We start from the raw sequence: 44,081 nt of genomic DNA, 5'->3' as shown, positions 1-44,081 counted from the left end.
CGCCCGGCTCGCCGCCGCGACCCCGGACCCGCCGGTCCCGGCGGGCGGCGCGCTCACGGCCCGGGAGGTGGAGATCCTGCGCCTGGTCGCGACGGGCGCGACGAACCGCGAGATCGCCCGGGCCCTGTTCGTCAGCGAGGGCACGGTGAAGAACCACGTGTCGCGGGTGCTGACCCGGCTCGGCCTGCGCGACCGTACCCAGGCCGCCCTCTACGCCCGCGAGCACGGCCTCCTCGCTGAATGAGCACACCGCCGCGGTCCCGCCTTCAGTGGCTGACGGGCACGCCGCGGACGTAGACGGCGCGGATGTCGTGCAGGGCGGCGGGGTCGCGCAGCGGGTCGCCGGCGACGGCCAGGAGGTCCGCGTCGAAGCCGGGCGCGACGCGGCCCTTCCGGTCGCCGAGCCCGCACACCGCCGCGGCGACCGACGTGACCGCGCGGAGCGCGTCGACCGGCGTCATGCCGATCCCGGCGAGCTGCGCGACCGCCCACCGCACGACGTCCGGCGGTTTGATCGGTGCGATGCCCGCGTCGGTGCCGGCGGTGATGACGGCGCCCGCCTCGTACATGCGGCGACTCCCGGCATGCAGCAGCGGCAGGCGGGACAGGACCGCCGGCGGCGGGGTGAAGCCCGGGACCGGCCTGACGCCGATCGTGATGCCGAGCGCCACCCGCCGCGCCACGATGGCGGCGAGCACCGCGTCGGGGACCGGTTCGACGCTGTCCGCGGTCATGAACGACACGTGCTCCAGCCCGTCGACCCCGGCCGCGAGGGCGTCGGTGATCGCCTGGGTGCCGTGCGCGTGCGCGGTGACGGGCAGCCCGAGCCGGTGCGCCTCGTCGACCGCGGCCCGCAGCTCGGCGACGCCGAACTGGGACCGCTCCGGCAGGGTGCCCGGCGTGAGGTTGCCGCCGCTCGCCATGATCTTGACGATGTCGGCGCCGCGTTCGGCGCGCTCGCGGACCGCGGCCCGGACCCCGGCGGCACCGCCGCCAGAGTTGCCGCCGATGGCACCGCCGAGGAAGTGGCAGTGCCCGCCGGGTGTGGTGATCGGCGGCCCGGCGGCGACGATCGTCGGCAGCGTCGGGTCGCCCGCCACCGCGTCGCGCAGCGCGAGGGCGAGGTAGCCGCGGTCGCCGAGGTCGCGGACCGTGGTCACGCCGCCGCGGGTGGCGTGCCGGGCGGCGGCGGTCATCGCGGCGAGCGCCGCCGCCTCGTCGCGGTCCGCGAGGGCGCCGACCGGGTCGGTGGACGCGTCGAACGCCAGGTGCACGTGGGTGTCGACGAGCCCGGGCAGGATCGTCGCGTCGCCGAGGTCGACGACGGCCGCCCCGGCGGGCACGGGCACGCCGGTGCCGGCGGCGGTGATCCGGCCGCCGTCGACGATCACGACCGGGTCGGGGGTCAGGGAGCCGGCGGCGCCGTCGAACAGCCGCGCCGCGCGCAGGACGATGGTCACGGCGCTCAGGATGCGCCCGCACCGCAGTCCGGCGCATCAGTGCTACCACGGAGGTGCCACTCAGCCGCGCGGGCCGAGAGGGCGCGGCGCTCCTCGTCGCTGTGCGCCGCCGCGGCGGCCCGCCGGAACAGCTCCGCGGCGCGCGCGTGCTCGCCGAGCCGCCCGGTGAGGTCGGCCTCTACCGCCAGGGCGTGCGGGTGCCCGTCGAGCGCGCGGACCGCGGCGAGCAGCGCCAGGCCTTCCCGCGGCCCGTACGCGTAGCCGTGCGCGACGGCCCGGTTGAGCTCGATCACCGGTGACGGCTGCGCGGCGGCGAGCCGGTCGTAGCACGCGGCGATCCGCGCCCAGTCGGTCAGGTCCGGCGACGGGGCGGTGGCGTGGCAGGCGGCGATGCGGGCCTGCAGCGCGTACGGTCCGTCGGCCGTCACCCGCCGCAGGACCTCGACCGCCTCGGCGATCGCGGCGTGGTCCCAGCGGCCGCGGTCCTGCCGGTCGAGGGTGAGCAGCTCGCCGTCCGCGCCACGGCGGGCGGCGCGCCGCGAGTGCTGGAACAGGAACAGTGCCAGCAGCGCCGGCACCTCCGGCTGGTCCGGCATGAGTCGCTCGACGAGCCGCGCCAGGCGGATCGCCTCGTCCGCGAACGCGGGCTCGCCGTCGGCGTTGTAGCCCTGCGTGAACAGCAGGTACAGCACGGCGAGGACGCCGGGGAGGCGTTCGGTGAGCGCCCGGCCGGCCGGCACCCGGAACGGGATGCCGGCCGCCGCGATCTTCGACTTGGCCCTGGTGAGCCGCCGGGTCATCGCGGACTCGGTGACGAGGAACGCCCGGGCGATGTCGGCGGTCGGCACCGCGCAGATGGTGCGCAGCGTCAGCGCCACCCGCGCCTCGAGCGGCAACGCCGGATGGCAGCAGGTGAAGATGAGCCGCAGCCGGTCGTCGAGCTCGCCCGGGACCGCTTCCTCGGCAGGGGTCAGCACGGCGATCTCCTGCAGCTTCCGGCGCTCCACGGCGGCGCGGCGCAGCACGTCGACGGCCCGGTTGCGGGCGGCCGTCATCAGCCACCCGCCCGGGTTGTCCGGCACGCCGTCGCGCGGCCACCGCTCCAGGGCCGCGGCGAGGGCGTCCTGCGCGCAGTCCTCGGCCAGGGCCCAGTCGCCGGTGACCCGGATCAGCGTGGCGACGATCCTCGGATAGGCGTCGACGGCCGCCGCCGCGACCGGATCGCCGTCAGCCGGCGGGTTATGCAAAGGTCGCGAACGGCCGCAGCTCCAGCCGCCCGGCCCGCGCCATCGGGTGGGCCCGGGCGACCTCGATCGCCTCGTCCAGGTCGGCGCACTCCAGGATGTCGAACCCGACGATGACCTCCTTGGTCTCGGTGAACGGGCCGTCGGAGACGAGCAGCTCACCGTTGCGGACCCGGACGGTCGTCGCGGCGGACGTCGCGGCCAGCTGGTGGCCCGTCACCCGCCGCCCGGCGCCGTCGTGCCCGGCGACCCAGGCGACGATGTCCGGCTCGGGCGCCGGGTCGGTGTCGGGCTCGGTGTCGGTGCAGACGAACATCATGTACTTCATGGTGACGGGCCCTTCGTTCGACGGGATCTCACCATGGTGACGAGCGGGACCCCGCCGACCGGACAGCATGCGCGGAAAAAAATTATGCGAGTTGAAAGCGGGACACGACCTGCTGCAGCTCCGCCGACATGCGGGCGAGGTCGTCGGCCGACGTGCGGGTCTGCGTGACGCCGTCGTTGGTGACCTGGCTCGCCTGCGCGACGCCGCTGATGTTGCTGGCGATCTCGTTGGCGCCGGACGCGGCCTCGGCGACGTTGCGGGTCATCTCGTTCGTGGTGGCGCTCTGCTGCTCGACGGCGGCGGCGATCGTCGTGGCGTACTGGTTGGTCTCGTCGATGACGGCCGCGATCTGGGTGACGGCGGCGACGGCGGCGGCCGCGTCCTGCTGGATCGCGTCGATGCGGGCGGAGATGTCGCTGGTCGCCTTGGCGGTCTCCTGCGCCAGGTCCTTCACCTCACCGGCGACGACGGCGAAGCCCTTGCCGGCGTCGCCGGCCCGCGCCGCCTCGATCGTCGCGTTCAGCGCCAGCAGGTTCGTCTGCTCGGCGATCGCGGTGATCGCCTTCAGGACGGTGGTGATCTCGCCGCTGGAGTGGCCGAGCTTGCGGATCGTCGCCGACGCCTGCTGCGCGGTCACCACGCCGCCGCCGGCGACCCGGGCGGCGTCGGCGGCGCTGCGGGCGATCTCGGCGATGGCGGCACCCATCTCCTCGGTGCCGGCGGCCACCGTCTGGACGTTGCTGGACACCTCCCCGGCCGACCGTGACACGACGGCGGCCTGGGTGCTGCCGTCCGCCGCGCTGACGGCGATCTGGTTGCTCACCGCCGACAGCTCCTGCGCCGCCCCGGCGAGCGACGCGCTGCTCGCGCCGACGGCGAGCACCGACTCGCGCAGCTGTCCGGTGGCGGTGTTCAGGGCGCCCGCCATCGCGCCGAGCTCGTCGGCGCCGGCGACGTCCGCGGTCCGGGTGAGGTCCCCGACGGCGATCCCGGCGACGACGTGCCCGACCTGCGACACGGCCCGGACCAGCTGACCGGCGACCATCAGCGCGAACAGGACCGCCAGGGCGAGCCCCGCGACGAGCAGCGCCCACGTCCAGCGCTGCGCGTTGTCGTACGCGTCGCGGACCCGGTCCCGGCGGTGCTCCGCGGCGACGCGCTCCGCCTCCCCCGTCCGCTGCACCAGGTCGAACACCTTCGAGGCGAGCGGGGCGGTGACGTCGTCGCGGATCCGTTCGATCTCGGCGAGGTTCCCCGCCCTGCTGGCGGCGAACAGCTGCGTCGTGACCGCGTCGTGGTAGCCGGCGAACGCCGCCGCGATCTCGTCGGCGCGGGCCGGCGTGCCGGTCGTCCCGCGGTAGGTGGCCAGGTCCGCGGCGAAGCCCGTGGCGGCCGCGGCGACCTCCTGCTCGTACGTCGCCTTCTTCGCGGGGTCGGTGCTGAGCGCGTGGTTGAGCGCGGCGACGCGCACGGTCGAGATGTCGTTGCGGGCCTCGCTGAGCCCGGCGACCGGCAGCAGCCCGCGGACGTACAGCGCCTCCGCCTCCGTCTTGAGCTCGTGCAGCCGCACCGACGCGAGGGCCGCGCCGGCGACCGCGACGACGCCCAGGATCGCCACCACGAGCAGCACCTTGGTGCGGACCGCCCGGTTCGCGAGCCAGCGCGTCATCGCCATCACCTCGAGGTTCAGATCGGTTGCGGTCAGGTGCGCCTGAGGTGACTCGCCGCACCGTTTCGCCCGCTGCACCAGGGGCACCACTACTGGTGGGTGCCGGCAGCGGCACCGACCTTCTGCGATTGGGGTTCGCCATGGGACTGAGCGACAAGATCGACAACCAGGCGGAAGAGACCGCCGGCAAGGTCAAGGAAGGCGCGGGCAAGGCCACCGGCAACGAGCGGCTCGAGGCCGAGGGCAAGGTCGACAAGGCCTCGGGCAGCCTCAAGCAGGCCGGTGAGAAGGTCAAGGACGCGTTCAAGGACTGAGCGCGGTGAAAATAGGCCTGCGTCCCGCCGGGACGCAGGCCTTTCACATGTCCGGCTACAGGTCCAGGACCAGGATCGTCTCGGTCAGCAGCCGGCGGGCGAGGACGACGCCGTCGTCCGTCGACAGGCCGGGCAGGTCCGCGATCGCGTGCGCCCGGCCGTCGAGCAGTGCCCGGACCGCCGCCACGCAGACCGCCGGCATCGTGACCGTCCGGTCCGGTGCCGCGATCGCGACGTGCCCCGGGTCCGGCTCCGTGACCTGGATCCGCAGGCCGGGCCGCAGCCGGACCCGGTCGCCCGCGGCCAGCCGCGCGAGCGCCGCCGCCTGCGCGACCGGCCGCAGCGGCGCCGGCCGGGCCCCCGCTCCGCGGCCGCGGCGCCACCGGTCGGCGACCTCGTCGGGGCGCAGCGTGTCGAGCCACTCGTGCAGCGCCTTCACAGTGTCGGCGAGCAACGGGGCGATCGCCGACCCGTCGCCCGGGTCGGCGCCCATCGGCAGCCCCGCCCGCAGCGCCGGCGCGTCCGCGGCGAGGTCCAGCAGCGCCTCCACGACGCTGAGCCGGGTCGGCGCGCGCAGGCCGATCGTCAGGTGCAGCGACCAGTCGTCGAGCGCACCGGCGGCGTGCAGCCAGCCTCGCGGCAGGTACAGCGAGTCGCCCGGCTCCAGGACCGCGTCCAGGTGCGGCTCGCCCGCGGCGACGGCGGCGACCTCCTCGGCACGGCCGCCCCACGGCTGCCGCTCGACGGGGTCGGGGACCACCGGCGGGTGCACCCGCCACCGTTTGGTGCCCGCGACCTGCAGCACGAAGACCGCGTGCGTGTCGTAGTGCGTGGCGAAGCCCTGGTTGCCAGGCGGCGTCAGGTACGCGTTCACCTGCACCGGCACGCCCAGCTCCCGGCCCAGGTCACCGGCCAGGTCGACCAGCGGCGGCCACAGCCGGTGCAGGCCCTGCAGCACCAGCGTCGCACCGCCGGCGAGCTGCTCGAAGACCCGCTCGTCCAGGACCTGGTCGCCGACCTCGGCTCCTGGTCCGCCGCCGCCGGTGTACCGCGCGGCGGGGATCACCTTGCCCTGCCGGGCCATCCGCACGAACGGTGTGCGCAACGCCCGGCGGCTCAGCAGCTCGTCGACGTCGTCGAGGTCGAGCAGGTCGGTGTAGTCATCGGCCCGGCGCGACAGCAGCGGCGTGCGGTCCCAGTGCCGCTCGGCGAAGTCGTCGGCGGGGATCGGGACGCATCGGCGCAGCGCTGACCTCACCTTCTGACCGGCGCCGCCGCTGTCTGCGGTCATTCGCTCGCGCCGCCGTCCGCGCCGCCGTCCGTGGCGCGCGCGTCAGCGCCGCCGTCGTTGGGGCCCTCATCGGCACCGCCGTCGGCGCCGCCGTCCTCGGCCTCGATGTTCGCGCCGCCGTCGGCGGTGCCCTCGTCCATGGTCGCGCCACCGTCCGCGCCGCCGTCGTGCGCGGCCGGCACGGCACCGCCGTCGGCGGGTCCCTCGGGGCCCGGGCCGGGCGGGGTGGTGGTGATGTCGTCGTCGTTGAGCGCCATCGCTGAACTCCATCCTGATCGGGTCGGAGCTTCCCGTTACCCCGCCCACCACGAAGGCAATCGAATCGACGCAAAGCGGCTCACGCCCCGCTCAGCCCGGCGTTCCCGGCCGGCGGCGCAGGTCGGCCTCGGTGGCGTGCCGGTGCGCCACGGCGATCAGGTCGTCGAGGTCGGCGGCGGTACGGGCGCCGGGGTTGAGCACGCAGACCCAGCCCTGCCGCCCGTATGCGGGGTGCGGCAGGATCTCGTCGAGCCCGGCGAAGTCGATGCCCGCCTGCCGCTCGGGCAGCTCCGCGGGCGGGTAGCCGAGGTGCGCCTCGAACGCCTCGCGCCCGGCGTGCACGTTGACCCGGAACACGCCCGGCCGGTCCAGCCGCGACGCCTCGTCCCAGCCGGGGGTGTCCCGCCCGACGATCGTCGCGAACGGCATCCTGCGGTCCGGGCCGACGTAGAAGAACCGGTCGCCCCAGCTCGTCTCCGGCGCCCCCGACTCCTGCGTCGCGAGCAGCAGCTCGACGCCGGGCAGGGCGAGGATCCGGCCGGCGATCGCCTCCGGGGTGGCAGCGTCAGTCATGACTTCAACCGTATCGTTGAACCACCCGGTGAAGGTTTGGCGCGCTCCGTCAGTACAGTGGCGGCGAAAGCCTCAAGCGGTGCGCCCTGCACGGGGCATGAACAGCCGGACCGTGACCCCGCGGGCGGTGCTGGTGATGTGCAGGTCCCGGCACAGGTTCCGGACCATCCACAGGCCGCGGCCGTTGATCTCCTCGGGCGCCGGCAGCTCCCGCGACACGAACTCCGGCAGGCCCGGCCCGTGGTCGCTGACCTCGACCCGCACGCCCTCGTCCGTCTGCTCGATGACGATCCGCCCGCTGCCGCCGCCGTGGCGGATCGCGTTGGCGGCGAGCTCACTGACCGCGATCACCAGATCGCGCACGTTGGACGCGGAGACGCCGGCGAGGCGGGCGGTCTGCTCGACGAGCTCCCGGACGCGGCGTAGGCCATCGCCGGTGAACTCCCGAGTCACAGAGCGTATCCGGTCGCGTGTCATCGGTTACCGCGTCCTTACGCCCGTCTCGTGGCCTGCCAACTCGTGGCCTGCCAATTCGTCCCCCGAGCAGGACAGTACCCATCAGGCGCGCTCCCGAACCGTGCCGGACCCGTGCTGGCCGGCGGTCACACGGGTAGCTGCTGGGCGGTGGGTCGCAGGACGTCGCGGACGAGGTCGGAGGCCTGCGGCATGCCCGGGCGCGCGGTCGCGCCGGCACAGGCCTGGGACTCGGCGGCCCAGGCGGCGGTGGCCAGGTCGGCGAGCTCTGCGGCGGGGATGCCGGCGCGCAGCAGCGGGAACTCCTCGGTCGACTCGCGCCGGGTGTGGGCCAGCAGCATGGCGTGGACGGCGGCCAGGCCGTCGACGTCGCCGAGGCTGATGGAGACGTCGGCGAGGGCCTCGCTGATCCGGCGCTCCTCGTCGAGCAGGTGGTCGGCGAGGTGGTCCGGGGGGTCGAGGTGTCGGGTGAGCGGGTGGACGATCTCCTCCTCGATCGTCTCGTGGACGGCGATCATCCAGGCGAGCTCGCCGAACGCGGTGTAGCGGTCCTCCCCCGCGGCGGCCGCGGTCCTGTCGAACTGCTCGTCGATCCGGGACTGGTGCTCGGTGAGCATCGCCGGCAGGTCGGCCACGCCGGCGGCCGGCATCGCGGCCATCAGCTCCTGCGGGTCACGGTCCTCGTGCAGGCGGAGCAGGTCGCCGGCGGTGTGGAGGGCGGCGAGCTCCATCTGCAGGTGCAGCTCCCACAGCTGGCGCAGCCGGCGGTCGGTCTCCTGCTCCAGGAACGTGTGGTACATGGCGCAGGCGGCGCACTCCTGGACGACCAGCTGGGCCCAGAGGCTCTGGTCGCCACCCGGGGACAGGGCGGCCCCGGCGAACGGGTGCAGCGCGGCGAGCGTGTCGTGGCGGGCCGTGGCGGCCAGGCCGAGGCGCTGCACGGCACGCTGGGACTCCAGGTCGGGGCAGCGCAGGGCGGCACGGCGGTTGAACAGGGCGGCGGCCGCCTGGAGGGCTTCCATCTCGTCGACCCGGCCGCTCGCGCCGGGCTCGGCGGAGCGCAGTTGGGTCGCCTCGACGTCGAGCTCGTGCCAGTGCCGGCCCTGGCGGCCTACCGGCAGTCCCGGGTGCTCCAGCGGGTTGAACATGGGCCCTCCCTCGGCAAACCGAACCAGGCGTGACGAATCCGAACAAAGCGTGACAAACCAGCAAGTTCGCGCGGCGAATCCGAACCAGGCGTGACGCGGGACGCGTGACAAGGAAGCGCTACCCAGCTTCGGCGGCGCGACACCCATCCTCCTCCGATCCGGGGGCTCGCGAAGCAAAGATCGAGCGCCGGGAACGACCCATTGACTTTTAGTTAACTTTCTTTATCGTTGGGCATCAATCAGACCAACGCTGGAGGCATAGATGGCGCTACGACACCGGCTGGTGCTGGTCGCCGCCGCGACGATCCTGGCGGCGGGCGGCACGGCCGTCCTCGCCGGGACCGCGGAAGCGGCCGGCTCGCTGACCGCCACCCTCACGTACGACTCCGACTGGGGCTCCGGCTACCAGGCGAAGTACACGATCGCGAACGGCTCCGCGGCGACCGTCACGTCGTGGAAGGTCGAGTTCGACCTGCCGGCCGGGACCACGCTCGGCAGCTACTGGGACACCCTGGCCGGCCAGGCCGGCACCCACGTCACCGCGACGAACCGGACCTACAACGGCACGCTCGCGCCGGGCGCGTCGACCAGCTTCGGGTTCCTCGTCTCCGGCGGCGGCAAGCCCGCCAACTGCAAGCTCAACGGCGCCAGCTGCGCCGGCGTGGCCGACACGCAGGCGCCGACCGCCCCGGCGAGCCTGCGCGGCACCGGCGCCACCTCGTCCAGCGTCAGCCTGGCCTGGAACGCCTCGACCGACAACGTCGGCGTCACCGCGTACGACATCTACCGCGGCGGCACCCTGGCCACCACCGTCACCGGCACCAGCGGCACGGTCGGCGGGCTGTCGGCGTCGACGGCCTACACGTTCACGGTCAAGGCGCGCGACGCCGCGGGCAACACCTCCGCCGCGAGCAACCAGGTCAGCGTCAGCACCACCGCGGGTGGTGGTGGCGGCGGCACCGCGGTGCCCGTCGCACCGTACGTCGACATGGGCGCGTGGCCGACCCCGTCACTCCCCGACATGGCGACCGCCGGCAACCTGAAGAGCTTCACCCTCGCGTTCGTCAACAGCGCCGGCTGCAAGGCGTCGTGGTTCAACGCATACGACCCGAGGGCCGCGTGGGCGAAGGACCAGATCGACGCGATCCGCGCCCGCGGCGGCGACGTCAAGATCTCCTTCGGCGGTGCGAGCGGCATCGAGCTCGCCCAGGCCTGCGGCACCCCCGCGGCCGTCGCGGCGGAGTACCAGGCCGTCGTCGACGCGTACCAGCTCAACTACATCGACCTGGACATCGAGGGCGCGGCGGTGGCCGACCCGACCACGGTCGCGCGCCGGTCGCAGGCCCTCGCGCTGCTGCAGGCCGCCCGGCCCAACCTGAAGATCTCCCTGACCCTGCCGGTCCTGCCGGAGGGCCTCACCGCCGACGGCGTGGCCGTGGTCCGCTCCGCCCGCGACGCCGGGGTGAACCTCGACCTGGTCAACGTCATGGCGATGGACTACCAGCGCAGCAGCGGCGACTACGGCAACTTCGCCGTGCAGGCGGCGCAGTCGACGTTCGCGCAGCTCAAGACCCTGTACCCGGCGAAGACCGACGCGCAGCTGTGGCGGATGGTCGGCGTGACGCCGATGCTGGGCAAGAACGACGACGGCGGCACCTACGACCAGGCCGACGCTCGGCAGCTGGTGGCGTTCGCGCAGGCCAACCACCTGGGCATGCTGTCGTTCTGGGAGACCACCCGCGACCGCAACGCGTGCACCGGCGCGCTCTACATGTGCACCAACATCCCGCAGCAGCCCTACGAGTTCAGCCGCATCTTCGCCGCGTACACCGGCTGAGACCCGCGCTGAGCCGGCTCACGCACCGCGCTGAGACGGCTCACGCACTGAACGGCGTCGCCGGTGGAGCGGACCGGCGGCGCTGTTCGGCCGTGTCGTGCACCGTCTCCGTCGCGGGGTGGGAGAACACCGCCGGAGCGATCTTCGCCCGCGCCGGCGCCTCGACGCCGACGGGGGCAGGGGCGGCGCTGGGAGCGGGGGCGGGCGCGGGCGCACCGCCGGCGGGTCGCAGTGCGGCGGCGGCGTCGGCGGCGGACACCGCGCCGGAGCAGACCGCCCGCCACAGGGTCATGGCGGCGCCGGACACGGTGACGACCTGCCGGTCGAGGGCCTCCGGCGTCGCACCGGCCTTGGCCAGCACGGCGGCCGCGGCCGGCTGCAGGTCCACCCACGGGCGCACGGTCGCGGCGGTGAACCCGGCCGACGCCCACTGCGCCGCGAGCCGGCTGATCCGCTCCGCGACCGCCAGGGGCACGACGTCGCGGCCGCTCGGCCGCTCACCCAGCAGCGCCCGCGCCAGCTCGGTCAGCTCCGCGATCGGCACCCACCCAGCCTCGCCCTCGCTCACTGCGGTCTTCTGGGTCGGGCGGCGGCCAGTGGTCGGTTCCATGCCTCCATGATCCCTCATCGCGTAACCGGCCGGCTACGCGCACCCCTCCATGACAGCGCGTGACGCAGCAGCGGGCGGTAGACGCGGGCCGAGTCGGACAGCGAACCGAAGTGCGAGGTGCCGTTGTCGCCGATGTACGTGGTGGCGATGACCGTCTCGTTGATCTGCCGGCCGGCGCGCGCGGCGTGCAGCAGGACGTTCATCTCGTACTCGAACCGTTCGCCCGGGATCCCGCACAGCCAGTGCAGCAGGTCCGCCGGGTAGCCGCGCAGCCCGGTCTGCGTGTCCCGGACGCCGCGGCCGGTCGCGGCGCGGAACAACACGCGGGTGACGGCGTTGCCGAAGCGGCTGCGCAGCGGCACCCGGCCCTCGAAGCGGCGAACGCCGAGCACCATCTGGCCGCCGACCTCCACGTGCTCGGCGACCCGGAGGATGTCCTCCAGGAGGTGCTGACCGTCGGGGTCGGCGCAGACGACCGCCTGGCCGGGGTGCGCCGCGGCGATGTGCCGGAAGCCGGTCTTCAGCGCCGCGCCCTTGCCGCGGTTCGTCCCGTGTCGCAGCACCGTGCAGCCCAGCTCCCGGGCGCGGTGCAGGAGGCCCGCGGCGGCCGGTCCGCTGCCGTCGTCGACCACGACGACGTGCGCCCCCGGCCGCGCCCCGGACAGCGCGATGACGGTGCTGACGAGGCCGTGGCCCGGCTCGTACACCGGCAGCAGAAACATCACGGATGCCTGTTACCCAGCCGGGCGGCGGCGCAATGCCGCCACCGCCGCCCGCTCGCGGCGCAGCAGCCCGGCGGGGTCGGCGACGCCCAGGAACCAGAGCCGCGACGCGACGTGCAGCGCCCGCTCCCGCCGCGACGCCGGCTCGCCGCCGGTCGCGGGCACGTCGAGCAGCGCCGCACCACGCAGCCGCAGCACCTTGCGGGCGAGGAACCGGATCCGCGGCAGGTGCCACGCGTGCGAGACCAGCCCGAGCGGGTGCCCGGGGCCGAACTCGTGCCCGGCGAGCAGGCCGTCCTCGGCCGTGTGCAGCAGGTTCTCCAGGGTGCTCCGCGACCGGCACTCGGTCCGCAGCGCCGCGTGGCGGTCGAGCCCGGCGGTCCGCGCCCGGGCCACCATCAGGTCACCCTCCCGGCAGCCCTCCGGCGGTCGCGGCGCGCCCTCGGCCGCCTCCGCCCACCCGCCGCTGAACACGACCAGCGGCGCCGCCGCGGCGTCGAACGCGTCCCGGTGCGCCGAGACGTAGCCGATCGCGGCGTCGACCCTGGCGGCACCCGCCGGGGTGAGCACCCATTCCCCGCCGGCGGTCGCGACCCCTCGCCCGAACACCAGCAGCACGGTCGTCACCGGCGCCGTCACGATCCCACCGTACTCACCGCGCCGTGCTTGACTGCGCGGGTGACGGACGACGATCTCGCCTCGCTGCTGGCGCGGCTGCCGCGGCTCACCGGGCTCGAGCACGACCGGCTCGTCGTGACCGTCGAGCAACGCGGCGACCCCGCGGCGATCGGGCCGCTGCGGGAACGGGTGGGTGAGGCGCCGGGGGAGGCGCTGTTCGGACTGCACCACGCGCTGGTCCGGCTGACCGGCCACGACCCGGTGCTCCCCCTCGACCGCGACGCCTGGCCACACGCGGTGCGCCTGGCGTGGGCCGCCTGGACGCCGGCGACGGAGGCCCGGCCGCGGGTGGAGGACGTCGAGCCGCTCGGCGACGACCGGGCGAGGCTCGTGGTCGCCGACGGGCGCGGCGTCGTCGGCATCGACTACGACCCGACGCCACCCGGCTCGACCTGGCCGCGCTGGTTCAAGTCGCTCCTCGTCGGCGGGTCGCCACTGTACGGGGTGGGCTCCGACTGCGGCACGTGCGAGACCACGCTGCACCTCATCGGGTGGCCGGAGCGGCCCGCGGCGGCGCTGTCGCAGCTGGTGCGGGAGCGGCTCGGCGACGTGACCGCGCTGGACCGGGACGTGCTGGACGCGGTGGCGCCGCTGCTGACGGGGCTGCGCTCCGGGCACTACCTGGCCGCGCTCGCCGACCTGGACCTGGAGGTGGTCAGCGACCCGGCCGCGTCCTGGTGCGTGCGGCGCCACGAGCTGCGCGTCGACGAGGAGCCCTTCGACGTGCCGGAGGTCGACTGGCCCGGCACCGGCCATCTCCAGCTGCGCACGACGGTGCCCGGGGTGCGGCCGACGTTCGCCGTGGTGCTGCCGTCCCAGGACCTCGCGGCCGTCGATCCGCGTACCGTGGCGGCACACACGGCAAGGATCGCCGCGGGTGAACGGCCCACCGCCGTGGTCACCGCGTGGGTGGAGGACCGCGACGTGCGGATGGACCACCCCGAGCGGTTCTTCGTCGGGGTGGTCCTCGACGGACACCACAAGCTCGTCGCGTACGCGCGGCACGGCGTCCCGGCGCGGGTGCTGCTGCTGTGCCGGGTCGAGGACTCGTGGGGCCCTCCCGCCGACCGCACCGCGTTCCTGCGTGCGGTGCTCGACAGCATGGTCGGCTGAGCTACAGACCCGGCAGGATGCTCCGCGTGAAGGCGTCCAGGACGACCTTCGGGCCGGTGACGACGCCGTCCACGCGGACGACCGATCCGGTCACGGTGACGGTGGCGTTCGCGAGCGGGGCGGTGCCGCTGCCGTACGCGGTGCGCTGCGCGGCGGCCGACTGCTCAGCGGCGGCCGGGGACGCCGCGACGGAGCACACCACGGCGTGGATCTTCGCGTCCGACGACGGGCGGAGCGTGCCGACGGCGACGGCACCGGTCGCGGTGCTGGCGTAATGGGCGACCACGACGCCGCCGAGGCAGTCGGCGAGGGAGCGCGGCACCGGATCGCCGGCGAGGGACCTCGCCACGCTGACGACGTCCAGCGTCGCGCCCGCGCTGCCGATGAGGACGTCGGAGCCGATGGCGCGGACCACCGGGTAGACGCCGGCGGCCCGGTCGGCGGACTGCTTCGGCGCGATCAGGCGGTCGCCGTCGGCGGTCCAGCCCTTCGCCGTCAGCGCCGCCTGCACCGTGGCCGGGTCCTGGCCGCCGGCGAGCACGGTGACGATCGGGCCGGTGCCGGCGGTGACGGCGTAGGTGGCCGTGGTGTGGTTGATGCCGTAGCCCTCGCCGGGGCTCGCGCTGTGGGTGCCGTAGCCGGCGAGGGCCTTCCACTCCGCGCCGAGACCGTTGAGCGCGGTGGTGTCGGAGAACCGCACCACCTTGCGGGTGGCGTCGCCCGCCTCGATCCGGCCGAGCGCGGTCAGGAACGCCGTGCCGCCGGGCGTGCTGCTGGCGCGGCGCGTCGGGCTGGTGCCGGTGACGCCGGCGTTCGAGTGGTCCGACGACCTGTTCTTCGTGCGCTTCGGCTTGGACGAGCAGGCGGCCATGGAGAACGCCAAGGAGAAGGCGAGGATCACTCGCAACGCATGCATGGGCGCGATCCTAGGAACGGCCGTCAAGCATCGGCATTGACCGCGGTACATGAGCGAGTTACTTTGAGGATTCTTTACAGAAAGGTGGAGGACGTGCTGCCGAGGCACGAGCTGGACGTGCCGGACCCGGCGCCGCTGCCGTTCGCGATCGGCTCGTTCGACTGGTTCGGGCCGATGGCGCGGGCCGGCTTCCCGCACCGGCACAGCTTCCACGAGATCGTCTACGTCACCCGCGGCACCGGCGCGCACGTCGTGGACCTCGCCGCGCACCGCCTGCGGCCGCCGCAGCTCTTCGCGGTCGCACCCGGGCAGGTGCACCACTGGCGGGACGTCTGCGGGCTCGACGGCTGGGTGATCGTCTTCGCCGACGACGCGCTGCACCAGCACCCGGAGGACCGCCGCGCCCTGACGGCCCTGTCGGCCGCGCCCGGGCTGCGACCCGCCCCCGGCGACGCGGCCGGCCTCGAGTCGCTGCTGGCCGCGATGGCGCTCGAGTACACCGAACGCCGGCCGGGCTTCACCACCGTCCTGGCCGCGCTGCTGCACGTGCTCGTCGTCCGCGCGCTGCGCCTCGGCGCGCCGAGGCCCGCGGATCCGGCGCCGGGCGTGGCGGAGCGGTTCGGCCGGCTGCTCACCCACGACACGGGGATCGCGCCGACCGTGCGGGCCTACGCGGCGCGGCTCGGCGTCTCCACCAGCCACCTGACGGAGGCGGTGAAGGCGTCAACCGGCGAGCCGCCCGGCCGGCTGATCCGCCGCGCCCAGGCCCTGGAGGCGCGGCGGCTGCTGGCCCGGACCGGGCTGAGCGTCGCGCAGGTCGCGCACGCCGTCGGGTTCGCCGACCCCGCGTACTTCTGCCGCTTCTTCCGCCGCGAGGTCGGCGTCACCCCCGGCCGGTTCCGGGAGCTCAACCGGGAGTGACCCCGAACTTGCAGTACACGTGCCCCCTGGGGAGGAGACGGCCCGCCCGGTGCGGCGCCCGGGCGGGCCGGGGTCTCAGGTGCGGTACCAGCGCTGGTTGGCGCCGCCGTTGCAGGTCCAGATGGCCAGCGGGGTGCCGTTGGCCGTGCCGTGCGCGGTCGCGTCGAGGCACTTGCCGGACGCGACACTGACGACGGTGCCGTCGGCGTTGACGCTCCACTGCTGGTTGGCGCCCGTGTGGCAGTCGTAGATGATGACCGGCGGGCCGTCCGCGGTGGCGGCACCATTCACGTCCAGGCACTTGCTCCGCGGTGAAAGGCTGAACCAGCACATGCGCATCGTCGGCGTCACCGGCACCGAACTGTTTCTCACCGGCCCGCTGCAGGTCGTCCGCGTCGAGGTCGAGGACTGGCCGGGACGGCTGGACATCACCGGCGACGGCGTCGCGGGCCACGCCGACGTCCACAGTGGACCTCTGGTTGAGGTCGGCGTCTCGTGTACCGCGCCGCCCGGCGCGACGGTGCCGATCCGGGTGACCGCCACCGGTGGGCACACGGTCGAGGCCTCCCTCGTCGTCGCCGAACCGGGCTGGACGGTGTGGATGGTGCCGCATTTCCACTACGACCCGGTCTGGTGGAACACCCAGGCGGCCTACACGGCGACGTGGGACCGCGAGGGCCGCCTCGGCACCGAGTTCCGGGCCGCGTTCCAGCACACCGGCTTCGACCTGGTCCGGCTGCACCTGGAGACCGCCCGCCGCGACCCGGACTACAAGTTCGTCCTCGCCGAGCTCGACTACCTGAAACCCTACTGGGACAGTCACCCCGAGGACCGCCGGTACCTGCGGACCCTGCTCGCCGAGGGCCGCCTCGAGCTCATGGGCGGCACCTACAACGAGCCCAACACCAACCTCACCTCCGCCGAGTCGACGATCCGCAACCTGGTGCACGGCATCGGCTTCCAGCGCGACGTCATCGGCGGCGACCCCCGCACCGCCTGGCAGCTCGACGTCTTCGGGCACGACCCGCAGTTCCCCGGGCTCGTCGCCGACGCCGGCCTCGACTCGTCGTCGTGGGCGCGCGGCCCGTTCCACCAGTGGGGGCCGATGCTGTGGACGTACGAGCCGCGCGACGGCTGGGGCGACCCGTCGGCGATGCAGTTCAGCTCCGAGTTCGAGTGGATCTCCCCCTCGGGCCGCGGCGTGCTGACCCACTACATGCCCGCGCACTACTCGGCCGGCTGGCACATCGACGCCCAGCCGACCCTCGCCGGCGCGCAGCAGAGCGTCTACGAGCTGTTCCTGCTGCTGAAGAAGGTCGCCGCGACCCGCAACGTGCTGCTGCCCGTCGGCACCGACTACACGCCGCCGGCGAAGTGGGTGACGGAAATCCATCGCGAGTGGAATTCCCGCTACGCCTGGCCCCGCTTCGTGTGCGGGCTGCCCCGCGAGTTCTTCGCCGCGGTCCGCGCGCAGCTGGCCGCCGACGGTGTCCCGGCCGCGCCGCAGACCCGCGACATGAACCCGGTCTACACCGGCAAGGACGTGTCGTTCATCGACACCAAGCAGGCGCAGCGGCACGTGGAGGCGCTGCTGGTCGACGCGGAGCTCTTCGCGACCGTCGCCGCCGCGCTGCACGGCGCGCAGTTCCCGCACGCCGAGGTCGACAAGGCGTGGCGGCAGCTCGTGTACGGCGCCCACCACGACGCCATCACCGGCAGCGAGTCCGACCAGGTGTACCTGGACCTGCTGACCGGCTGGCGGGAGGCGCACGACCTGGCGGGGTCCGTGCTGGACGGGGCGCTGGACCGGCTCGGCCCGCGACCCGGCGGGGGGCCGGACCGGTCCGTGGTCGTCTTCAACCCGTCGGCCTGGCCCCGCACCGACCTGGTCCGGGTCCGCGTCGACCTGCCCCGCCCCGGCACGACCGGCCTCACGGTCGGCGACGTGCCCGTCCAGCTGGAGCACCCGCGCCACCACGAGGACGGCACCCTCGCCTCGGTCGACGTGGTCTTCCGCGCCACCGACGTGCCGTCGCTCGGCTACCGCGCCTTCCCCCTGACGCTCTCCTCCGCCCTTGCCTCCGCCCCGGCCTCCGCCCCGGCCTCCGCCCTTGCCTCCGCCCCGGCCTCCGCCCCGGCCTCCGCCCCGGCCTCCGCCCTTGCCTCCGCCCCGGCCTTCGGCTGGACTGCGACCGGGGGCGAGCCGGTCATCGCCAACGACGTCTACCGCCTCACGGTCGACCCGGCCCGCGGCGGCTGCGTGTCGAGCCTCGTCGACCTGCGCACCGGCCGCGAGCTGCTGCGGCCCGGCCGGGTCGGCAACGAGCTGCTCGTCTACGACGAGTACTCCGCCCACCCCCGCTTCCACGAAGGGCCCTGGCACCTGCTGCCGAAGGGCCCCGCCACCCACGGCTCCGCCCGGGAGCCCGCCGCGGGCGTCCTGGTCGAGCACGGCCCGCTCGGCGAGCGGATCACCGTCACCGGCGCGGCCGGCCCGCTGCGGTTCACGCAGACCCTGACCCTCTGGCACGGCGACGAGCGCCTCGGCCTCGCCACCCGGGTCGACGACTTCACCGGCGAGGACCATCTCGTCCGGCTGTGCTGGCCGGTGGACGTCCCCGGCGGGCTGCCCGTCAGCGAGGTCGGCAACGCCGTCGTCGGCCGCGGCTTCGGGCTCGTCGAGGTCGACAGCGGGCAGGCGCCGTGGACCCTCGACAACCCGGCGCAGCACTGGTTCGCGGTCTCCAGCACCGCCCGCGTCGACGTGCACGACCTGTCCGGCGTACGCCGGCACACCAGAGCGATCGGGATCGCCGAGATCGTTGCCGCGCAGGACGTGCGGGACCTCGCCGTCGCGCTGGTGCGGCGCGGGGTCACCGCCACGACGTCCCGGCCCGGCGGCCCGCGCTACGGGCGACTCGCCGTCGACTCCAACCTGCCGGACGTGCGGATCAGCGTCGGCCGGACCGCGTTCACGGAGGCCGTCCTCGCCGCCGCGGACCCCTCGTACGCCGGCGAGGTCGACCGGCAGCTCGCCGCCGCGGGCCGCGCCCGGGTGCTGGTGCCCGCGGCTCGGCCGCTGACGGACGTGTGGGTGCCCAACGCGGACCTCACCGGCGTCCTGGACCTGCCGGTGCTCATCGTCATCGGCGCCGGCGCGGTCGAGGCGCTGTGCGACGACCTCGCCGCCACCGGGACCGTGCCGGTGACGCAGCCGTTGACCGTCATGCCCGACCCCGATCTCGACGACCGGACCGTCGCCATCGTCAACCGCGGCATCCCCGGCTTCGCCGTCGACACCACCGGCGCGCTGCACCTGTCGCTGCTGCGCTCCTGCACCGGCTGGCCGTCCGGGGTGTGGATCGACCCGCCGCGCCGCACCGCACCCGACGGCTCGACCTTTCAGCAGCAGCACTGGACCCACACCTTCGACGCCGCCCTCGTCGCCGGCCCCGGCGACTGGCGGGCCACCGCCCTGGTGCGGCACGGCCACGAGGTGAACCACCCACTGCACGCCCGCGTGGTCCCCGGCTCCTCCGCTGAGTCCGCAAGCTACCTGACCGTCTCATCCACCGGCGACATCGTCGTCACCGCGCTCAAGCCTTCAGGAAATCCACTCGCCATTGGAATCCCCCCAGCCACGGTCAACAACGTCACGGTGCGCCTCTACGAGGCGTCCGGCTCCCCCACCGACGTCCGGCTCGCCCTGTGGACCCCGGTGACGGCCGCCCACTCGACCAACCTCCTGGAATCACCCGCCCCCGTGCTGCCCGTGCGCGACGGCGCGGTGCTGCTGTCGCTGGACGGTGCAAGCATCGCGCAGCTCACGGCCGACACAGACCCCATCGCCCCGGCCCCGGCGCCGGCCGCCCCCGCCTACGCGAAGTACTGGCTGCACAACACCGGCCCAGCCCCGACCGGCAACCTCCCGGTGACAGTCCACCTCGACCCACCCGTCGCCACCATCACCCCCACGCCGACCGCCCCGCCCACCACAACCGCCCCGCCGCACGTGCCTGAGGCGGCCGCCGCACCCGACGCGCCCACCACAACCGCCCCGCCCCACGTACCTGAGGCGGCCGCCGCACCCGACGCGCCCACCACAACCGCCCCGCCCCACGTACCTGACGCGGCCGCCGCACCCGACGCGCCCACCACAACCGCCCCGCCCCACGTGCCTGACGCGGCCGCCGCACCCGACGCGCCTGACACAGCCGCAACTCCCGCGACTCCGACATCTCCCGCCATGCGCGCCGTGCCCGCGGCTTTCGACGCGACCGCAATTCCCACAACGCCCGAAGCGCCGGCACCTCCGGCAACCCTCGCCGTGCCCGCCATGTCCGCAGCTCCTGTCACGTCGGCGGCTTCCGATGCGCTGGCTGCTGCCGTCACACCCGCCACTGATGTCGTGAGCGGCGGCGGGGCGGTGGCCGTGACGGTGACCGTGGCGTCGGATCTGGCCCGCGACCGCGCTGCCGGCACCGTCTCGCTCGAGGTGCCGCCGGGGTTCGGGGCGGAGCCGGGCGGGTTCGCGTTCGACCTTCCGCCGGGCGAATTCGTCCGGCACCAGGTCGTAATCCATCCTCCGTTGGATATTCGGCAGGGGGTGTACTGGCTGCGCGCCAGCACCTCGCACGGTGTTGAGGACTTCGTGCGGCTGCTCGTCGGCGTCGACGGACCCGAAACCGTGACGGCCGCCTGGAGCGACCCCGGCCCGTTGCGACTGCGCCCCGGGCAGTCCAGCCAGCTGGAGCTCTCGCTCGAAACCGACGCCGCCGGGCCGATCGTCGTCGACGTGCAGCTCATCAGCCCGTGGCACACCTGGGACGTGTTCCCGGCACCCTCGCGCCGGGTGGACCTGAGTGGGCGGACGACGCTGCGGATCCCGGTCACGGTCCCGGACGGGCATGACCCGGGCACCTGGTGGGCGCTGTGCAAGGTCGCCCACGCCGGCGAGCTGCACTACACGGCGCCGGTCACCGTCACGGTGCTGCCATGACCGCCGTCGCCTGGGTGGCCGGCAGGCCGCTCGACGTCGCCGCGGTCGACGCGCGGCTCGCGGCGATGCGCCAGGGGCCTTACGCGGCGCGGCTCCCCGACCCGGCCACCGCGGAGGGCCGCAACCTCCGCCGCTGGCTGGTGCAGGTGCTGACCGTGGAGGCGGTCGTCGCCCACGAGGCACACGCGCTCGGGGTGACAGCGGCCTCCGGCGACGCGCCCCGGCAGGTGACGCTCGCGGAGGCCTTGCGGTCCGGCGGCGTGACCGCGGCGGTCGTCGCGGCCCATCCCCTCGCACGGTCGCTCCGCGCGGTCGTGGCGCCGCCGGTGCCCGCCACCGAGGCGGACACGGCGGCGTACTACGACCGCAACCGGGACCTCTTCCCGTTGGATTTCGCGCAGGTGCGTGACGCGCTCGCCGCCCGGCTCGGCGCGGAGGACGCCGAGCGGCGGTTCGCGCGGTGGCTCGAGGAGCGTTGCGCCGCGCTGGTGCGGTTGGCGCCCGGTTACGAGCACCCCGGCGACCCGAGGCACCCGGACGCCGTGCACCGGCACTGACCGCTCAGCCGGTCAGGTCCAGCGCGGCCCGGACGACGGAGTCCGTGTCGATGCCGTGGTAGCGGTAGACGTCCTCCAGGCCGCCGGCCTGGCCGAACCGTGACACGCCCAGCGACAGCGTCCGCACCCGGTTGACCGTGGCCAGGAACGCGAGTGTGTGCGGGTGCCCGTCGAGGACCGTCACCATCGGCGCGGCCCGGTGCTCGGGAAACACCTGGTCGAGGATCCACGACGGCCCGTCGCCCTGCCCGCGGCGCGCCTGGACCGCCTCGAACAGGCGGCCGGGGCTGGTCACGCAGATGACCTCGGCGTCGACGCCGAGGCCAGCGAGCCGGTCCGCGGCCGCCAGGGTCTCGGTGACCATCGCGCCCATCCCGACGAGCGTGACCGCCGGGGTCGCTCCCGTCGCGGCGCGCAGCGTGTACGCCCCGGCCAGGACCTGGCGGCGGCGCCGCTCGCGGGCGGCCGGGTCGGTGGGGACCGCGGCCAGGGCCTGGTTGACCGGGCGGGTCGACAGCCGCAGGTAGGAGGAGCTGCCGTCGGGCCGGCCGAGGCGGGAGATCGCGTCGAACAGCGTCCACTCGACCTCGATCGCGAACGCCGGCTCGAAGCTGACGCAGCCGGGCTGCTCCAGGCCGATCGACGGCGTCTTGATCGACTGGTGCGCGCCGCCCTCGGCCGCGAGGCTCACCCCGGACGGGGTGCCGACGAGGATCGACTGGCCGCCGGCGTAGATGCCGTAGGACCAGGGTTCGAGGGCCCGCTCGACGAACGGGTCGTACAGCACCCCGATCGGGAACAGGGGCTGGCCCCAGCGGCTCCAGGTGGCGCCGAGCTCGCCGATGAGACCCACCAGGTTGACCTCGGCGATGCCCAGCTCCATGTGCTGGCCGGTGGGGCGCTCCCGCCAGTGCATGGTGGTCTCGCTGTCGTCGGCGAACCAGTTGTGCCGCTCCGTCGGCGACCACACGCCGACCTTGTTGAGCCAGCCGGCGAGGTTGGTGCTGGAGCTGACGTCGGGGCTGACGGTGACCACCCGGCGGGCCGCCTCGGGCGCCTCGCGGGTCAGGTCGAGCAGCGCCCGGCCGAGCGCGGCCTGCGTGGTGGACGTGCCGGACGGCGTCCGGCCGATATCGGTGGGGATGGCGGGCGGCGCCACGGCCGCCGGGGTCTCGCGCCGCAGCCGGTCCGCCGTGTCGCGGCACAGCCTGCCCGCGGCGGAGTCGGCGGCGAACCGCACCCACGGCCGACCGGCGTCCATGCCCAGGCCGGCGGCGAGCTGCTCGTACTGCTCGACGGTCAGCAGCGAGGAGTGGTTCTGCGGGTGGCCCTGGGTGGGCAGGCCGTAGCCCTTGATGGTGTACGCGATGACGACCGTCGGGCGGGTGTCGTCGATCTGCGCGAAGGCGGCTCGCAGCGCGTCGAGGTCGTGGCCGCCGAGGTTGCGGATCGCCTTCGTCAGGGTGTCGTCGTCGAGGTCCGCGACCAGCGCGGCGACCTTCGGGTCGGTCCCGGGCAACCGGGCCCGCAGCTCGTCGGCGCCGCAGCGCAGCAGCCGCTGGTACTCCGGGTTGGGCATGTCGATGATCCGGCGCTTGAGCTCGGCGCCGCCCGGCCGGGTGAACAGCTCTTCCAGGAGCCGGCCGAACTTCACCGTGATCACCTGCCAGCCGGCGGCGGCGAACATCTGCTCCAGCCGGCCGGCGGCGATGTGCGGCACGACCCGGTCCAGGGACTGCCGGTTGAGGTCGACGATCCAGACGACCTCGCCGAGCTCCGCGACGGACGCGTCGAGCATCGCCTCCCACACGGCGCCCTCGTCGAGCTCGGCGTCGCCGACGAGTGAGTACTGCCGGCCGCCGCCGGTCCTCGCGTCGGTCTGCGCGTCGACGAACCGCCTGGCGATCGCGCCCCAGATCGGTGCGGTCGCGCCGATGCCGACCGAGCCGGTCGAGTAGTCGACGGGGTCGGGGTCCTTCGCGCGGCTCGGGTAGGACTGCAGCCCGCCGAACTCCCGCAGCCGTGGCAGGTAGGACTCGTCCAGCTCGCCGAGCAGGTAGTTGACGGCGTGCAGGACCGGCGACGCGTGCGGCTTGACCGACACCCGGTCTCCCGGCCGCAGCTGCTCGAACCACAGCGACGTCATGATCGACACCATCGACGCGCACGACGCCTGGTGCCCGCCGACCTTGAGCCCGCTCGGGTTGGGCCGGACCCGGTTGGCATGGTGGACCATGGCCGTGGACAGCCACAGCACCCGGTCCTGGACCTGCTGCAGGGCGTCGGGCTCGGCCTGATCCGTCACGGGCACCACCGGTGTGTGGAGGATGCTGGTCATGATGCCACAGTAGGGTGGAATATATGATAGACGCAAGAGTCTCCTGTGGCAGCCGTTGCAGGTGTACGACTCCCCTGCGTGGCAAGGCGATCCAGGCAACACACCGAAACGCACGCGGATGCGCTACCGTATATTCGTGGTGTCTGAGGCGTCGCTCGAGAAGTCAGCCGGCCGGGTCGGACTGCGGTCCGTCGCAGGGCCGAACTCCGCCGTGGACCGGGTGACCGCCGAGATCAGGCGCGGCGTCCTCAACGGCACACTGAAGGCCGGCTCGAGCTTCTCGATCGCCGACCTGAGCGTGCAGCTCGGGGTGAGCCACATCCCCGTCCGCGAGGCCCTCCGGCGCCTGGAGACCCAGGGGCTCATCACCCTGCGCCCCGGCCGCAGCGCGATCGTCAACCCGCTAGACCGCGACGAGCTCCGCTCGATCTACCGGCTGCGCAAGCTCATCGAGTGCGACCTGGCCGCCCGCGCCTGCATCGGCCTGACCCCCGCCGACCTGGACGAGGCCGAGCGCCTGCTCAAGGCGTTCACCCACTACGAGCTCGACGCCGACGAGTCCTGGGAGATCCACAAGCAGTTCCACCTCGCGCTGCTCCGCCCCGCCCTCACCGAGTGGGACCTGCGCCTGCTGGAGCAGCTGTGGCACGCCTGCGACCGCTACACCCGCGTCGTCTACGAGACCTACCAGATCGACCGCGAGGAGCGCCGCCGCCGGGAGATCGCCCACCGCCTCCTGATCGACGCCGCCCGCACCGGCTCCCCGGCCGAGCTCAAGCTGGCCGTCAACGAGCACCTCGCCGAGCACGAGCTCGCCTGCCTCGAGTGGATGGCCGCTCTTCCCCCAACCTCCTGACACCGCAGGGACGGCAAAGGACCCGACCCCGGACGGGACACGTCCGTGCATCGGGTCCGAGGGCCGGCCAGGGCGTCGCTGCGGCGCGCGGGGCGCCCCGGCCGGCGGTCTTCGTGGTGTTTAGCGGGCCGCGTGCCGGGCGTACGCCTCAGCCATCGCCGGGACGAGGGCCAGCGCGGCGGGTCGGTCCAGCCGGTCGGTGCGCTGCTGCATGATGCCCCCCAGCCGGCGCTCCGGCGGGACCTCGTCGCCGCGGGCGGCGACCAGGGTGTGGAAGTGCGGGTTCGCCTCGCCGAAGGTGAGCATGTAGGTGGCCGGGGCGCCGGTCACCTCGCTGACGGCGGCGGAGAGGTCGCGGGCGCGGCGGCCGTACGTGGCCAGCTCCGCGTCGCTCAGGCCGCTGATCCGCAGGGCGTGGCGGCGGACCCGCAGCACGAACCAGCCGGGGACGTCGAAGCCGTCGAGCACCTCGCACGCCCAGAGGTCGTCGCGGAAGACCACCGCGGCGTCCTCGAGGGCCTCCATCTCGCAGGGTGTGCAGCCGGCGGTCACGAGGCGCTCCCGGTGACGCGGGTGACGAGCGAGCCGAGGCCCTCGATGGTGCTGACGAGCTCGTCGCCGGGGCGCAGGTAGACGGCCGGGTCGCGGCCGAAGCCGACGCCGGCCGGGGTCCCGGTGAAGATGAGGTCGCCGGGGCGCAGCGGCAGGTGCGACGACAGGAACGCCACCAGCGCGGGCACGGTGAAGATGAGGTGCCTGGTGCGTGAGTGCTGGACCTCGTCGCCGTTGCGGCGGCAGCCGATCTCCAGGTCGTCGGGGTCGCCGAGCTCGCCGGGGGTCACCAGCCACGGGCCGATGGGCCCGAAGCCGGGCAGCGACTTGCCCAGGCCGAACTGCGGCGGCGTGCCGCCGGCGAACTGCAGCGTCCGGTCGCTGAGGTCCTGCCCGATCGTCAGTCCGGCGATGTACGACCATGCGTCCGCCTCGGCGACGTGCCGGGCGGGGCGGCCGATCACCACGACCAGCTCCACCTCCCAGTCCACCGTCGAAGACGGCAGGTCGACGGCGCCGGGGCCGGTGATGCAGGAGCTGAACTTGGGGAAGACCATCGGCTGCGATGGCAGCACCATGCCGGACTCGCCGGCGTGGTCGGCGTAGTTGAGCCCGACGCCGAACACCTGCGACGGCCGCGGCACCGGCGGGCCCGCGTCCGGCGGTGGAGGCAGCGGCGGACCGGCCGGCGGGCGGGTGTCGGCCCAGGCCAGGAACTCGTCCCAGTGGTCGAGGACGTCGTGCGGGTCGGGGCCGAACCGGCCGCCGCTGGCGGACGCGACGTCGACCAGGTCGGCGCCCTCCTGGCTGACGAGGCGGCCGGCGACGTTGGCGAGCCGCATCAGTCGAACACCGTGACGACGGCGTCGGCGTGGATGTCGTCGTTGACGCGGTCGGTGTCGTCGGCGCGGCGCCAGATCTCGTAGCCGTTCTCCCGGCAGATCTTGCCGTCGCGCATCTGGAACGCGTGGATCAGCCTCATGCTGCACCGGGTCCCGGGCGGGAACGGGCAGTTGCGGAAGCCCTCCTGCGTGATCGTCAGCTCGAAGATGCTGTCGTCGAAGACCCACTCCTCGGTCGCGAACCGGTGCAGGTTGGTGATCTTGTGGACGTGCATCGCCGCGAAGATCTGCAGGTACTCGGCCTTGACCGTCTCCTTGTCCCGATGGACGAGGCCGCGGGCGGGGACCTCCCAGACGATGTCGTCGGTGTAGACCGCGATCGCCTGGTCGATGCTCTCCGGGTTCTCGTTGTGGAAGTGCTCGTCCACGGTCGCGTTGTTCAACGCGATGATCGCTTCCCGCTTCTCGGCCTCGGTCTGGGCAGACATGGGTGGCTCCGTTTCTTGCAAAGGAGTGCACGCGCCCGGCAGGGGACGGACGCTAGAATATATTTTCTAGCCTGACATGCTGCCCGGGCGAGCACAAGACCTTCCGGATCTCGCCCGAACGGCGGAAGCTGCAGCACTGGCCACGCGATGCGAGGAACTCCGCCTACGCTGGTTGTGCGAGAACGGATCGTGTGCGAACGTCTGGAGTCAAACGTATATCCTAGCGCCGCCACAGGATGGAGTTGCCCCATGTCTGTAGAGATGGACGCCGGGTCCCCGGAGCTGGTCCGCGAGGCGATCATCGCCCGGAACAACGCGACCGTGGACCAGCACTTCCACAACGAGAACCCCGAGGGCATCGACCTCGCCATCGCGGTCTACACCGACGACATCATCTGGGAGGTCCCCGCCCGCGGCCTCCTGCTCAAGGACAAGGCCGAGGTCAAGGCCGAATACCTGAAGATCTTCGACGCCATGCACGTCCACAGGATCACCAACCTCTACCGGTTCGCGACCGAGGAGTGGGTGTTCGACGACAGCATCTTCGAGATCACGGTGAAGACCGACGGGTTCCGCAACTGCCCGTTCCCGCCCGGGACCCGGTGCAGCATGAGGCTGATCCACGCGTTCCAGATGCGCGACGGGAAGATCTGCCGGGAGAACGGCTACGAGCTGTGGCGCCGCGCGGACGACACCGACCGGGTCAACGACGACATCCCGGCCGACGCGAAGGTAACGGTGTTCGACTGATGGCCGTCCTGCTCATCGGCGCGACCGGCAACGTCGGCCCGCACGTCGCCCGAGCGCTGCTGCGCCGCGGCGACGACGTCGTGCGCGTCCTCACCCGCGACGCCGCCCGCGCCGCCACGGTCCTGCCGCCCGGCTGCCAGGTCGTCGAGGGCGACCCCGGCGACGACGACACGGTCGTGACCGCCGCGGCCGGTGTCGACGCGGTCTTCCTGCTCAGCGGCCACGACCACGACATGGCCGACCTGCAGCTGCGCATCATCCGCGCGCTGCGCCGCCTGCCGGTGCGGATCGTCAAACTGTCCGGCACCAGCACCGCGATCAACCCCGACGGCCCGTACACCTGCCGCCAGCACTGGGAGATCGAGCAGGTGCTCGTCAACAGCGGGCAGCCGTTCACGATCGTGCGCCCCAACGGCTACATGCAGACGCTGATCGGCACCATCATGATGCCGGCCGTGCGCGCGACCGGGCGCATCCCCAACGCCATCGGCGACGCCGGCATCAGCCTGGTCGACACCCGCGACGTCGGCGACGTCTGCGCGGAGCTGCTCACCGAGGACCGCTGGACCGGGCAGACCGTCGTGCTCACCGGCGGGCGTGCGGTCACGTACCGCGAGATCGCCGGCCTGCTCGGCGCCGAGACCGTCGACATCACCCCTGCCGACGTGCGCGCCTCGCTGCTGGAGCGGGGCACCGCGCTGTGGGAGGCCGAGCACTTCCAGGAGATGTACCAGCTGTTCCGCGATGGGCAGTCGGAGTTCGTGACGCCCGACGTCGAACGGGTCCTCGGCCGCGCACCCCGCACCGTGGAGGACTACCTCCAGGAGCTGGCCGTCTCCTCCCCCGTGAACGCATGAGCGGGCACCTGAGGACCAGCGTGCTGGTCGTCGGCGGCGGGCCGGTCGGGCTGGCCACGGCGATGGAGCTGGACCATCACGGCGTCGCGTCGGTGGTCGTCGAGCCGCGGGAGCACGTCTCCTACCTGCGCCCCCGCGCGAAAACGACGTCGGCGCGCACGATGGAGCTGTTCCGCCGGTGGGGCCTCGCCGACACCGTCCGGCAGCGCGCCCCGCTGCACGTCGAGTGGTCCAAGGACATCGTCTTCTGCATGTCGGTCACCGGCCGCGAGGTGACCCGGCTGACCGGCACGCTCGGGCTCGCCCTCGCCGGCACCGACGTCGCCGCCGAGCCGGGCCAGCAGGTGGCGCAGCCGATCGTCGAGCAGGCGATGCGCGACTCCCTCGGCCGCCCGGAGAGCCACGCGACGCTCCTGCTCGGCCGGCGGGCCGTCGCGTTCGACGAGCGCGGCAGCACGGTGGTGGTGACGCTCGAGGACGCGGACGGCACCACGTCGACCGTCGAGGCCGACTACGTCGTCGGCGCCGACGGGCCGCGCAGCGCCGTCCGCACCGCGATGGGCGCGGTGTACGAGGGGTCCAGCCTCCCCCGCCCGAACGTCAGCATCACGTTCGAGTGCGCCGAGCTCGGCGACCTGATCCCGCACGGCAACGCCGTCCAGTACTGGGTGCTCGACGCCGCCGCACCCGGGCTCGTCGGCCGCCTCGACCTCGACGGCACCTGGTGGGCGATCGCCACGGTCCGCCCGGACGAGGACGAGGACGACGACCACACCGGCGAGGTCGACGCCACCGCGCTCGTGCACCGGCTGCTCGGCCGGGAGCTGCCGATCAAGGTGATCGCGACCGACCCGTGGTGGGCACGGACGCTGATCGCCGACAGGTTCCGCCGCGGGCGGCTGTTCGTCGCCGGCGACGCCGCGCACCAGAACCCGCCGTGGGGCGGCCACGGGTACAACACCGGCATCGGCGACGCGGTCAACCTCGGCTGGAAGCTCGCCGCCGTCATCAACGGGTGGGCGCCGGAGGCGCTTCTGGACAGCTACGAGGCCGAGCGCCGCCCGGTCGCGCAGCGGTTCGTCGCGGCCGCCGCGGAGAACGGCAAGAGCGGGCCGGCGGTCCTCTCCGCCGCGGCCGGCCTGACCAGCGGTGGCGCCACCGAGGAGGCCGCCGCGGTCATCCAGGCGGCGAAGCGCACCGAGTTCCATAGCGACGGCCTGGTGCTCGGCGTCGGCTACACCGAGTACGCCGACGTGCAGACCACCAACGGATCCGACTACCTGCCGGTGGCCGCCCCGGGCAACCGGCTCCCCCACACCTGGCTGCCCGACGGGCAGTCCCTGTTCGACCGGCTCGGGCCCGAGCTCACCATCATCGGCCCGGCCTGGCACGCCGCCGTGTTCATCCGCCACGCCGAGCGGCACGGCATCCCCCTGGCCGTGCTCGACGACCCCTCGCTCGGACTGGACGCGTTCTTCAGCGGACGACTGGTGCTGGTGCGCCCCGACCAGCACATCGCATGGATCGGCCGTCCGGTCCCGGACGCCGAGGCCGAGCGGATCGTCGACGAGGCGATCCGCGGAGAATGGAGACACCAACCATGACACCCACCGCCACTCCCTTCACCCACACCAGTGCCGACGGCCTGACGGTCACGGGCCGCCGGAACACCCCGCAGACGCCGGCCGCGGCCGCGCAGGTGCCGCTCGTCATCGCGATCCACGGCGGCACGTACACCTCCGAGTACTTCGACATCCCCGGCTACTCGCTGCTGGAGCGGGCCGCCGCGCTCGGAATCCCGGTCATCGCCCTCGACCGCCCGGGCTACCTCGGCAGCACCCACGTGGAGCCCGGCGAGTCGATCATCCTCGCCAACGCGAAGGCCCTCGACCGGGTCATCGGCGAGCTGTGGCAGCGGCACGGCGAGGGCCACGCCGGCGTGTTCGTCATCGGCCACTCCATCGGCGGCGCCGTCACCACCGCCATCGCCGCCGGGCAGCCGAGCTGGCCACTGCTCGGCATCGCGGTCTCCGGCTGCCTGCTGCAGGTGCCCGACGGCCCGCGGATGGCGTTCGACGCGCTGCCCGACATCCTGATGATCGACCTGCCCGGCCCGATGAAGGACAGCGTCATGTTCGGCCCGGCCTGGACGCACGACACGACGATGCCCGAGCTGAGCCACAGCTCCGACACGTCCGTGCCGCGGGCCGAGCTGATCGACATCAACAACGGCTGGATCTCCCGGGTACGCGAGGTCAACGCCCAGGTCACCGTGCCCGTGCACGCCCGGCAGGGCGAGTTCGACGCGCTGTGGATCACCGACGCCGCCCAGGCCGCCGACTACGCCGCGTCGTTCACGTCCGCACCGGTCGTCGACGGGCGGCTCGTGCGAAACGCCGGGCACTGCGTCGACTTCCACAACGCCGGCGCGGCCCTGCAGCTGAGCCAGCTCGCGTTCGCCCTGGAGGTCAGCGTGGCCAAGGACCCCAGTTGAGCACTGCTCTGCTGAACGCCCGGGTGTTCGACGGGTCCCGCCTGGGGGACCCCGCCACGGTCGTGATCGCGAACGGTCTCATCGCACCACCGGGCACGGCGGCCGCGGAAACGATCGACGCCCGGGGAGCCGCGCTGCTGCCCGGGCTCATCGACACGCACGTCCACGTCACCGAGGTCGCGCACCTGGAGGCGGCCGCCCGGTGGGGCGTCACCACCGCGCTCGACATGGGGTGCTGGGACGCGGGCATCCCCGGCAGGCTCAAGGGCCTGCCGGGCCTGCCGGACGTCCGCATCGCCGGCAACCTCGCCAACGCGCCCGGCTCGCATTTCGTGAAGCACATGGGGTTCGGGCCGTCCAGCACCGTGACGGGGCCGCAGGACGCGACCCGGTTCGTCGCGGACCGGGTCGCCGAGGGCGCCGACTACATCAAGATCGCGGTCGAGGACCCGAAGATCCCCGGCACGAAGGCGCTGAGCCCCGAGACCGTCGCCGCTGTCGTGGAGGCGGCGCACGCCACCGGGCTGCTGACCATCGCGCACGTGGTCAGCGCCGACACGCTCACCGTCGCCGTCCGGGCCGGCGCCGACATCGTCACGCACACGGCGCTGACCAGCGAGCTGGACGCCGCGTTCGAGGCGCTGCTCGCCCGGCGCCGGGTCGTCATCGTGCCGACGCTGACCATGATGGACGGCGTCGTGCGCAACATCGGCGGCAAGCTGATCATGCGGGTGCTGGGCACCCTGATGCCGGGGATGCGGATGCGGTACGAGCATGCCACCGCGACCGTGTCGACGTTCCGGAAGGCGGGCATGACGGTGCTCGTCGGCACCGACAGCAACGACAACGTCAAGACGCCCTGCCAGGTGCCCTACGGCGAGTCGATCCACGAGGAGCTGCGGCGGCTGGTGGACGCCGGCCTCACCCCGGCCGAGGCGCTGCGCGGCGCCACGTCGGCCGCCGCGGACACCTTCGGCCTGGCCGACCGCGGCGTGATCGCCCCCGGCCGCCGCGCCGACCTGCTGCTCGTCGGCGGCGACCCGGCCGCCGACATCACCGCGACCCGCGACATCCGCGGCGTGTGGATCGGCGGCACGCGGGTCCGCTGACCGCCCCCTGACGGAAAGGCAACGACATGATCGTGGTCACCGCCGCCAACGGCAACCAGGGGCGGCTGCTGATTCCCAAGCTGCTCGACGCGAAGCTGCCGGTCCGCGCGTGCGTGCGGAGCGTCGAGTCGGCCCGGCGACTGCACCAGATGGGGGTGCCGGACGTGGTCGTCGGCGACGTCAGCGACCCGGCCGTCGCGGCCCGGGCCGTGCACGGCGCGCAGCAGGTCTACCACATCGGCCCGACCCTGCACCCGCGGGAACGCGAGATGGGCCGCACCGTCGTCGACGCGGCCCGCGCCGCCGGCGTGCGGCACTTCGTCTTCAGCTCGGTGCTGCACGCCATCACCACCGACCTCGTCCAGCACGAGATCAAGCGCGACGTCGAGGAGCACCTGCTGTCCTCGGGGCTGGAGTTCACCATCCTCCAGCCAGCCAACTACATGCTGCCGTTGAAGCTCAAGCCGGTCTTCTCCCGCGGCGTGTTCGAGCTGTCATGGTCCCTGGAGCGCCGCCAGTCCATGGTGGACCTCGACGACGTCACCGACGTGGCGCGCACCGTCCTCGCCGACGGCGCGCGCCACTACGGCGCCACCTATGAGCTGGCCGGGCCCGGCCGGTACACCGCGCACGAGCTCGGCGAGATCATCTCCCGGGTCCTCGGGCGGCCCGTCGAGGTGCGCCGGATCGACGCCGACACCTACCTGAAGGCGTGGGTCGGCGACGCGGACCCGCGCGAGGTGACCCACCAGCTGCGGGTGCTGCGCTCCATCACCGAGCGGTACAGCAGCCACGACTTCGTCGGCAACCCCAACGTGCTCACCTGGCTGCTCGGCCGCCCGCCCACCACCTTCGAGGCGTACGTGCGCAAGCACGCGAACGGAGTCGCATGAAGCTCACCGGCAACACCGTCCTCATCACCGGCGGCGGCAGCGGCATCGGCCGTGGGCTCGCGGAGGAGCTGCACCGGCGCGGCAACACGGTCATCGTCGCCGGTCGGCGCGTCGCCGCCCTGGAGGAGGTCGCCGCCGCCAACCCCGGCATGCGGTGGGTGCGGCTCGACGTGTCGGACCCGGCGTCGATCGCCGTCGTCGTGCCGCAGCTGATCGCCACGTATCCGGACCTCAACGTGGTGGTCAACAACGCCGGCATCATGTTCGGCGACGACCCGGCCGAGCCGATCGACGACGCGGCGCTGACCGCGATCGTCGCCACGAACCTGCTCGGCCCGATCCGGCTCAACTCGGCGTTCGTCACGCACCTGCGGTCGCTGCCGTCGGCGACCATCGTCAACGTCAGCTCGATGCTCGGCTACGCGCCACTCGCCTCCTCGACGCTGTACTCGGCGACGAAGGCGGCCCTGCACTCCTACACGCTGTCGCTGCGGTACCGCCTGCGCGGCACCCCGGTGTCGGTGCTGGAGATCGCGCCGCCCTACACGCAGACCCACCTCATGGACGTGAACCTGACCGATCCCCGGGCGATGCCGCTGCGGGACTACCTGGACGAGACCATGGCGGTCCTCGCCACCGACGAGGTCGAGATCCTCGTGCGGCGGGCGGCGGAGCGTCGCGACACGCAGCGCCCCGACGAGGTCGGGTTCACCACCCGGTTCAACGACCTGATGGGCGCCTGACCGCTTCTGATCAGAACGGGGCCGGCCCGCTGCCGGTCAGCGACATCAGCACCTGGGTCGCCAGGAGGCGCCGCACGCCGGTGACGGCGACCGTGCCGACCTGCTCGTACGGCAGCTCGATCTGCCCGCCGGTCGCGTCGCGCACCTCCGTGCTGACCTCATTGGGGCGGAACGTGCCGCTCCAGCCGCCGGGTGCGCCGCGGTTGTTGGTGTTCAGCGACGCCATGCCGGTGACCCGCGCCCCGGTGGTGAGGACCAGCGTCGCGGGTCCCGAGTAGGTGGCCATGATGTCGACGGTATCGGCCGGCGGCCGTCCGGGTCCACGGAAGGCCCACTTGAGGGGGGCCTGAAATACGCCTTAAATGCTGCCCCGAGCTGTACTGACAACGTTGACACACGCCTATTTTTGCTCTTCGATCGGAGTTGTCGCACTTTGCACTGATCAATGCATTGGAGGCATGATGCGCATCCCGAAACGGCTGCTGGCGGCGGGGATCGCCGCCGCGGGCGTGATCACCGTCGTCACCGTCGCGGTCCGGGCACCGGCCGAGGCGGCGACCGGCTCGACCGTCGTCAGCGCCGCCTCCGGCCGCTGCCTCGACGTCGTCGGCCAGTCGCAGGCGGACAAGGCCCTCGTCAACATCTACGACTGCAACGGCCAGGCCAACCAGGCGTGGACCTTCACCGCCGCCGGGGAGCTGCGGGTGTACGACTCCCCCAAGTGCCTGGACGTCGCCGGACACGACACCACCGCCCCGGCGACCGCGCAGATCTACACCTGCAACGGCGGCGCCAACCAGAAGTGGCGGATCAACACCAACGGCACCATCACCGGCGTCGAGTCGGGCCTGTGCCTCGACGTGACCGGCGCCGCCACCGCCAACAGCACGCCGGTCGCCCTGTGGACCTGCAACGGGCAGAGCAACCAGCGGTGGACGACCGCGGCCGGTGACTCGCAGCCGCCGACGGTGCCCGGCAACCCCCGGGTCAGCAACCTCGTCTGCGACGCCGTCACGTTCTCCTGGAACGCGTCCACCGACAACGTGGGCGTCGCGTTCTACGACGTCTTCCACGACGGCCAGCTGATGAAGTCGGTGACCACGCTGTCCACCGACCTCACCGTCGTGCCCGGGGTCACCTGGGGCCTGTACGTCAACGCCCGCGATGCCGCCGGCAACGTCTCGCAGGCCAGCACCACGGTGCCGATCACGCCGCCGCAGTGCCAGGCCGACACCACGCCGCCGACCGCGCCGACCGGGCTCACCGGATCCGCGTCCGGCACGACCGTGACCCTGCGGTGGACCGCCGCCACCGACAACATCCAGGTCCGCGCGTACGACGTCTACCGCGACAACGCGAAGGTCGGCACGATCACCGGGACCGGCACCACCACCCCCGCGACCACGTTCATCGACAGCGCCCTGGCCGCCAACCGGGCCTACGCCTACCAGGTCGTCGCCCGCGACGCGCAGGGCAACGTGTCGCCGCGCAGCGACACCGCCACCGTCACCACGGGCGCCGCATGCGGCAGCTCGGTCTGCGCCGTCACGCAGATCGGCACCGACACCGACATCCCGTGGGGCCTCGTCACGCTGCCGGACGGCACGATCCTCTACACCCGGCGCGACGCGCACGACATCGTCCACCTCAACCCCAACACCGGCGCGAAGAACAGCATCGGCACGGTGCCGAACGTGCAGAACACCGACGGCGAGGGCGGCCTGCTCGGACTCGCGATCTCGGCCAACCACGCGAGCGACCACTGGCTGTACATCATGCACACCTCGCCGTCGGACAACCGGATCGTGCGGATCAGGTACGAGAACGGCACCCTGAACACCGGCAGCGAGCAGGTCCTGCTCAGCGGCATCCTGCGCAACAAGTTCCACGACGGCGGCCGGCTGCGGTTCGGCCCCGACGGCAAGCTCTACGCCAGCACCGGCGACGCGCAGAACGGCGACAACGCGCAGAACCTCAACAGCCTCAACGGCAAGGTGCTGCGGCTCAACCCGGACGGCACCGTGCCGTCGGACAACCCGTTCGGCAACTACGTCTGGAGCTACGGGCACCGCAACCCCCAGGGGCTCGCGTTCGACTCGCAGGGACGGCTGTGGGAGCAGGAGTTCGGCAACGCGATCATGGACGAGACCAACCTCATCCAGAAGGGCGGCAACTACGGCTGGCCGGCGTGCGAGGGCACCAGCGGCACGTGCGGCACCGCCGGGTTCATCGCGCCGAAGCGCACGTACCCGACGGCGGAGGGCTCCTGCTCCGGCATCGCGATCGTCCGTGACGTGCTGTACATAGCCTGCGAGCGCGGCACCCGCATGTACCGCGCGGTCATCAGCGGCACCTCGCTGACGAACGTGCAGGCGTACTTCAACGGCACGTACGGCCGGCTCCGCACCGTCGAACCGGCGCCGGACGGCGGCCTGTGGCTGACCACCAGCACCACCGGCGACAAGGACAGCATCCCGAACAACAGCAACGAGAAGCTCTTCCACGTCACGCTCGGCGCCTGATGGTTTGAGCGCAACGGCCCGCCCTCGTCGGGCGGGCCGTTGCGCTTGGTGCTCAGCGGGCCGACCACACCTGCGCCGCGCTGCCGTTGCACTCCCACAGCTGGACGAGGGTGCCGTCGGCGGTGCCGCCACCCGCACGCCGCCGTTCACTGCTGCAAATGCACCATGATCGCGGTGTTACGTCCATCGACCAGTGCCGATTGCCTTGCCTAGTGTCGCGGTCGGGCCCGTTACGAGCGGGCCGACCAGCGAACCGAGGAGCCGGCAATGACAGGCCAGCACGACGACGACGCCGCCCTGGACGAGAACCGTCCGGGCGGACCCGCTCTGACCCGCAAGCAACTGCTGCGCGCCGCGCTCGTCGCCGCGCCGGTGCCGATCCTGCTCGCGGGGGTGCCCGCGCTCGCCCGGGACACCGACCAGGTGAGCCTGGCACCGACGCCGATGTGCGACGACGGCGACGACGAGACGCCGCCGCAGATGGAAGGCCCCTACTTCAAGCCCAACTCGCCGCAGCGGACCGCGATCGCGACCGGCCTGCCCGGCACCCGGCTCACGGTGTCCGGCTACGTCTTCGGTACGTCGTGCAGCCCCGTCGCCAACGCGTTGTTGGATTTCTGGCAGGCGGACAACGCCGGCGCGTACGACAACGCGGGATACCGGCTGCGCGGCCACCAGTACACCAACGGGCAGGGGGCGTTCAGCCTCACCACGATCGTGCCGGGGCTCTACCCGGGACGGACGCGGCACATCCACGTGAAGGTGCAGGCGCCCGGCCAGCCGATCCTCACCACGCAGCTGTACTTCCCGGGCGAGCCGCGCAACTCGACCGACAGCCTCTACGACCCGCGGCTGCTGATGACCGTCCGGTCCGTCAGCGGCGGCCGGGAGGCGACGTTCGACTTCGTGCTGGACGTGCCGGGCGTGCCGCCGACCACCCCGCCGACCACGCCTCCCACCACGCCTCCGTCGACCCCTGGTGGCACGTGGGCCGCCGGTCAGGTGTACGCCGCCGGCGCCCAGGTCACCTACGCCGGGGTGGCGTACCGCTGCCTGCAGGGGCACACCGCGCAGCCCGGCTGGGAGCCGCCGAACGTGCCGGCCCTGTGGCAACGCCTCTGACTGTTGGATTCATGGGTGCTTCGCGGCACGGAATCGCAGGGAGGGGCCGCCGGTGCTGACGGCCGGGTCGGGAAAACCGGCCCGGCGCAGCCTTTCCGGGAGGGTCGCGGGGTCGACGGGCACCATGACGTCGCCGAGGTGCAGCAGCCGGAAGCGACGGCTCACGAGGCTGTCGCTGCCGGCGAACACACCGCCCGCCGTCAGCACCCGGCACGCCTCGGCGAACAGCCGGTCCTGCAGCTCACGCGACGGCACGTGGTGCAGCATCGTGAAGCACACCACGGTGTCGAAGCTGCCGTCCGGGAACGGCAGGTCCGTCCCGTCGCCCCGCACGACGTTGCCGAACGTCGCCCGCAGCCGCGCCACGTGCCGCGGGTCGATCTCCACGGCGGTCAGGTCCGCACAGGCACGCGCCAGGACGCGGGTCGTCGCGCCGAACCCCGGCCCGATCTCCAGCACCCGGCCGTGCAGGGGGACACCGTTGAGCGCCCACGGCAGCAGCCGGCGCTCGACGGTCCCGCCCCAGCGGGCGGAGCGGCACAGGACGTTGTGGATGCCGTTCATGGTTGCGACGGTACGATGGCCGCCCGCCGCTACACTGCCAACCGATGTCGAGTTCCGGCCATCCGGTGATCGTCGCGCGGGACTTCCAGCTCACGGCGGGCACCAGGTTCCCCGTGCACCGCCACGCGACGCACCAGCTGACGTGGGCGGCGAAGGGCGTCGTCAGCGTCACCGCGCCCGGCGGGGTCTGGGTGCTGCCGGCGACGCGGGCGCTGTGGATCCCGGCGGGCACGCCGCACGCCCTGGAAGGTGGGCCGGCGGTGGCCCGGGCCGTCTACGTGGACCGGGCCCCGCGCGGCTTCCACACCCCGACCGTCGTCGTGGTCACGCCGTTGCTGCGGGAGCTGGCCGCGCACCTCGCGACGTTCCCGCCACTTCCTGCTGCCGCTTCGGCTTCTGCTTTGGATGCCGCTTTCGCTGGGCCTGTGCGGTCCTCTGCGGCCGCGCGGCGGCGGGCGGAGGCGGTGCTGCTGGATCTCCTCCAGCCGGCCGGGGTCGCGACGATCGACGTGCCGATGCCTGCCGACCCGCGGGCGCTGCTGGTCGCCGAGGCGGTCGTCGCCCGCCCTTCCGACGGGCGCGACCTCGACGGCTGGGCCCGGCACGCCGGCGCGAGCGCCCGGACCCTGGCGCGGCTGTTCACCGACAGCACGGGGATGAGCTTCGGCCGCTGGCGCACCAACGTCCGGCTCCGCGCGGCCCTGTCCCTGCTCGCCACCGGCACGCCGGTCGCGGTGGTGGCGCGACGGGTCGGCTACCGCTCACCGAGCGCGTTCATCGCCGCGTTCCGGCAGGCGTTCGGCGTCTCCCCCGGCGCCTACTTCAGCCTCTGAACCGCCTTCAGCCTTGAACCGCGCTGCCGCAGCCTCTGGCCCTCTGGGTCTGGACCGCACTTCTGTCGCCTTGCTCCGGGCCTCAGTCGCCGGGGATCGGGATGGGCGTCGGCAGCGGCACGGGCGCGGTACACCGGACGTCGGCGAGCGTGTCGGCGATCATCGTCTGGTGCTCGCGCAGCAGCGGCAGCGCCTTCCGCGCGAACGTCTTCAGCTTCGCGTTGCGCCCCTGGTCCGCCTCCTTCTCGAACGCCCCGATCGCCGCCACGTGGTCGAAGTACTCGACCGGCGCGTACGAGCAGTCGAACACCGGCCCGGTCGTCGTCCCGAACAGCGTCAGGATCGCGTCCTGCTCCTCGCTCGGCGCGTCCGGCACCTCCAGGCCCAGCTCCTTCCCCAGCGCGGTCAGCTCCGCGCCCGCCTTCGTATGGTCCGCGACCATCCGGTTGCCGAAGGCGCGCACCCCCTTGTCGTGCGCCTGCTGCGCGGCCATCCGGCCGGCGGCGACCTCGAACGCGCCTCCGTGCCCGGCCTCCGCGACGAACGCCCGGTCCTGCGCCGAGACCCGTCCCCCCGCGGCGGACGCCGGGGCCGCGGCCCCGGTTGCGGCGAGCGCGACGGCGGCGGGCAGGGCACAGAGCCGGATGAGTGCGGCACGCATGGCATTGACCTCCAATGTTGGCGGCGTTGTCTCACGTACCCCTTTCCAACCCACGACGCCGCTAACGCTCAGTACGGGTGCAACTTCAATCCGTCACGTACTGCCAGACGGCGTCCCAGCTGATCGGGAAGTCATGCCCCGCGAGCCGCACCCAGTACAGGTCCTCGTCACCAGCCCGCTGCGGCAGCACCGCCACCACGGTCCGCCGCTCGCCCGGCACCCCCGGGACCTGGAGCTCGTCGCCGACGCGTGGGAGGGGCGGCGGCTCGTACCAGAGCAACCGCCGCCCGAAATGCTCCAGCCGCCATTCAGCATCGCTGCGGCACACGGTCGGCACCCCGTCGGCCCCTGCCGTCACCGGATACGCGCCGAGCCCGTCGAGCAGCTGCCGTCCGCTGCACCGCCACGCTTCCCGCCCCGGCACCGCCAGATCCCCGTCAAGGTGCCGTACGATCCGTTCCGTCACCTCTTCCGGCTCGGGCAGCACCCCGTCGAACCAGTGCCAACACCGCTGCACTGTTCCCCGGTCTTCCTGGTCTTCCTGCGGCAGCGTGTCGATCACCGTCGACCAGCCGCGCCCACTGCTCCACTCGACGACGAACCCACGTGCCATCGGGTGCGCCCCGACCGCCCTGGCCAGGTCGATCACCAGCCGCCCACGCAGGTCGAGCGTCGGCTGCTCCACCTCCCGGCACAGCACACCAACGCCCCGCTCCGCCAGCGCCCGCTCGACGGCAAGGAGGTACCCGAGCTGCGGAACCCGCCCCGCGAGCGTGACCGGATCGACGCCGTCAGCACCTTCCCGCAACGCCACGATGCCAGCGGTCGCCTCGAGCAACTGCCGGACGTCACCACCCCAGCCCGCGGCGAGCGTACGGGCGGCAAGCTCCAGCTCGAACCCCTCGACGTCCCGCACCGCGGACAGCACGATGAGCACCTCAGCCCGCCGCACCGTCGACACGGCAGCCGATCCTACCGACGGCCGTTCCTGACGTCCCACCGCACTTCGCCGGCAGTCGGCCACCCGCACGTCTTGCATACTGCGGAGATGACGGTCTACGACAGCATCGGCACCACGTACACCGCGACCCGCCGCCCCGACCCCCGCATCGGCGCCCGCATCGCCGCCGCCCTCGGCGATGCCCAGTCGGTGCTGAACGTGGGCGCGGGCACCGGCGCCTACGAGCCGCCGCAGACCGTCCTCGCCGTGGAACCCAGCCAGGTCATGATCGACCAACGCCCACCCGGCTCCGCCCCCGTCGTCCAGGCACGCGCGGAGGCGCTCCCCGTCGCCGACAACGCCGTCGACGCCGTCATGGCCGTGCTCACCGTGCACCACTGGACCGACCTCACCACCGGCCTCGCCGAGCTGCGCCGCACCGCCCGCCGCCGCGTCGTCATCCTCACCTGGGACCAGTCCGTGACCCGCGAGTTCTGGCTCGTCAAGGACTACCTGCCCGAAGCCGCCGCCCTCGACGACACCCGCGCCGTCCCACCCGCGCACCCTCGCCGCCCTCCTCGGCGGCGCCCGCATCGAACCGGTCCACGTCCCCCACGACTGCAGCGACGGCTTCGGCGTGGCCTTCTGGCGCCGCCCCGACGCCTACTTGAACCCCCTCGTCCGCGCCGGCATGTCCATGCTGTCCCAGATCGACCCCGTCACCCTGCAACCGGGCCTCAACCGCCTCGCCGCCGACCTCACCTCCGGCACCTGGCACACCCGCTACCACCACCTCCTGTCACAACCCGACTTCGACGGCGGCTACCGCCTCGTCATCGCCGACCGCTGACCACGCCCCCCTCGGCGCCCACGCCCCCGCCTGCTGGTCCGTCACCGCCCTTCCACACGCACGCCACCCCCTCGCCGCCCGCCGATCCGCCACCGTCACCACGGAACTGCCCCGCCCACGCCCACATCCAACGGCGCCCCACCGCCGCCCCATCATCACCATCGGCACGCACGACGCCGCCTGCCAGTCCGTCACCTCCGTCGGCACGCACGCCGCTGCCTGCCAGTCCGTCACCTCCGTCGGCACGCACGCCGCCGCCTGCCAGTCCATCACCGCCCGTCGCGGTGCGCGCTGCCTCGTCTGCCGATCAGCCACCGTCGACCTCTCAGCCTCCTCCGGGACCGGTGACGACGCCGTGCTCCCACGCCCAAGCAGCGATCTCGACCCGGTTGCGCAGGCCCAGCTTGGACTGGATTCCTGACACGTGACTCTTGACGGTGCTCAGCGAGATGAACAGCTCACTGGCGACCTCCAGATTCGTGCGCCCGCGGGCGATCGAACGCACCACATCCGTCTCCCGATCCGTCAACGGCTTCGCGCTGCCCGTCGCCGCCGGCACCGCCATCCGCCGCAACAGCCGCACCGTCACCGACGGCGAGATGAGCGCATCACCGGCATGCGCCGCCCGAACCGCCTCAACAAGCAACGCCGGCCCGGCATCCTTCAGCAGGAACCCGGTAGCTCCACCACGCAGGGCCCCGTACACGTACTCGTCGATGTCAAACGTGGTCACCACAATGACCCGCAACGGGTCCGCGACGCCCGGCCCGGCAAGCGCCCTGGTCACCTCCAGCCCATCGGCACCAGGCATCCGAACGTCCACAAGCGACACATCAGGCCGCAACCGACGAGCCATCTCAATCGCGGTGAGCCCATCAGCGGCTTCCGCAATGACTTCGATGTCCGGCTGGTCCTCAAGGATGAACCGCAGGCCGCTCCGGATCAACGCCTGATCGTCAGCGATCAACACCCGAATCGTCATCGTGACCCTGGCAACGAACCCGGCAACGCCCCACCCGACGGCCCGGACGACAACCCGTCGGACGACCCAACTGACGGCCCGGACGGCGACTCACCCAACGACCCTGGCGGCACGACACCTGACGACTCAACAGGCCGCTCAGACAACCCTGACGACCCACCGGCCGGCGCGCCCGGCGACGACCCAGACGGCGCTCCAGGCGATGGCAATCCTGGCGGCGACGCGGACGACGTCCCAGACGACGCCGACCCTGACGATGACACAGACGACGTCCCAGACGACGCCGACCCTGACGATGACGCGGGCGGCGATCCACACGACGGCGGTCCTGACGATGACGCGGGCGACGGCCTGTGCAGCGATGCCACTGCATGGCCGGGCAGCGGGAGGGTGCCCTGCACCTGCCATCCCCCGCCGGGAGCAGGACCCGCGGAGAGCGTGCCGCCGAGGGCCTCGACCCGCTCGCGCATGCCGACGATTCCGTATCCACTGTGGACCGGTGGTGGGGCGCCCTCGCCGTCGTCGGCGACGCGGACCATCACCGTCCCTTCTGACTCGGACAGTGCGACGGTGACCGAGCGCGCGCGGGCGGCGTGACGGGCCACGTTGGTCAGTGATTCCTGCACGACCCGGTGGACCGCGCCGGCCACCTCGACCGGCCACTGATCCTCGTCCGCCGGCAGCTCGAGGTGGACCGGTGGACCGGTCCGCTCGAACCGCCAGACGAGGTCGGCGATCCGCTCCTGCCCCGCCGACACGTCCCAGCCGCCCGCTCCGTCGCCTGCATCGTCGCGGAGCACTCCGACCACCCGGCGGACCGCGGCGAGCGCCTCGGCGCCGGCGGCCTCGATGTCGGCGAACGTCTTCCCCGCCTTCACCGGGTCCCGTCGGGCCATCAACTGTGCCGCCTGGGCCTGCACGACGATGCCCGTGACGTAGTGGGCGACGACGTCGTGCAGCTCCCGGGCGATGGTGAGCCGTTCGTCGCGGCGGACCGCATCCACGGCCGCGAGCCGGCGCGCGTCGAGCAGTCGCAGCCCGACCCCGATGAGCAGGCCGGCGGCCCACGCGAGCGCGCCGAACATGGTCACTGCGAACGCGCCGGACTCGCCGGGGTGGGCGAACGCGCCCACGGCGATGACGGCGAGACTCGCCGCGGCGATCCAGGCAGCGACCCGCAACGGCCCGACGCGGGTCACGGAGCCCACCAGCACCGCGAGCGCCAGGGACACGGCGGGACCCGGCTCCGCGGGCAGCCCGGCGATCGGCGCGGCGGACACGGCAACGGCCGCGACCGTCAGGCCGGCCACCGCCGCCCGCAGCCTGCCACGGTGCCGCAGCAGCGCAGCGACGCCGGCCAGCATGCCGGCGAGCGCGCCTGGCAGGAAGTATGCGCCGCCCCAACTGGCCGCGATGGCAACCGCCGTGCCGGCCACCACGATGGCGAGCGCGGCGGCGAGACCGATGTTCCCCGCGAGCTTCACGGGACCAGCCTAGGAGTGTCACGGGCGGGCCGTACCGGTCAAAAGTAGGGTTCTGCGGACCCGTCCTCGGACTGATGTGCCGCCGCCGCGACGTGACGACGATTGGCGCATGTTCACTTCAGCACCACCGCCGGCCCTGGAGACCGAGGGCCTCACGCGACGCTACGGGCGACGGACCGCCCTCGCCGACTGCACGCTGCGGGTGCCGCCGGGGCGGGTCGTCGGGCTCGTCGGGCCCAACGGCGCCGGCAAGTCGACGCTGTTGCAGCTGGCCTGCGGGCTGATCACGCCCACGTCGGGGGCCGTCCAGGTGCTCGGGGCTCGGCCCGGGACGCGGCTGGACCGGGTCGGGTTCGTCGCCCAGGACACGCCTGTCTATGCGACCTTGACCGTCGCCGAGCATCTGCGCCTCGGGGCGCGTCTCAACCCGGGCTGGGACGCCGCGTTCGCGCAGCGGCGCGTGGGGGCGCTCGGCCTCGACCCGAAGCAGCGCGCTGGCCGTCTGTCCGGCGGGCAGCGGGCCCAGCTGGCGTTGACCGTCGCGGCCGCGAAGCGACCTGAGCTGCTCATCCTCGACGAGCCCGTCGCGGCGCTCGACCCGCTCGCGAGGGAGGGATTCCTGCGCACGCTGATCGAGTCGGTGACGGAGCTCGGTGCGACCGCGATCTTGTCGTCGCACCTGCTGTCGGACGTCGAGCGGGTCTGCGACCACCTGATCGTCCTCGCGGGCGGCAGGGTGCAGTTGGCGGGCGATGTCACCGCGCTCCTGGACGCTCACCACAGGGCGCCTGCACCACCGCCGGGCGCTGACGTGGTGCATGGCGCGGTCGTGCGTGGACCGCTGCCCGCTGGTGATGGTCTCCACGGCGCGCGAGCAGAGGGAGCATCGGCCGCGGGGCCTGTGCGGCTGGAGGAGCTCGTGCTCGCCTACCTGCGGGACGGTGCGCGATGACGCGGCTCGCAGGGTGGCAGCTCTGTCTCGCCGATCCGCAGGGCGGTGCCCAATTGACGCGGCTCGCAGACCGACAGCTCCGTCCCACCGACCCGCAGGGCCGTGCGCAAATGACGCGGCTCGCAGACCGACAGCTC

At 73.2% G+C, this 44,081-nt stretch carries 44 protein-coding genes and 1 pseudogene; 21 read left to right on the top strand and 24 right to left on the bottom strand.

Annotated features, from left to right (window positions below; genetic code table 11):
- The coding region (locus ABZ321_RS17595; protein ID WP_354892184.1) for a response regulator transcription factor at positions 1-244 on the top strand (244 nt) is incomplete at its 5' end.
- A gap of 22 nt (positions 245-266) precedes the next feature.
- On the opposite strand, the gene ABZ321_RS17590 is transcribed toward ABZ321_RS17595, so the two are convergent.
- From ABZ321_RS17590 to ABZ321_RS17575, 4 genes are all read right to left on the bottom strand, one after another.
- Positions 267-1,460 (bottom strand): amidohydrolase family protein, encoded by a 1,194-nt coding sequence (locus ABZ321_RS17590; protein WP_354892181.1) that lies wholly within the window; start codon positions 1,458-1,460, stop codon positions 267-269.
- A gap of 5 nt (positions 1,461-1,465) precedes the next feature.
- Positions 1,466-2,707, bottom strand: a complete 1,242-nt coding sequence (locus ABZ321_RS17585) for a DUF6596 domain-containing protein (RefSeq protein ID WP_354892178.1) — start codon at positions 2,705-2,707, stop codon at positions 1,466-1,468.
- Positions 2,700-3,032, bottom strand: a complete 333-nt coding sequence (locus ABZ321_RS17580) for a YciI family protein (RefSeq protein ID WP_344514442.1) — start codon at positions 3,030-3,032, stop codon at positions 2,700-2,702. Before ABZ321_RS17580 ends, ABZ321_RS17585 begins: the two co-directional genes overlap by 8 nt.
- Positions 3,033-3,114: 82 nt before the next feature.
- Positions 3,115-4,701 (bottom strand): methyl-accepting chemotaxis protein, encoded by a 1,587-nt coding sequence (locus tag ABZ321_RS17575; protein ID WP_354892174.1) that lies wholly within the window; start codon positions 4,699-4,701, stop codon positions 3,115-3,117.
- Positions 4,702-4,841: 140 nt separating this feature from the next.
- Between ABZ321_RS17575 and ABZ321_RS17570 the strand changes: the two genes are divergently transcribed.
- Positions 4,842-5,015 (top strand): CsbD family protein, encoded by a 174-nt coding sequence (locus ABZ321_RS17570; protein ID WP_344514446.1) that lies wholly within the window; start codon positions 4,842-4,844, stop codon positions 5,013-5,015.
- Positions 5,016-5,070: 55 nt separating this feature from the next.
- Here the strand turns inward: ABZ321_RS17570 and ABZ321_RS17565 are convergent, their stop codons facing one another.
- The 5 genes from ABZ321_RS17565 to ABZ321_RS17545 all read right to left on the bottom strand — a co-directional run bounded on the left by ABZ321_RS17565 (position 5,071) and on the right by ABZ321_RS17545 (position 8,759).
- Positions 5,071-6,306: a cupin domain-containing protein gene (locus ABZ321_RS17565; protein WP_354892171.1), complete on the bottom strand. Its 1,236-nt coding sequence runs from the start codon at positions 6,304-6,306 to the stop codon at positions 5,071-5,073.
- Positions 6,303-6,563: a hypothetical protein gene (locus tag ABZ321_RS17560; protein WP_344510473.1), complete on the bottom strand. Its 261-nt coding sequence runs from the start codon at positions 6,561-6,563 to the stop codon at positions 6,303-6,305. Before ABZ321_RS17560 ends, ABZ321_RS17565 begins: the two co-directional genes overlap by 4 nt.
- Positions 6,564-6,654: 91 nt before the next feature.
- The gene (locus ABZ321_RS17555; protein WP_344510475.1) at positions 6,655-7,137 is read right to left on the bottom strand and encodes a DUF6194 family protein; all 483 of its coding nucleotides are present in this window, start codon (positions 7,135-7,137) and stop codon (positions 6,655-6,657) included.
- Between the two features lie 72 nt (positions 7,138-7,209).
- Positions 7,210-7,590, bottom strand: coding sequence for an ATP-binding protein (locus tag ABZ321_RS17550; protein ID WP_344510477.1), 381 nt, complete (start codon positions 7,588-7,590; stop codon positions 7,210-7,212).
- Between the two features lie 149 nt (positions 7,591-7,739).
- Positions 7,740-8,759: a hypothetical protein gene (locus ABZ321_RS17545; RefSeq protein ID WP_344510479.1), complete on the bottom strand. Its 1,020-nt coding sequence runs from the start codon at positions 8,757-8,759 to the stop codon at positions 7,740-7,742.
- A gap of 262 nt (positions 8,760-9,021) precedes the next feature.
- Between ABZ321_RS17545 and ABZ321_RS17540 the strand changes: the two genes are divergently transcribed.
- A complete protein-coding gene (locus tag ABZ321_RS17540; RefSeq protein WP_344510481.1) occupies positions 9,022-10,596 on the top strand; it encodes a cellulose binding domain-containing protein in 1,575 nt (524 codons plus the stop codon).
- Positions 10,597-10,636: 40 nt separating this feature from the next.
- Here the strand turns inward: ABZ321_RS17540 and ABZ321_RS17535 are convergent, their stop codons facing one another.
- Genes ABZ321_RS17535 through ABZ321_RS17525 form a run of 3 tightly spaced genes read right to left on the bottom strand, consistent with a single transcriptional unit; the run spans position 10,637 to position 12,567 of the window.
- Positions 10,637-11,206, bottom strand: a complete 570-nt coding sequence (locus ABZ321_RS17535; protein ID WP_354892164.1) for a hypothetical protein — start codon at positions 11,204-11,206, stop codon at positions 10,637-10,639.
- Between the two features lie 14 nt (positions 11,207-11,220).
- Positions 11,221-11,928, bottom strand: a complete 708-nt coding sequence (locus ABZ321_RS17530; RefSeq protein ID WP_344510791.1) for a glycosyltransferase family 2 protein — start codon at positions 11,926-11,928, stop codon at positions 11,221-11,223.
- Positions 11,929-11,940: 12 nt separating this feature from the next.
- Positions 11,941-12,567: a YdcF family protein gene (locus ABZ321_RS17525; RefSeq protein ID WP_354892161.1), complete on the bottom strand. Its 627-nt coding sequence runs from the start codon at positions 12,565-12,567 to the stop codon at positions 11,941-11,943.
- Between the two features lie 39 nt (positions 12,568-12,606).
- Between ABZ321_RS17525 and ABZ321_RS17520 the strand changes: the two genes are divergently transcribed.
- Positions 12,607-13,719, top strand: a complete 1,113-nt coding sequence (locus ABZ321_RS17520) for a hypothetical protein (protein WP_354892158.1) — start codon at positions 12,607-12,609, stop codon at positions 13,717-13,719.
- A 1-nt stretch (position 13,720) separates the two neighbouring features.
- Here ABZ321_RS17520 and ABZ321_RS17515 read toward each other — a convergent pair whose 3' ends face one another.
- Positions 13,721-14,635 (bottom strand): hypothetical protein, encoded by a 915-nt coding sequence (locus tag ABZ321_RS17515; protein ID WP_354892155.1) that lies wholly within the window; start codon positions 14,633-14,635, stop codon positions 13,721-13,723.
- A gap of 93 nt (positions 14,636-14,728) precedes the next feature.
- On the opposite strand from ABZ321_RS17515, the gene ABZ321_RS17510 reads away from it, so the two are divergent.
- Positions 14,729-15,556: a helix-turn-helix domain-containing protein gene (locus ABZ321_RS17510; protein WP_344510490.1), complete on the top strand. Its 828-nt coding sequence runs from the start codon at positions 14,729-14,731 to the stop codon at positions 15,554-15,556.
- Positions 15,557-15,631: 75 nt separating this feature from the next.
- Here ABZ321_RS17510 and ABZ321_RS17505 read toward each other — a convergent pair whose 3' ends face one another.
- Positions 15,632-15,889, bottom strand: coding sequence for an RICIN domain-containing protein (locus tag ABZ321_RS17505; RefSeq protein ID WP_354892205.1), 258 nt, complete (start codon positions 15,887-15,889; stop codon positions 15,632-15,634).
- On the opposite strand from ABZ321_RS17505, the gene ABZ321_RS17500 reads away from it, so the two are divergent.
- Together ABZ321_RS17500 and ABZ321_RS17495 are read left to right on the top strand one after the other, a co-directional pair.
- A complete protein-coding gene (locus tag ABZ321_RS17500) occupies positions 15,888-20,555 on the top strand; it encodes a glycoside hydrolase family 38 C-terminal domain-containing protein (RefSeq protein WP_354892152.1) in 4,668 nt (1,555 codons plus the stop codon). The two genes, ABZ321_RS17505 and ABZ321_RS17500, sit on opposite strands and share 2 nt — an antisense overlap.
- The gene (locus tag ABZ321_RS17495; RefSeq protein ID WP_354892149.1) at positions 20,552-21,112 is read left to right on the top strand and encodes a hypothetical protein; all 561 of its coding nucleotides are present in this window, start codon (positions 20,552-20,554) and stop codon (positions 21,110-21,112) included. The genes ABZ321_RS17500 and ABZ321_RS17495 overlap by 4 nt, the downstream gene beginning before the upstream one ends.
- A gap of 4 nt (positions 21,113-21,116) precedes the next feature.
- Here ABZ321_RS17495 and ABZ321_RS17490 read toward each other — a convergent pair whose 3' ends face one another.
- Entirely contained in the window at positions 21,117-23,450 is a 2,334-nt protein-coding gene (locus tag ABZ321_RS17490; RefSeq protein ID WP_344510498.1) for a pyruvate dehydrogenase, read from the bottom strand.
- Positions 23,451-23,586: 136 nt separating this feature from the next.
- Here ABZ321_RS17490 and ABZ321_RS17485 point away from each other — a divergent pair, with 136 nt between their 5' ends.
- Positions 23,587-24,306 carry a GntR family transcriptional regulator gene (locus tag ABZ321_RS17485; RefSeq protein ID WP_344510500.1) on the top strand — a complete coding sequence of 240 codons (720 nt, stop codon included), beginning with the start codon at positions 23,587-23,589 and terminating at the stop codon, positions 24,304-24,306.
- A gap of 120 nt (positions 24,307-24,426) precedes the next feature.
- Here the strand turns inward: ABZ321_RS17485 and ABZ321_RS17480 are convergent, their stop codons facing one another.
- Genes ABZ321_RS17480 through ABZ321_RS17470 form a run of 3 tightly spaced genes read right to left on the bottom strand, consistent with a single transcriptional unit; the run spans position 24,427 to position 26,188 of the window.
- Entirely contained in the window at positions 24,427-24,831 is a 405-nt protein-coding gene (locus ABZ321_RS17480; protein ID WP_354892145.1) for a hypothetical protein, read from the bottom strand.
- Positions 24,832-24,854: 23 nt separating this feature from the next.
- A complete protein-coding gene (locus ABZ321_RS17475; RefSeq protein WP_344510504.1) occupies positions 24,855-25,700 on the bottom strand; it encodes a fumarylacetoacetate hydrolase family protein in 846 nt (281 codons plus the stop codon).
- Positions 25,700-26,188, bottom strand: coding sequence for a nuclear transport factor 2 family protein (locus tag ABZ321_RS17470; protein WP_354892142.1), 489 nt, complete (start codon positions 26,186-26,188; stop codon positions 25,700-25,702). The genes ABZ321_RS17475 and ABZ321_RS17470 overlap by 1 nt, the downstream gene beginning before the upstream one ends.
- 249 nt (positions 26,189-26,437) lie before the next feature.
- Here ABZ321_RS17470 and ABZ321_RS17465 point away from each other — a divergent pair, with 249 nt between their 5' ends.
- Genes ABZ321_RS17465 through ABZ321_RS17435 form a run of 7 tightly spaced genes read left to right on the top strand, consistent with a single transcriptional unit; the run spans position 26,438 to position 33,034 of the window.
- Positions 26,438-26,938: a nuclear transport factor 2 family protein gene (locus ABZ321_RS17465; RefSeq protein WP_354892140.1), complete on the top strand. Its 501-nt coding sequence runs from the start codon at positions 26,438-26,440 to the stop codon at positions 26,936-26,938.
- A complete protein-coding gene (locus ABZ321_RS17460) occupies positions 26,938-27,795 on the top strand; it encodes an NAD(P)H-binding protein (RefSeq protein WP_344510510.1) in 858 nt (285 codons plus the stop codon). Before ABZ321_RS17465 ends, ABZ321_RS17460 begins: the two co-directional genes overlap by 1 nt.
- On the top strand, positions 27,792-29,399 hold the full coding sequence (locus ABZ321_RS17455; RefSeq protein WP_354892138.1) for an FAD-dependent monooxygenase: 1,608 nt from the start codon (positions 27,792-27,794) through the stop codon (positions 29,397-29,399). Before ABZ321_RS17460 ends, ABZ321_RS17455 begins: the two co-directional genes overlap by 4 nt.
- On the top strand, positions 29,396-30,289 hold the full coding sequence (locus ABZ321_RS17450; protein ID WP_344510514.1) for an alpha/beta hydrolase: 894 nt from the start codon (positions 29,396-29,398) through the stop codon (positions 30,287-30,289). The genes ABZ321_RS17455 and ABZ321_RS17450 overlap by 4 nt, the downstream gene beginning before the upstream one ends.
- Positions 30,286-31,398: an amidohydrolase family protein gene (locus tag ABZ321_RS17445; protein ID WP_354892136.1), complete on the top strand. Its 1,113-nt coding sequence runs from the start codon at positions 30,286-30,288 to the stop codon at positions 31,396-31,398. The genes ABZ321_RS17450 and ABZ321_RS17445 overlap by 4 nt, the downstream gene beginning before the upstream one ends.
- Before the next feature lie 26 nt (positions 31,399-31,424).
- On the top strand, positions 31,425-32,291 hold the full coding sequence (locus ABZ321_RS17440) for an NmrA family NAD(P)-binding protein (RefSeq protein WP_344510517.1): 867 nt from the start codon (positions 31,425-31,427) through the stop codon (positions 32,289-32,291).
- A complete protein-coding gene (locus tag ABZ321_RS17435; RefSeq protein WP_354892132.1) occupies positions 32,288-33,034 on the top strand; it encodes an SDR family NAD(P)-dependent oxidoreductase in 747 nt (248 codons plus the stop codon). Before ABZ321_RS17440 ends, ABZ321_RS17435 begins: the two co-directional genes overlap by 4 nt.
- A 10-nt stretch (positions 33,035-33,044) precedes the next feature.
- Here ABZ321_RS17435 and ABZ321_RS17430 read toward each other — a convergent pair whose 3' ends face one another.
- Positions 33,045-33,320: a hypothetical protein gene (locus tag ABZ321_RS17430; protein ID WP_344510519.1), complete on the bottom strand. Its 276-nt coding sequence runs from the start codon at positions 33,318-33,320 to the stop codon at positions 33,045-33,047.
- A 175-nt stretch (positions 33,321-33,495) separates the two neighbouring features.
- Between ABZ321_RS17430 and ABZ321_RS17425 the strand changes: the two genes are divergently transcribed.
- Both ABZ321_RS17425 and ABZ321_RS17420 read left to right on the top strand, forming a co-directional pair.
- Positions 33,496-35,556, top strand: coding sequence for a PQQ-dependent sugar dehydrogenase (locus ABZ321_RS17425; RefSeq protein ID WP_354892129.1), 2,061 nt, complete (start codon positions 33,496-33,498; stop codon positions 35,554-35,556).
- A gap of 267 nt (positions 35,557-35,823) precedes the next feature.
- Positions 35,824-36,678: a carbohydrate-binding protein gene (locus tag ABZ321_RS17420; RefSeq protein WP_344510523.1), complete on the top strand. Its 855-nt coding sequence runs from the start codon at positions 35,824-35,826 to the stop codon at positions 36,676-36,678.
- Positions 36,679-36,687: 9 nt separating this feature from the next.
- Here ABZ321_RS17420 and ABZ321_RS17415 read toward each other — a convergent pair whose 3' ends face one another.
- Positions 36,688-37,242, bottom strand: coding sequence for a class I SAM-dependent methyltransferase (locus ABZ321_RS17415; protein ID WP_354892126.1), 555 nt, complete (start codon positions 37,240-37,242; stop codon positions 36,688-36,690).
- Positions 37,243-37,286: 44 nt separating this feature from the next.
- Between ABZ321_RS17415 and ABZ321_RS17410 the strand changes: the two genes are divergently transcribed.
- Positions 37,287-38,075, top strand: coding sequence for a helix-turn-helix transcriptional regulator (locus ABZ321_RS17410; protein WP_354892123.1), 789 nt, complete (start codon positions 37,287-37,289; stop codon positions 38,073-38,075).
- An 82-nt stretch (positions 38,076-38,157) separates the two neighbouring features.
- Here ABZ321_RS17410 and ABZ321_RS17405 read toward each other — a convergent pair whose 3' ends face one another.
- Positions 38,158-38,736, bottom strand: coding sequence for a DUF4142 domain-containing protein (locus ABZ321_RS17405; protein ID WP_344510529.1), 579 nt, complete (start codon positions 38,734-38,736; stop codon positions 38,158-38,160).
- 85 nt (positions 38,737-38,821) lie between these two features.
- Positions 38,822-39,775 (bottom strand): DUF6292 family protein, encoded by a 954-nt coding sequence (locus ABZ321_RS17400; RefSeq protein WP_354892120.1) that lies wholly within the window; start codon positions 39,773-39,775, stop codon positions 38,822-38,824.
- Positions 39,776-39,784: 9 nt separating this feature from the next.
- On the opposite strand from ABZ321_RS17400, the pseudogene ABZ321_RS17395 reads away from it, so the two are divergent.
- Positions 39,785-40,066, top strand: a pseudogene (locus ABZ321_RS17395) (methyltransferase domain-containing protein); the annotation flags it as partial.
- A gap of 247 nt (positions 40,067-40,313) precedes the next feature.
- Entirely contained in the window at positions 40,314-40,526 is a 213-nt protein-coding gene (locus ABZ321_RS17390; RefSeq protein ID WP_354892209.1) for a hypothetical protein, read from the top strand.
- 325 nt (positions 40,527-40,851) lie between these two features.
- Here the strand turns inward: ABZ321_RS17390 and ABZ321_RS17385 are convergent, their stop codons facing one another.
- Together ABZ321_RS17385 and ABZ321_RS17380 are read right to left on the bottom strand one after the other, a co-directional pair.
- Positions 40,852-41,508 carry a response regulator transcription factor gene (locus ABZ321_RS17385; protein WP_354892117.1) on the bottom strand — a complete coding sequence of 219 codons (657 nt, stop codon included), beginning with the start codon at positions 41,506-41,508 and terminating at the stop codon, positions 40,852-40,854.
- Complete coding sequence (locus tag ABZ321_RS17380; RefSeq protein ID WP_354892114.1) at positions 41,505-42,992, bottom strand: sensor histidine kinase; 1,488 nt, start codon at positions 42,990-42,992, stop codon at positions 41,505-41,507. Before ABZ321_RS17380 ends, ABZ321_RS17385 begins: the two co-directional genes overlap by 4 nt.
- Positions 42,993-43,101: 109 nt before the next feature.
- Between ABZ321_RS17380 and ABZ321_RS17375 the strand changes: the two genes are divergently transcribed.
- The gene (locus ABZ321_RS17375; protein WP_354892111.1) at positions 43,102-43,944 is read left to right on the top strand and encodes an ABC transporter ATP-binding protein; all 843 of its coding nucleotides are present in this window, start codon (positions 43,102-43,104) and stop codon (positions 43,942-43,944) included.
- Positions 43,945-44,081: the final 137 nt, after the last annotated feature.

This window comes from Dactylosporangium sp. NPDC006015 (assembly GCF_040614215.1).
In the GTDB taxonomy this organism is placed as follows: domain Bacteria; phylum Actinomycetota; class Actinomycetes; order Mycobacteriales; family Micromonosporaceae; genus Dactylosporangium; species Dactylosporangium maewongense.
The sequence above is the reverse complement of the archived record's forward strand: the minus strand, read 5'-3'. Positions and strand labels throughout refer to the sequence as shown.

What these genes read in the sequence shown, in the direction of transcription:
- ABZ321_RS17570 (WP_344514446.1), top strand. Translation starts at nt 4,842, where the DNA reads ATGGGACTGAGCGACAAGATCGACAACCAGGCGGAAGAGACCGCCGGC.
- ABZ321_RS17495 (WP_354892149.1), top strand. Translation starts at nt 20,552, where the DNA reads ATGACCGCCGTCGCCTGGGTGGCCGGCAGGCCGCTCGACGTCGCCGCG.
- ABZ321_RS17540 (WP_344510481.1), top strand. Translation starts at nt 9,022, where the DNA reads ATGGCGCTACGACACCGGCTGGTGCTGGTCGCCGCCGCGACGATCCTG.
- ABZ321_RS17375 (WP_354892111.1), top strand. Translation starts at nt 43,102, where the DNA reads ATGTTCACTTCAGCACCACCGCCGGCCCTGGAGACCGAGGGCCTCACG.
- ABZ321_RS17435 (WP_354892132.1), top strand. Translation starts at nt 32,288, where the DNA reads ATGAAGCTCACCGGCAACACCGTCCTCATCACCGGCGGCGGCAGCGGC.
- ABZ321_RS17480 (WP_354892145.1), bottom strand. Translation starts at nt 24,831, where the DNA reads ATGGAGGCCCTCGAGGACGCCGCGGTGGTCTTCCGCGACGACCTCTGG.
- ABZ321_RS17400 (WP_354892120.1), bottom strand. Translation starts at nt 39,775, where the DNA reads ATGCAAGACGTGCGGGTGGCCGACTGCCGGCGAAGTGCGGTGGGACGT.
- ABZ321_RS17415 (WP_354892126.1), bottom strand. Translation starts at nt 37,242, where the DNA reads ATGAACGGCATCCACAACGTCCTGTGCCGCTCCGCCCGCTGGGGCGGG.
- ABZ321_RS17440 (WP_344510517.1), top strand. Translation starts at nt 31,425, where the DNA reads ATGATCGTGGTCACCGCCGCCAACGGCAACCAGGGGCGGCTGCTGATT.
- ABZ321_RS17500 (WP_354892152.1), top strand. Translation starts at nt 15,888, where the DNA reads ATGCGCATCGTCGGCGTCACCGGCACCGAACTGTTTCTCACCGGCCCG.
- ABZ321_RS17420 (WP_344510523.1), top strand. Translation starts at nt 35,824, where the DNA reads ATGACAGGCCAGCACGACGACGACGCCGCCCTGGACGAGAACCGTCCG.
- ABZ321_RS17515 (WP_354892155.1), bottom strand. Translation starts at nt 14,635, where the DNA reads ATGCATGCGTTGCGAGTGATCCTCGCCTTCTCCTTGGCGTTCTCCATG.
- ABZ321_RS17575 (WP_354892174.1), bottom strand. Translation starts at nt 4,701, where the DNA reads ATGACGCGCTGGCTCGCGAACCGGGCGGTCCGCACCAAGGTGCTGCTC.
- ABZ321_RS17475 (WP_344510504.1), bottom strand. Translation starts at nt 25,700, where the DNA reads ATGCGGCTCGCCAACGTCGCCGGCCGCCTCGTCAGCCAGGAGGGCGCC.
- ABZ321_RS17545 (WP_344510479.1), bottom strand. Translation starts at nt 8,759, where the DNA reads ATGTTCAACCCGCTGGAGCACCCGGGACTGCCGGTAGGCCGCCAGGGC.
- ABZ321_RS17425 (WP_354892129.1), top strand. Translation starts at nt 33,496, where the DNA reads ATGCGCATCCCGAAACGGCTGCTGGCGGCGGGGATCGCCGCCGCGGGC.
- ABZ321_RS17555 (WP_344510475.1), bottom strand. Translation starts at nt 7,137, where the DNA reads ATGACTGACGCTGCCACCCCGGAGGCGATCGCCGGCCGGATCCTCGCC.
- ABZ321_RS17455 (WP_354892138.1), top strand. Translation starts at nt 27,792, where the DNA reads ATGAGCGGGCACCTGAGGACCAGCGTGCTGGTCGTCGGCGGCGGGCCG.
- ABZ321_RS17505 (WP_354892205.1), bottom strand. Translation starts at nt 15,889, where the DNA reads ATGTGCTGGTTCAGCCTTTCACCGCGGAGCAAGTGCCTGGACGTGAAT.
- ABZ321_RS17430 (WP_344510519.1), bottom strand. Translation starts at nt 33,320, where the DNA reads ATGGCCACCTACTCGGGACCCGCGACGCTGGTCCTCACCACCGGGGCG.
- ABZ321_RS17490 (WP_344510498.1), bottom strand. Translation starts at nt 23,450, where the DNA reads ATGACCAGCATCCTCCACACACCGGTGGTGCCCGTGACGGATCAGGCC.
- ABZ321_RS17385 (WP_354892117.1), bottom strand. Translation starts at nt 41,508, where the DNA reads ATGACGATTCGGGTGTTGATCGCTGACGATCAGGCGTTGATCCGGAGC.
- ABZ321_RS17580 (WP_344514442.1), bottom strand. Translation starts at nt 3,032, where the DNA reads ATGAAGTACATGATGTTCGTCTGCACCGACACCGAGCCCGACACCGAC.
- ABZ321_RS17535 (WP_354892164.1), bottom strand. Translation starts at nt 11,206, where the DNA reads ATGGAACCGACCACTGGCCGCCGCCCGACCCAGAAGACCGCAGTGAGC.
- ABZ321_RS17530 (WP_344510791.1), bottom strand. Translation starts at nt 11,928, where the DNA reads ATGTTTCTGCTGCCGGTGTACGAGCCGGGCCACGGCCTCGTCAGCACC.
- ABZ321_RS17470 (WP_354892142.1), bottom strand. Translation starts at nt 26,188, where the DNA reads ATGTCTGCCCAGACCGAGGCCGAGAAGCGGGAAGCGATCATCGCGTTG.
- ABZ321_RS17450 (WP_344510514.1), top strand. Translation starts at nt 29,396, where the DNA reads ATGACACCCACCGCCACTCCCTTCACCCACACCAGTGCCGACGGCCTG.
- ABZ321_RS17465 (WP_354892140.1), top strand. Translation starts at nt 26,438, where the DNA reads ATGTCTGTAGAGATGGACGCCGGGTCCCCGGAGCTGGTCCGCGAGGCG.
- ABZ321_RS17565 (WP_354892171.1), bottom strand. Translation starts at nt 6,306, where the DNA reads ATGACCGCAGACAGCGGCGGCGCCGGTCAGAAGGTGAGGTCAGCGCTG.
- ABZ321_RS17460 (WP_344510510.1), top strand. Translation starts at nt 26,938, where the DNA reads ATGGCCGTCCTGCTCATCGGCGCGACCGGCAACGTCGGCCCGCACGTC.
- ABZ321_RS17410 (WP_354892123.1), top strand. Translation starts at nt 37,287, where the DNA reads ATGTCGAGTTCCGGCCATCCGGTGATCGTCGCGCGGGACTTCCAGCTC.
- ABZ321_RS17405 (WP_344510529.1), bottom strand. Translation starts at nt 38,736, where the DNA reads ATGCGTGCCGCACTCATCCGGCTCTGTGCCCTGCCCGCCGCCGTCGCG.
- ABZ321_RS17560 (WP_344510473.1), bottom strand. Translation starts at nt 6,563, where the DNA reads ATGGCGCTCAACGACGACGACATCACCACCACCCCGCCCGGCCCGGGC.